Annotated in this window: 46 protein-coding genes and 1 tRNA gene; 31 read left to right on the forward strand and 16 right to left on the reverse strand. The window is 54.0% G+C overall.

Features of this window, described 5'->3' with window-relative positions; genetic code table 11:
- The first annotated feature begins 288 nt into the window (after positions 1-288).
- A complete protein-coding gene (locus tag VLX68_13065) occupies positions 289-834 on the forward strand; it encodes a hypothetical protein (GenBank protein HUI93171.1) in 546 nt (181 codons plus the stop codon).
- 102 nt (positions 835-936) lie between these two features.
- Here VLX68_13065 and VLX68_13070 read toward each other — a convergent pair whose 3' ends face one another.
- Positions 937-1182, reverse strand: a complete 246-nt coding sequence (locus VLX68_13070; GenBank protein HUI93172.1) for an HIT domain-containing protein — start codon at positions 1180-1182, stop codon at positions 937-939.
- A 182-nt stretch (positions 1183-1364) separates the two neighbouring features.
- Here VLX68_13070 and smpB point away from each other — a divergent pair, with 182 nt between their 5' ends.
- The 9 genes from smpB (at position 1365) to VLX68_13115 (ending at position 8064) form a co-directional block, all read left to right on the forward strand.
- On the forward strand, positions 1365-1850 hold the full coding sequence (gene smpB, locus VLX68_13075; protein ID HUI93173.1) for an SsrA-binding protein SmpB: 486 nt from the start codon (positions 1365-1367) through the stop codon (positions 1848-1850).
- Positions 1847-3100: an N-acetylmuramoyl-L-alanine amidase gene (locus tag VLX68_13080; protein ID HUI93174.1), complete on the forward strand. Its 1254-nt coding sequence runs from the start codon at positions 1847-1849 to the stop codon at positions 3098-3100. Before smpB ends, VLX68_13080 begins: the two co-directional genes overlap by 4 nt.
- The gene (gene murI, locus VLX68_13085; protein ID HUI93175.1) at positions 3097-3927 is read left to right on the forward strand and encodes a glutamate racemase; all 831 of its coding nucleotides are present in this window, start codon (positions 3097-3099) and stop codon (positions 3925-3927) included. The genes VLX68_13080 and murI overlap by 4 nt, the downstream gene beginning before the upstream one ends.
- A 148-nt stretch (positions 3928-4075) precedes the next feature.
- Positions 4076-4828 (forward strand): YebC/PmpR family DNA-binding transcriptional regulator, encoded by a 753-nt coding sequence (locus tag VLX68_13090; protein ID HUI93176.1) that lies wholly within the window; start codon positions 4076-4078, stop codon positions 4826-4828.
- Between the two features lie 314 nt (positions 4829-5142).
- The gene (ruvC, locus tag VLX68_13095) at positions 5143-5643 is read left to right on the forward strand and encodes a crossover junction endodeoxyribonuclease RuvC (GenBank protein HUI93177.1); all 501 of its coding nucleotides are present in this window, start codon (positions 5143-5145) and stop codon (positions 5641-5643) included.
- A 3-nt stretch (positions 5644-5646) separates the two neighbouring features.
- On the forward strand, positions 5647-6252 hold the full coding sequence (gene ruvA, locus VLX68_13100; protein HUI93178.1) for a Holliday junction branch migration protein RuvA: 606 nt from the start codon (positions 5647-5649) through the stop codon (positions 6250-6252).
- Between the two features lie 150 nt (positions 6253-6402).
- On the forward strand, positions 6403-7452 hold the full coding sequence (gene ruvB / locus VLX68_13105) for a Holliday junction branch migration DNA helicase RuvB (protein HUI93179.1): 1050 nt from the start codon (positions 6403-6405) through the stop codon (positions 7450-7452).
- A gap of 104 nt (positions 7453-7556) precedes the next feature.
- Entirely contained in the window at positions 7557-7775 is a 219-nt protein-coding gene (locus VLX68_13110; protein HUI93180.1) for a DUF2905 family protein, read from the forward strand.
- 7 nt (positions 7776-7782) lie between these two features.
- Positions 7783-8064, forward strand: a complete 282-nt coding sequence (locus VLX68_13115) for an acylphosphatase (protein ID HUI93181.1) — start codon at positions 7783-7785, stop codon at positions 8062-8064.
- Between the two features lie 169 nt (positions 8065-8233).
- Here the strand turns inward: VLX68_13115 and VLX68_13120 are convergent, their stop codons facing one another.
- From VLX68_13120 to VLX68_13140, 5 genes are all read right to left on the reverse strand, one after another.
- On the reverse strand, positions 8234-8779 hold the full coding sequence (locus tag VLX68_13120) for a hypothetical protein (GenBank protein ID HUI93182.1): 546 nt from the start codon (positions 8777-8779) through the stop codon (positions 8234-8236).
- A gap of 148 nt (positions 8780-8927) precedes the next feature.
- On the reverse strand, positions 8928-9113 hold the full coding sequence (locus tag VLX68_13125; GenBank protein ID HUI93183.1) for a hypothetical protein: 186 nt from the start codon (positions 9111-9113) through the stop codon (positions 8928-8930).
- 335 nt (positions 9114-9448) lie between these two features.
- Positions 9449-10681 (reverse strand): glycoside hydrolase family 16 protein, encoded by a 1233-nt coding sequence (locus VLX68_13130; GenBank protein HUI93184.1) that lies wholly within the window; start codon positions 10679-10681, stop codon positions 9449-9451.
- 511 nt (positions 10682-11192) lie between these two features.
- A complete protein-coding gene (locus tag VLX68_13135; GenBank protein ID HUI93185.1) occupies positions 11193-11660 on the reverse strand; it encodes a hypothetical protein in 468 nt (155 codons plus the stop codon).
- A 191-nt stretch (positions 11661-11851) separates the two neighbouring features.
- Entirely contained in the window at positions 11852-12118 is a 267-nt protein-coding gene (locus VLX68_13140) for a hypothetical protein (protein ID HUI93186.1), read from the reverse strand.
- Positions 12119-12447: 329 nt separating this feature from the next.
- Between VLX68_13140 and VLX68_13145 the strand changes: the two genes are divergently transcribed.
- The 7 genes from VLX68_13145 to VLX68_13175 all read left to right on the forward strand — a co-directional run bounded on the left by VLX68_13145 (position 12448) and on the right by VLX68_13175 (position 20511).
- The gene (locus VLX68_13145) at positions 12448-12885 is read left to right on the forward strand and encodes a MarR family transcriptional regulator (GenBank protein HUI93187.1); all 438 of its coding nucleotides are present in this window, start codon (positions 12448-12450) and stop codon (positions 12883-12885) included.
- A 150-nt stretch (positions 12886-13035) separates the two neighbouring features.
- A complete protein-coding gene (locus VLX68_13150; GenBank protein HUI93188.1) occupies positions 13036-14625 on the forward strand; it encodes a DHA2 family efflux MFS transporter permease subunit in 1590 nt (529 codons plus the stop codon).
- A gap of 650 nt (positions 14626-15275) precedes the next feature.
- The gene (locus tag VLX68_13155; protein ID HUI93189.1) at positions 15276-17429 is read left to right on the forward strand and encodes a hypothetical protein; all 2154 of its coding nucleotides are present in this window, start codon (positions 15276-15278) and stop codon (positions 17427-17429) included.
- Positions 17430-17801: 372 nt separating this feature from the next.
- A tRNA-Arg gene (locus VLX68_13160) sits at positions 17802-17878 on the forward strand.
- Between the two features lie 514 nt (positions 17879-18392).
- A complete protein-coding gene (locus tag VLX68_13165; GenBank protein ID HUI93190.1) occupies positions 18393-18830 on the forward strand; it encodes a hypothetical protein in 438 nt (145 codons plus the stop codon).
- Between the two features lie 308 nt (positions 18831-19138).
- Positions 19139-19738, forward strand: a complete 600-nt coding sequence (locus VLX68_13170) for a hypothetical protein (GenBank protein HUI93191.1) — start codon at positions 19139-19141, stop codon at positions 19736-19738.
- 509 nt (positions 19739-20247) lie between these two features.
- Entirely contained in the window at positions 20248-20511 is a 264-nt protein-coding gene (locus VLX68_13175) for a hypothetical protein (protein HUI93192.1), read from the forward strand.
- Between the two features lie 182 nt (positions 20512-20693).
- On the opposite strand, the gene VLX68_13180 is transcribed toward VLX68_13175, so the two are convergent.
- Positions 20694-21446, reverse strand: coding sequence for a rhomboid family intramembrane serine protease (locus tag VLX68_13180; GenBank protein HUI93193.1), 753 nt, complete (start codon positions 21444-21446; stop codon positions 20694-20696).
- A 118-nt stretch (positions 21447-21564) separates the two neighbouring features.
- Entirely contained in the window at positions 21565-22884 is a 1320-nt protein-coding gene (locus VLX68_13185; GenBank protein ID HUI93194.1) for an NCS2 family permease, read from the reverse strand.
- Positions 22885-23145: 261 nt separating this feature from the next.
- Here VLX68_13185 and VLX68_13190 point away from each other — a divergent pair, with 261 nt between their 5' ends.
- The 9 genes from VLX68_13190 to VLX68_13230 all read left to right on the forward strand — a co-directional run bounded on the left by VLX68_13190 (position 23146) and on the right by VLX68_13230 (position 35237).
- A complete protein-coding gene (locus tag VLX68_13190; protein ID HUI93195.1) occupies positions 23146-23853 on the forward strand; it encodes an isoprenyl transferase in 708 nt (235 codons plus the stop codon).
- Positions 23853-25145, forward strand: coding sequence for a phosphatidate cytidylyltransferase (locus VLX68_13195; GenBank protein HUI93196.1), 1293 nt, complete (start codon positions 23853-23855; stop codon positions 25143-25145). Before VLX68_13190 ends, VLX68_13195 begins: the two co-directional genes overlap by 1 nt.
- 157 nt (positions 25146-25302) lie before the next feature.
- Positions 25303-26457 (forward strand): 1-deoxy-D-xylulose-5-phosphate reductoisomerase, encoded by a 1155-nt coding sequence (gene dxr / locus VLX68_13200; protein HUI93197.1) that lies wholly within the window; start codon positions 25303-25305, stop codon positions 26455-26457.
- A gap of 370 nt (positions 26458-26827) precedes the next feature.
- Positions 26828-28195 (forward strand): RIP metalloprotease RseP, encoded by a 1368-nt coding sequence (rseP, locus tag VLX68_13205; protein HUI93198.1) that lies wholly within the window; start codon positions 26828-26830, stop codon positions 28193-28195.
- 1 nt (position 28196) lies between these two features.
- A complete protein-coding gene (locus VLX68_13210; GenBank protein HUI93199.1) occupies positions 28197-29033 on the forward strand; it encodes a thioredoxin domain-containing protein in 837 nt (278 codons plus the stop codon).
- A gap of 262 nt (positions 29034-29295) precedes the next feature.
- On the forward strand, positions 29296-30813 hold the full coding sequence (locus VLX68_13215; GenBank protein HUI93200.1) for an ATP-binding protein: 1518 nt from the start codon (positions 29296-29298) through the stop codon (positions 30811-30813).
- Entirely contained in the window at positions 30788-31696 is a 909-nt protein-coding gene (locus tag VLX68_13220) for a response regulator (GenBank protein ID HUI93201.1), read from the forward strand. Before VLX68_13215 ends, VLX68_13220 begins: the two co-directional genes overlap by 26 nt.
- Before the next feature lie 68 nt (positions 31697-31764).
- The gene (locus VLX68_13225) at positions 31765-32289 is read left to right on the forward strand and encodes a hypothetical protein (GenBank protein ID HUI93202.1); all 525 of its coding nucleotides are present in this window, start codon (positions 31765-31767) and stop codon (positions 32287-32289) included.
- A gap of 509 nt (positions 32290-32798) precedes the next feature.
- On the forward strand, positions 32799-35237 hold the full coding sequence (locus VLX68_13230; GenBank protein ID HUI93203.1) for a hypothetical protein: 2439 nt from the start codon (positions 32799-32801) through the stop codon (positions 35235-35237).
- 137 nt (positions 35238-35374) lie between these two features.
- Here VLX68_13230 and VLX68_13235 read toward each other — a convergent pair whose 3' ends face one another.
- The 6 genes from VLX68_13235 to trxB all read right to left on the reverse strand — a co-directional run bounded on the left by VLX68_13235 (position 35375) and on the right by trxB (position 42247).
- Complete coding sequence (locus VLX68_13235; GenBank protein HUI93204.1) at positions 35375-36082, reverse strand: ABC transporter ATP-binding protein; 708 nt, start codon at positions 36080-36082, stop codon at positions 35375-35377.
- On the reverse strand, positions 36072-36848 hold the full coding sequence (locus VLX68_13240; GenBank protein ID HUI93205.1) for an ABC transporter ATP-binding protein: 777 nt from the start codon (positions 36846-36848) through the stop codon (positions 36072-36074). Before VLX68_13240 ends, VLX68_13235 begins: the two co-directional genes overlap by 11 nt.
- 76 nt (positions 36849-36924) lie before the next feature.
- Positions 36925-37992 carry a branched-chain amino acid ABC transporter permease gene (locus tag VLX68_13245; protein ID HUI93206.1) on the reverse strand — a complete coding sequence of 356 codons (1068 nt, stop codon included), beginning with the start codon at positions 37990-37992 and terminating at the stop codon, positions 36925-36927.
- Between the two features lie 445 nt (positions 37993-38437).
- On the reverse strand, positions 38438-39598 hold the full coding sequence (locus VLX68_13250; GenBank protein HUI93207.1) for a branched-chain amino acid ABC transporter permease: 1161 nt from the start codon (positions 39596-39598) through the stop codon (positions 38438-38440).
- A 317-nt stretch (positions 39599-39915) separates the two neighbouring features.
- Positions 39916-41049 carry an ABC transporter substrate-binding protein gene (locus tag VLX68_13255; GenBank protein HUI93208.1) on the reverse strand — a complete coding sequence of 378 codons (1134 nt, stop codon included), beginning with the start codon at positions 41047-41049 and terminating at the stop codon, positions 39916-39918.
- Positions 41050-41299: 250 nt separating this feature from the next.
- On the reverse strand, positions 41300-42247 hold the full coding sequence (gene trxB / locus VLX68_13260) for a thioredoxin-disulfide reductase (protein ID HUI93209.1): 948 nt from the start codon (positions 42245-42247) through the stop codon (positions 41300-41302).
- Between the two features lie 897 nt (positions 42248-43144).
- On the opposite strand from trxB, the gene VLX68_13265 reads away from it, so the two are divergent.
- On the forward strand, positions 43145-44536 hold the full coding sequence (locus tag VLX68_13265; GenBank protein ID HUI93210.1) for a hypothetical protein: 1392 nt from the start codon (positions 43145-43147) through the stop codon (positions 44534-44536).
- 102 nt (positions 44537-44638) lie between these two features.
- Here VLX68_13265 and rpmB read toward each other — a convergent pair whose 3' ends face one another.
- The gene (gene rpmB, locus VLX68_13270; protein HUI93211.1) at positions 44639-44821 is read right to left on the reverse strand and encodes a 50S ribosomal protein L28; all 183 of its coding nucleotides are present in this window, start codon (positions 44819-44821) and stop codon (positions 44639-44641) included.
- A gap of 227 nt (positions 44822-45048) precedes the next feature.
- Between rpmB and VLX68_13275 the strand changes: the two genes are divergently transcribed.
- Both VLX68_13275 and VLX68_13280 read left to right on the forward strand, forming a co-directional pair.
- The gene (locus VLX68_13275; GenBank protein ID HUI93212.1) at positions 45049-45582 is read left to right on the forward strand and encodes a CDP-alcohol phosphatidyltransferase family protein; all 534 of its coding nucleotides are present in this window, start codon (positions 45049-45051) and stop codon (positions 45580-45582) included.
- A gap of 15 nt (positions 45583-45597) precedes the next feature.
- A complete protein-coding gene (locus VLX68_13280) occupies positions 45598-46938 on the forward strand; it encodes a YhjD/YihY/BrkB family envelope integrity protein (protein ID HUI93213.1) in 1341 nt (446 codons plus the stop codon).
- A 337-nt stretch (positions 46939-47275) separates the two neighbouring features.
- On the opposite strand, the gene VLX68_13285 is transcribed toward VLX68_13280, so the two are convergent.
- Positions 47276-48958 (reverse strand): DUF2341 domain-containing protein, encoded by a 1683-nt coding sequence (locus VLX68_13285; GenBank protein ID HUI93214.1) that lies wholly within the window; start codon positions 48956-48958, stop codon positions 47276-47278.
- A gap of 351 nt (positions 48959-49309) precedes the next feature.
- On the opposite strand from VLX68_13285, the gene VLX68_13290 reads away from it, so the two are divergent.
- Complete coding sequence (locus VLX68_13290) at positions 49310-50293, forward strand: hypothetical protein (GenBank protein HUI93215.1); 984 nt, start codon at positions 49310-49312, stop codon at positions 50291-50293.
- A gap of 226 nt (positions 50294-50519) precedes the next feature.
- A complete protein-coding gene (locus tag VLX68_13295) occupies positions 50520-52019 on the forward strand; it encodes a carboxypeptidase-like regulatory domain-containing protein (protein HUI93216.1) in 1500 nt (499 codons plus the stop codon).
- Positions 52020-52209: the final 190 nt, after the last annotated feature.

A 52209-nucleotide genomic window follows, 5' to 3' on the forward strand; every position in this document is an offset into this window, starting at 1 on the left:
TTCTTTCCTGAGGTTGCCAACAACTGGACTGCTTCCCGTTTGAACGCATCGTCATACTTCTTACGTGACGTAGACATACACACCTCCAAGAACAAAGATAAATTTGGTTCTCGGAGTGTCCAAATTCAGGAGTACACCTCATAAAGCCTGATTTGTCGCTCCCCCTATAAATGGGGAGTATTATCTTGCCGAGATTTTCTGCCCGAAAACACTTTCTTTATTGCAGCCTTCCTTTTTGGTTTGATTTACCTTATATTATGGGGAAACAGACAAATAAAGGAGGAAACAATGAGAATCAAGTTTATGGTCGTTTTGGCGGGCTTGGCATGGCAATGCTGCGCGATTCAGATCAGCCCTGATACGGTTTTTACTGAAGGTTCAGGAGTAAGTACAAATGGACGATTTGTTATCAGAAACACAAATCTGTTTGACACAGTTTTTATCGATACAATATATACAGTAGATACCGTACAAAGCCCATTAGTTCAAACCGTAATATTATTCAGAGATACTACACACCAATACACGTTTTTAGTATATGGCAGTCAAGCCGCCCCCATAATGCCGAGGTTGTTACTTCCTCCTAACGATTCACAAGTTTTAATGAATGCGACACTAAGTTCAACGATTCGTGTTGTTAGCTCCAAAGCAAAAGCAACAGTTGCCCCATGCATTGTCAAAGCAATATTTGTCCCGAGCATTGGAACAAAGGACACTGTTGTTTTTATCGGACCTTGCAATCTTACAGGAACGAGATTTGGGACAGTCCAATCGAAATTACCTGTTCTCAATAAAGGCACATGCACGCGTCCGGCCGAAGCATTGACAATATGACACTCAGAAAAACCGGCGTGTATATTGCAACCTACGGACGTCAGGGAACTTTAATCAAAAAGTTGATGATGCGTGATTGACAGGCAAGCGGTTGCTCTCTTGCTATCCCGGCGGCCAGCCAAACTCCCGCTCTACAATGATGTGCGCGTGCAGGTGCGGCACGAGCTGGCCCGCGTGCTCGCCTGAGTTGATCACGAGCCGGTAGCCGTTTGCCGAAAGGTTCTGCTGCTTCACCATTTTTCCCACCGCCTCGAACAGTTTCTTCAGCACATCCGCTTTCTTCTGCGGCACGTCCTGAATGGTCTCGAAATGCTCCTTGGGGACCGCGACAAGGTGCGTGGGTGCCACGGGTTGATGTCTTTGAAGATGAGGGTACTTTCATCCTCAAAGACTTTGCTGGATGGAATTTGTCCGGCGACGATTTTACAGAAGATGCAATCTGCCACAAGAGAATCTCCTTTTTATTAAATGTAAAAACTGCCACCCTATCCGCCTTTTATCCAATCTCATATTATAGTATTTTCTATCAAATGAAAAACAAAACCAACGAACCCCCGCGGGAAATAAAACCGATCGCGCAGAACAAAAAGGCGTTCCACGACTTCGAGGTCCTTGAAAAAATCGAGGCGGGAGTGGCGCTGCTCGGCGCTGAGGTGAAATCGGTGCGTCAGGGCGGCCTGTCGCTCGCCGACAGCTTCGCCACGTGCGACAGCGGCGAGATGTTCGTGCACCATATGCACATAAGCCCTTACCAGAACAAGGGCTATTCGATCGCCGAACCATACCGGAAAAGAAAGCTCCTGCTCCATAAAAATCAGATACTGCGGCTCTGTTCCGAAGTGGAAAGAAAACACCTTACGATAATACCGCTTAAGGTATATTTTGATAAACATTGGGTGAAAATGGAACTGGGACTGTGCCGCGGCATGAAAAAGTATGACAAGCGGGACAAAATAGCCTCGGAGGAGACAAAGAGGCGCCTCGCGCAGATAATGAGGGAACGCGGAAAGCGATGACACGCCTTTGGCACGGAAAAATCCTCGGCGCCGGCGGCGCTTTTCTGGCCGCGGCCGCGGTCATTGCCGCGCTGCTGTGCCGGCCTGCCTGTTCTGAAATCCGGGTGAAAAACGAAGCGACGGGCAAGGAACAGTCCTGCGCATCGTCCGTCATCGCGGGCATTGCACAGGTCTCGGTGAGCGACGTGTGCGAGGCGGCCGGGTTCACCTGGAAATGGGATTTCGGTTCGCAGAAACTTTCGTGCGTGAAAAAAAACGCGCGGCTGACCCTGGTGCAAGGGATGCCGTTCTATCTTGTCAATGATACCCTCCGGCAGATGGCGTGCGGCCCGGTGCGCGAGGGCGGCATGCTCTTTCTGCCGCCGGCCTTGTGCCGGGAAATGCTGGCCGCGACGCTCAAGGACTCCATAGCGTGGCGCGAGGAGGATTCGCTGTTGGTGATCGCCCCGCGCGCCGCTGCGGCAAAAGCCGCGGCGGCCGCGCCCGACACGGCGGCGCGCAGGCCCGCCGATACGGTATCGCAAATAAAACAGCCGCGCCAGGAGGTGGTCAAGACCGTCGTGCTGGATCCCGGCCACGGCGGCATGGATCCGGGCGCCATCGGCCCGGGCGGGGTGGAAGAAAAAAAGGTGACCCTCGACATCGCGCTCGCGCTGCGCGACCTCATCAAAAAGAAAACCAAGCTCGCGGTGTACTGCACGCGCGAGACCGACCGGTTCATCCCGCTTGTCAACCGTACGAAATTCGCGAACGAGAAGAAGGCCGACATCTTCGTGAGCATCCATGCCAACAGCATCGAGGGCGACAAGAAGAAGAAGGACGGTACGCGGGGATATAAGGTCTATTTTCTGTCGCAGGCGAAAAACGAGGAGGACAAGCTCGTCGCCATGCGCGAAAACGCGGTTATCAAGCTGGAAGACAACTCCCGCACCTACGACAACCTGCAGGACATCCTGATTGACATGGCGGGAAACGAGTACCTCCGCGAGAGCCAGGACCTTTCCATCATGATCACCGAAACGTTCACGTCGTCGCTCAAGGACATCCCGCGGCTTCACCTTGGCGTGGGCCAGGCCAACTTCTGGGTGCTCAACGGCACCTACATGCCCTCGGTGCTCATCGAGGTGGGGTTCATCTCCAACACGCAGGAGGAGAAAAACCTCGCCGACGCGGCCGAACAGAAATCGATCGCGGCCGCGGTGTTCGCGGCGATCATGAGCTTCAAGAAGAAATACGAGGAAGGCCAATGAGCGACCCGCGGCCCATCGGCATGTTCGATTCGGGCATGGGCGGCCTCACGGTGGCGCGCGAGGTGTTCCGCTGCATGCCGGGCGAGACTATTGCATACCTCGGCGACACGGCCCGCTGCCCCTACGGCGGCCGCTCCGGGGAGACGATACGCACCTTCGGCATGCAGGACGCGCGCTTTCTGATGGAGCAGGACATCAAGATGCTCGTGGTGGCGTGCAACACCGTGTCGTCGGTGGCGCTCGATTTCATCCGGAGCGAGATCAACGAAATCCCCGTGGTGGGCGTGGTGCTGCCCGGCGCGCGCGCGGCCGTGAAGCGGACACTGCGGAAAAAAATCGGCGTGATCGGCACCTTGGCCACGATACGCACGGGATCGTATGAAAAGGCGATTCACGACATTGATCCGGCGATCAAGACCTATGCGAAACCGTGCCCGCTCTTTGTGCCGCTGGTCGAAGAAGGTTTGCTCGACACCGATATAACGAGGCTTGCGGTGCAGCGGTACCTGTCTGAGCTGCTGGCGGTCGGGATCGACTGCCTCATCCTCGGCTGCACGCATTACCCGCTGCTTTTGGAGACCATCCAGAGCACCGTGGGCGGCGGTATACAATTGCTTGACAGCGCGCTGTGGGCCGCGCGCGAGGCCGCCGACATCCTGTACGCGCTCAACGCCATGGCGCCGGAAAAAGCGGGCGGCATGGAGAAAAGCGTATTTTATGTCACGGACATGACGCCGCAGTTCGCGGAGAACGCGGAGCGGTTCCTTGGCAGCCCGCTATCGAATGTAAAGAAGATAGAACTTGAGCAGCTGGCAAAGGCGATATAAAACAAGTTGGAAGTTGAAGGTTAAAAGCAATATCATCCATTAAAAATCGCCTCCAACTTTAAACTTTAAACTTTAAACTATTTTTAATTCTTGCGGCATAGATTAATATTTGCAAATAAGTTATGATAAACCATCAAAAGGAGGATCCATGTCAGGTCATTCCAAATGGGCCAAAATAAAGAGGTCCAAGGGAAACGCAGACGCTGCAAGAGGGAGAGTCTTCAGCCGTCTGATACGCGAGATTACCATTGCAGCGCGCATGGGTGGCGGCAACCCGGACGGAAACCCGCGTCTCCGTTCGGCGATCGCCTCGGCCCGCACCGCAAACATGCCCAACAAGAACGTCGAGAACGCCATTGCCAAGGGCACCGGAACGCTCGAAGGGTCGACGTACGAGGAGTTCGTGCTCGAGGGATACGCGCCGGGCGGCGTTGCCGTACTTGTCGAGTGCATGTCGGACAACCGCAACCGCACCATTTCGGAGGTGCGCCACGCCATGACCAAGGGCGGCGGCAATCTTGCGGCGGTCAACTCGGTGGCATGGATGTTCAAGGCAAAGGGCCTCATCAGGGTCGACAAAAACGCAAAGGACGAGGACGCGCTCATGGAGGTGGTGCTTAACGCGGGCGCCGACGACATGGCGCTCGATGGCGACGAATTCGAAATCTCCACGTCGCCCGAGGCGTTCGAAGACGTGCGCGCCGCGCTGGAAAAGGCGGGCGTGAAGCCCGTGAGCGCCGAGCTCGCCAAAGTTCCTGAGAACTACGTTAAACTCGACGGCGACAGCGCCGTTAAGGTGTTGCGGCTCATCGACGAGCTCGACGAGCTCGACGACGCGCAGCACGTGTACAACAACCTTGACGTGAGCGACGAGGTGCTGGAGAAATACGCGAAGAGTTAATAATTTTTTTGATGGAGGAGGTATCCCCCTCGCTGTGGCCTCCTCGTCCCGCCAAAAGCGGGACTGCGGAGTCCTTCGCTACCCCCTCCTGGGTGTGGCCGGGTACCGGTAGCTCCAAGCCCAATCCTTCAGTTGGGCGCGCCCTTGAAGCCGCAGTTGCTTGGATAAAGAAGTTGGTTCTGATTTCGCTGACCGCTGTCCAGTGACTGCCGAAAACTGTATTTTCGGGCGCACCCACGAGCGGCTGTTGGTACGGTAAAAATAGTTCTTATTGATTTGCTAACTGGTGACCGCTGACTGCTGAGGGCTGTTCTATGATCATTTTCGGCATTGATCCTGGCACCTCAATCACTGGTTATGGTGTCATCAATGTAAACGGCAACAGCGTCTGCTTCGTTGATTTTGGCGTCATAAAAACGAACGACAAACTTGACATGCCGGAAAAGCTCGCTTGCATTTACGACGGTCTGGTTGAAAAAATGCGGCGCCATTGTCCCGACCGGGTGAGCATCGAGGAGGCGTTTTACGACAAGAACGTGCGCACGACCATGGTGCTGGGACAGGCGCGTGGCGTGGCGCTGTTGGCCGCGAAAAAATGCGGGGCAATGATCGCGGAATATTCTGCAAAGGAAATAAAAAAAACGGTGGTGGGGAACGGCAACGCGAAAAAAGGCCAGGTTGAATACATGGTGAAAATGCTCCTAAGGGTTCCCGCTGAAAAATTTCCCGCCGACGCCTTTGACGCGCTGGCCGCCGCGCTGTGCGATTTCAGGTACCAGGCGTTCGCCGGCAGGGTGTTTGCGGCAAAAGGATAGGGAATGTTCGATTACATTAAAGGAACGCTTGCCGAGAAGGGCCCCTCGGTCGCGGTCATCGACGCGGCAGGCGTGGGGTATGAGCTTGTTATTCCTTTGTCAACTTTCGAGGCGCTGCCAGCCGAGGGCGGCCCGGCAAAACTGTTCACCCACCACTACGTGCGGGAGGACATGCAGAAGCTGTACGGATTTTCGTCGCGGTCCGAGCGCGAGCTGTTCCGGCAGCTCATTTCCATCAGCAACATCGGGCCGAAAACCGCGCTCAACATCCTGTCCGGCGTGTCGCCGCAGGACCTCGTGGCGTGCGTCGCACGCGGCGACGCGACGCGGCTGCGCAAGATCCCGGGCGTGGGCGACAAGACCGCGCAACGGCTCATCGTCGAGCTCAAAGGCAAACCGGGCCTTGCCGGGGGAGGGGAGCCGCGGGGCGGAGGCGGCGCGTCCGCGGCGGGCAAGGGCGGAGCGGAGCGGTCGCAGGCTTTTGACGCCATGCTCTCGCTTGGCTACAGCGAAAAGCAGGTACAAGCCGCGCTTTCGCGCGTCGACGGCGTTATAGAGCAGGGCGCGCCGGTGGAGGAGTGGATCAAGAAAGCCCTTCAGGTGATTTAACTCTCAAAGAAATCATCGCAAAGGCGCAAAGATCGCAAAGAACAATCAAATAATAATTTTTGCCATTTACTTTCCAGTTCCATTTTTTATTATTCTCTTCTTTGCGTCCTTCGCGTCTTTGGGGTGAGTTTATTTTATACGAAAAGGCATATGGATAAGGTACCGGAGAATAACCGCATTGTAAGCGCAAAGTCCCGCGACGACGACGAGTCGGGCGACGTGTCGTTGCGGCCGCAGAAGTTTTCCGATTTCATCGGCCAGGAAAAGGAAAAGGAAAACATCGCGCTTTTCGTTGCGGCCGCCAAAAAGCGCGGCGAGGCGCTCGACCACATTCTTTTTACGGGCCCGCCCGGGCTCGGCAAAACGACCCTGTGCCGCATCCTTGCAAACGAGCTCGGCGTGAAGATACTCACCACGTCCGGCCCGGTGCTCGAAAAGCCCGGCGACCTCGCCACCAACCTCACCAATCTCGAGGCGCGCGATATCCTGTTCATTGACGAGATACACAGGCTGTCCCGCGTTGTCGAGGAATTTTTATATCCTGCCATGGAAGACTTCGTGTTCGACATCATGCTGGGCGAAGGACCGTCGGCGCAAAGCGTGCGGCTCGACCTCAAGCACTTCACGCTGGTGGGCGCCACCACGCGCCAGGGAATGCTCACCTCGCCCATGCTCGGCAGGTTCGGCTACGTGTGCCACCTCGGCTATTACAGCGCAAAGGAGCTGCAGACCATCGCGCTGCGGTCGGCCGGCATCCTCGGCCTCGCCTGCGACCAGGACGCGGCCATGGAGCTGGGCCGCAGGGCACGCGGAACGCCCCGCATCGTGAACCGGCTGCTGCGCCGCTGCCGAGATGTCGCGGAAGTAAAGGGCAGCGGCCACATTACGAAGGAAGTGGTGGCAAAGACGCTGTCCATGCTCGGCATCGACGCCGAGGGCCTTGACGAGATCGACCGGAAGATACTCCTCTCCATCGTGGAGCATTACGCCGGCGGGCCGGTCGGCCTCAATACGGTCGCCGTGGTGGTGGGCGAGGAGCCGGAGACCATCGAGGAGGTTTACGAGCCGTTCCTCATCCAGAACGGGTTTCTCAAGCGCACGCCGCGCGGCAGGGAAATCACGGCGAGGGTGTACAAGTATTTCAACCTTGACCCGAAAAAATATTCAAGCCGGCAGGGAAACCTGTTTCAAGGAGAATAAAGGTTTAGGAGTGATAAGTGAAGAGAAAAAAATGATTTATCTTGGATTTTTGATCTTTAATCTTTAATTTTTAATCAATAATAACCGCTCAAAGGGGCATAGAGGTGAATTGGATCGACGTGGGGCGCTTTCTCGTGATCGCCGGCGTGGTGATCGTCGTTGTGGGCGTTCTGTTCCTGGTCGCGGACAAGTTCCCCATCGGCAGGCTGCCCGGCGACTTCCATTTCGGCACGGGAAAGGTGCGCATTTACATCCCCATCGCCACCTGCATCCTGCTCAGCATCCTCATCACCCTTATTGTCAATTTTTTCTCCCGGAAGTAAACTTCCCGTGGCCGTGAAACGACTGACGATCACCGTGACCGGCCGCGTGCAGGGAGTGGGCTTCCGGTATTTTGTAAAAGACGCGGCGGATTCTCTCGGTATTTCGGGCTGGGTGCGGAACACCGATGATCGCGCCGTGGAGTGCGAGGCGCAGGCTGAGGAAAAAGACCTGGAGGAGTTTATAGGCAAGCTGAGGGAAGGGCCGCCGATATCGAGGGTGAAGGAGGTGGCGGTGAATGAGATACCGATTGATCAAATGACAGAACAGGAATTTGAAATTACGTATTAATTTTCTTGCCGCTCGTTTTATTCTGTAATGGTAGTTTTGCGGGGGAAGTCTCCCCCTAGGGTGCGGCTTAGGACGGACCGGCAATGAGGCCGAAGGCCGAGCCTGGAAGGAGGGCCGCCGCGGCAAAGCCGCGGAACGCCCAGCTTTTTATTTTTTAGAAATAATATTATCACTGAGTAACAATAAAGCACCGTTCCGCCGGATTCCACAAAAACTTCCCCTCATACGGTTTCAGTATCACCTCGGCGGCCTTGCGGATGCCCTTCCGTCCGCAGCGCTTGACCAGCGAAGCCCATGATTTCCATCCGGGCTGGTTCTGGTCCGCGCTGCCCACGATCGCGAAGAGCCCCGGGTCGGGGAGCGTGGCCGCCATGTGGCTGTCGGTGAAGAAGTCGTACAAGATGAACCACGCCACGTCGCCCACGCGCACCCTGGGCCAGTCGTCGAGCACCTTGCCGCGGATCACCGTCGAGTCCTCAAGCTTTACGAGGAGGAAGGGGATGGCGTCTGCCCCATGAGCGATGAGCGAATCCACGACCGGCAGGCTGGGGTTCTTGTCCTTGTCCTGCACCCGGCCCTCTTTTGAAATATGCCCGATTTTGCGCAGGTCGATGGAAAGTTTCTGGGCAAAGGCGGGGGTGGCGACGAGCACCATGATTAAAACAATAATGATACCCCAGCTTGGAAACATGCGTTGACAATGAGGATTCCTCATGGCCGTCTTACCTTGACATGAAGAGAAATATGAAATAACGCTGCCGCACATCCAGGAATTTATTTTGCGACTGAAAAAATACAACTCCCTGAAAATATTGTCAAATAAACCCCGCAGATCAAGCGCCAGAAATGAAAGCCCCGTTTTTTCAGACCACCAGTCTTTTGATGTCCTCCATCTGGATTTTCCTGTGCCACTTTTCCAGCACCTCCTTTTCATGTTCCGCGGCATACGGATCGTCCGGATATTTCCTTTGGTTTTCGGGCAAAGAAAAAGAGTCCTCAAATCTGCATCCCCTCACCGGTTTTTCTTCTTCTGAAATGACATGATTCATATGCTCCCTCCTTTTTAAGCGGTTCAAAGAGAGCCATACCTCTTACATCTTTTATATACGGACAATCGGGGGGATTATGCGGAAAAAATGAGGAAAAATGGAATGGCCCAACTGTGCGATTCAAATCAGGATTATCCCGTGCCTGTTTGATTCCACGGCGCCGCCATCAAATATACTTGACAAAGATGCATTCATTTTTCTTGGTTGCAATATCGAGTTCGCTTCTGTAAAGATAATGGATGCCAACGTGTAACGCGGGGTCAAGAGCGTGAGGGTCGAAAGCCGCAGAGAATGACGGGCGGGCTAAGGAAAAAGTTGTCACGCGTCCTCCGCGTTCATCGGACACGCAGGAACATGCCCTTCTGGACCGTCCCGGCGCATTCCGCCGCGTAGAGGTACAATCCGGGCTTTACGCGGATGCTGTGCGCGTCTGCTCCGTCCCACCTCGGATTCCCGCCGGACAGGCGTCGGACAAGGCGTCCGCGGTCGTCGTAAATGTTCACGGCGTCCAAGCGCCGCGCGCCATTCTTGACAAAAAAGACCGTTCCTCCGTCATCCTGGCGGCATGAAATGCTCATGGACTCGTCGGCGCCGGGGGCGATCCTTTCACGCGCGCCGGACTGGGTGGTTCCCTGCCACACGCGCACGTAGTCGATGTCGAAGGTGTCGGTGGCGCCGGCGGTCTGCAGGGTACAGGCCGCCGCCCTGCACCAGTCGTTTTCCACCATCTGCTGGATCAGGATATACCCGGGGGTGCGCGCGATGTTCGAGTTGTTTGCCCCTGGAGAGGGGAAGGTGCCGGCGGCGGTGCCGTCCAGGTAAAAGGTGAGGTGGTCGGGCTCCCAATCGACGCCGATGGTATGGAACACCTTGGAAAAATCCATCGCGGGTCCGGTGCCGTTGTTTCCGACGCCCGTGTTCGGGGTCCAGCTCTTATTGCGGGACACGTCCGTGGTCAGGCCGTCGCTCCAGCTGTAGTGCATCCACATGGTGCGCGGGTCGTTGCCCAGCACTTCCAGAATGTCAATCTCCCATTCATAGGTGTAATTTTTCTTGCAGGGGAGCATCCAGAACGCCCCGAAAAAACCGGACACGTCAACGATCTTCAGCCGCGCTTCGATATAGCCGTAGAGAAACGAAAATTTGTACGGCGTGTTGTCATTGGTGTTGGCGCGCGCGGAAATCAATTCGCCGGACTTGTACGAGTTCGAGAAGGTCGTGACGCCGGGATTCGGTTGCGCCACCAGGTGGCAGACGCCGCTGTTCACCTGGATTTGCGAGGGATAATAATTCTCACGCCCGTTGTTGAACGAGCCCACCCCGCCCCAATCGGCGTACGGGTTCCAGCGCGAGGTGTCGTAGGAAGTACTGTCGAAATTTTCATTGAGGATGAGCTTCCAGGAATTCATGCCGGCCGGCAGCGGGACGGTGCCAGGCGGCTGGGGATCGGCGGCAAAGATGTAATGAGGACAAAGGATGATAAGAAGTACAACACAGCAGGTGAGGGTTAACGCCGCAGCCCAATTACCGCAAACGGGGCCCTGATTTTTTCCTGTCCGCGATTTCATCTGAACCTCCCTGCGAAAAGAATGGATCATCTGTATCGCTTTTTAGGAGCCGCTTTCCGGTGCAACGCCCTGGCATGGTGGGAAGAATGAGCATGCGGGGATTTTTTCAGGGTCCAAATGCGTTGCGATTTGGTGGATTGAGATTTGGGCGATCGGTGTGACTTATGGGAACGGTGCGCTTTTTGGTTGTTCTTCGCAAGATGAGAATGTCGGGAATGGTGCGAAGATGAATTGCCGGACGCGGATGCCGGGGAGGGCATCAGCAGACACACCGCTACCGCCGCCGCGAAAAAGATTGAAGAAAGCTTCATAGAATACCTTCTTAAATTATAACCTTTTTTATCGAAGATTTACAGGTCAAAGTGGAAAAAACGGATCATCCGCAAACCTATTGTTTTTTATGGATATTTTTTTACGTAATGTATTTTAAAATCCACAAAATCTTCCATGCCCCAGTAGCTCAGTTGGATAGAGCACAGGTTTCATAAACTAATTATCGGCCTGTTTTTCCCTATGAAAACTTCGCGTGGGGCTTAAAAAGTGCTACGGCAGGTGCTACAAATCCGGTGTCCGTCAAAGCCCTGAGGGCATTCTTCTTCCAATAAACTTCCTTGATCATCTTCTCAGTAAACTGAATTCCGAGCGCCAGGATTCGTTCGGCGGTAAACCCCTCGATTTCAATCATGGTTGTCATTGCTATATGGTTGAAATCGTGAATATGTAGGTTGGTGATCTCAGCCTCTCTGCACATTGTCAAAAAATGACGTCTGGGCTTTCCCATCGGGTACCAAGCGGCGTTACGCATGCCTTCAAAGTCGTTTACATGCTCAATTTCACCTTCCAACCGTGGAAAGAGAAGCGGACAATCCTTGGGTCTCCCGAACGTTAAATATTGAAGAATGTCATCGAGGCCTTTCAGCGGGATAAACGTTTCTTTTTCTTTCGTTCTCCTTTCAGTTTTTTTCTGTTTGGAGTGCAAATATGGAACTCCCGTTCCGACTAAAACAAGGTTCTTGTCGGTGAGCCGCCATAAATCGGACCTTGCGCGAAGCGGCCTGCGTTCCAGCAGTCGCATCGACCAGTAAAGATGCGACCGGTGGGTGACAAGAGTATTGAAAAACCGATCACGCTCTTCAGGGCTGTTCCAAACGCGCTCGCGGTTCGTCCGGGTTATCTCAAAATCTTTTTATTGGAACGGAAGAAATTTTTCTCTTTTTTTTCCGCATGTTTAAGCGTGGTCTGTATCGCACTTTTGTGATTTGCGATCGTGTTCAACGCTCGTCCTTCATCCTCCAATTCCTCGAGGTACTCCTCATACTCATCAATAAAAGACTCTCTCTGGAGGAGTTCGATCTGCATGCTGCGCTGGCAGCCCATGACCTGAATCATCAAGCTAAAGACATCCTGAAAGGCAAGAATCCCTGTCAGGTGTTTCACGAAGAAACCCGCCGAATACGATTTACAATACCGGAAAGGAAGGTTGTCTATGACTGGATAAACAAAGCTCAGGAAAGTATATTGAAAGAGGCCCACCCAATTTTCGGGCTAAAAAGGGACATTATCTGTTGGCAGCACAGCAGGGTCTTTTAACAGTCGGGGAATTGTGCAAACAGCTTGGAGTCGGGCAGACGACCTGCTATCGATATGAGGGCGCGTGCGGCCTCGGCAAAAAGGTTGACCCGTCAACTGCACGACGTATTTTGAGCCATGGTATGAATGAACTGCATCGGTATCAAAATCTGACAATATCAAGACTCAGGCGGTTGGTGAGGTACGCCACCGAACTCATCAACCGGCGAAGGGTTCTGAACACATCGGCGCTTTCGTACGAGCAATTTCCACTGCTTAAGATCGCCATTCATCATGAAGGATCCTCAATGCAGGAAATCGCACGCCTGACAAACCAGGACAAGTCAGGCATCCTTCGCGGCCTTCGTTCTCTTGAAAGACGGGGATTCATCATGTTTAGGAACGATCCCAGCGACATGCGGAAGCGGCTTGTCTTTCCGACGAGGAAGGCCCGGGAGCTGTCGAGGAGAATCGTGGACGATGTGGAGGCTCTTGAAAAGGAGCTCCTTCACGGAGTCTCTGCGGGTGAGATGCGCATTTTCCTTGAGGTCATGCGGAAATTAACCGACAGATGCGTCGAACTGGGCGCTACGAAATTCCAGCGATATCGTCTCAAGGGCGCCAAGCGAGGATGATCCTTTTTTTGCAAAAAAAGTTGATGGGTCAACTTAAATGCCCGAGGTCGTCAGGCTGCCAATAGAGAGAACCCTGTATTCCATATTGCCGGTACGTACTCTACTGCAGTGATTCGGCGCTGGTGGCTGTTGCCCTTGGAAGGCCGTCGTATGCATGACCGTTTTGCAAAAGCCTTTCCCTCCCTGCACCATCAGCACGAGTTCTACAAGTGGTGGGTACTGGTCAACATCATGATCGGTACGTTTGTAATCGTGCTCAACAATACAATCGTCAACACCGCGCTGCCGAAAATGATGGCGTCTCTGGGCATCACGGTGGACCAGGCTCAGTGGATCATCACGGTATTCATGCTCGCGTTTGCGATCATGCTTCCCACGTCCGGATGGCTCGCCGACCACTTCGGTTACAAGCGTACGTACGCGGCAGGTATGGTCGTCTTCACGGTATTCTCTTTTCTGTGTGCGCTGTCGCGCGACGAAAAGACCCTTATCCTCATGCGCATTGGTCAAGGTCTAGGCGGGGGCCTCATTCAACCGCTCGGCATGGCCATTCTCATGCGCGAATTTCCTCCGCACCAGCGCGGAATGGCCATGGGTTTCTGGACCATCTCCTCAGCAGCTTCCGTGTCTTTGGGACCGCTGCTCGGTGGGCTACTGTCGGACAACTTCGACTGGCACCTGATCTTCACGATCAATGTTCCGGTCGGAATCTTCTGTTTCTTCGCAACCTGGATCATTCAGCGTGAGTACAGGAAGCAGCAGGAGCACTCTTTCGACATAGTCGGCTTCGTGTCCATGGCGGTGTTCTTGGGATTTCTCCTCGTAGCCCTGAGTAGCGGCAACGCCGGTTGGAACGCTGGCGGCTGGACCTCGGATTTCATGATGGTCTGCTATCTGTTCTCGGCCGTCGGCTTCGTGGCGTTCCTGATCACCGAGCTGAATGTAAAATATCCTATTGTAAAGATACAGCTTCTCGGCACCTACAACTTCGGACTCTCGAATGTCGCAATGTTCATATTCGGCGTCGGCATGTTTGGAAGCACGTTTCTCCTGCCACTGTACCTGCAGAATGCGCTTGGCTATACCGCGTTTCAATCCGGCATGGTGTTGCTGCCGGTGGGAATCCTGCAGGCCTTCTTCGGGGCGTTTGCGGGATACATTTCCGACAGGATAAATCCGAAGATCCCCATCATTCTCGGAATTGTGCTTTTTTCACTCAGCTTTTTCCTCAATTCGAACCTTTCCCTTTTCTCGGAGAATTTCCAGATCATGGTTCCCATGTATCTGCGTGGAGTCGCGATGGGAGTCCTCTTCTCTCCCCTGAGCACACTGATCATAGCGCACATTCCTCACAAGGACATGGCGCAGGCGTCCGGGCTCATGAATGCGGTGAGGCAGGTGGGAGGAAGTTTTGGTGTGGCGATTATGCAAACGCTGCTAACGCAACGTATCACCTTTCACACGGCAATTGCGGGCACCAGGATCGATCCCTCGTCTCCGGTGTTCCAACACAGCTTGAGGCTGTTGCGGACTCACGCGATTTGCGATGCCGGATCGTGCTCGCATGATGCTGCTGCCCAGAGCACCGCGATATTCGCGTCTCATTTCTTTCAGCAGATGTTCGTGTGGGGAATCGACGACGCGTTCCTGTTTTCGAGTATTTGTACGGCGCTTTGCATCATCCCAGTTCTCGTTTTAAAAGGGAAAAGGAATATGCGGGAACCCCGCCAGGGAAGGTGAATGGCGCTGTCGGCGGGCAGCATCATCGCAAAGATCCGAGCTCTCCTGAAAATGGTGTCGAACATATACAACACGAGGAATAATTTTGGAAAAGCCTGATGGTCCTGCTGCTACCGAGAAAGACAGGCCCCCAGAGAGGACCCGGAAAATGCCGGGGTTGAGAATTGATTCTGTGGAGATCACCTTCAAATCCATGACCTCCAGGGCAAACATACTTTAGACATCCATCATATGGGTGATGAAACCATTGCAACCGACCACTCTGGTCATACAGATTGGACCGCGACAGATTCTTATATCTTCAAAAGGTTGTGGGCAGGAGATCGTTTAAATTAAGAGATGGCCCAAATCACGCCGTCATCGAATGTTCTGTGGTAACTATTTTGGTAACTACTCCCATCGCGTCTATGGCGAATATGGCGCTTCCGCAGGCCGATTGACAGCCGTGACAACTTGTGACCTGTTTTTATAGCGCATTTAACCCGAGAGAAACGGACAATTGCGCAACGTTTCTGTCGTCTGTCTGTGCGAAGTAAAATCCTTGTTTCTTAGCAATGAGCCATGGTACAATTATACTCTGATTCAATCCATCAATCTTTGTTTCTAAGGAAATCGGTTGATCAGGAAACACCCTAGAAAGGGAGGCTCAAATGAAACATCTTGCAGTACAGCTTGTTGCAGGGATGGGATTGCTGGTTTTTCTTTCACAAACGGCGAGTGCACAATGGAAACAAACCAACGGGCCGCTGGGTGGGCAAATTATAGCACTTGCGGTGAGCGGTAACAACATCTTTGCCAGCAGTGTCCCGCAGAATAGCCGTAGTAAATCTGCTTATACTTGGCCCGGCAGTGTTTTCCTCTCCACAGATAACGGTACAAGCTGGACTACGGTCAATTCCGGTTTCACGAATACCGATATTCAGGCTTTCGCCGTGAGCGGCGGCAATATCTTTGCTGGGACGTGGGGCGGCGGTGTTTATCTCTCTAAAAATAACGGTACAAGTTGGACACCGGTCGATTCTGGCCTAACAAATAAGTATGTTATTTCTTTTGCTGTGACCACCAACGCAATTTTTGCCGGAACTATGGGTGGCGGCGTTTTCCTTTCCACTAATAATGGGACAAGCTGGACGGCGGTCAATTCCGGCATCACAAATGATACGATCTCGTCTCTCGCGGTGATCGGTGGCACTCTCTTTGCCGGAACCACAAGTGGCATTTTCTTATCAACCAATAACGGTACAAGCTGGACCGCTAGTAATTCCGGCCTCACGGATAGTAATGTCACCAGTTTTGCCGTCAGCGGCAGCGACATCTTTGCTGGAACTCATAATGGTGTTTTCCTTTCCACCAATAATGGTACAAGTTGGACTGGTGTCAGTTCCGGCCTCACCGATGGTGACATAAGTTCTCTTGCGGTAAGCGGCAACAATATTCTTGCCGGAGCTCATAATGGCGTTTCAATTTCCAGCAACAATGGTACAAGTTGGACCGCAGTCAATTCCGGCCTCACGAATGGCCAAGTTACTTCGCTTGCGGTTATCGGCAACAATATTTTTGCCGGTACAAACGGTAGTGGCGTCTTCCTTTCCACAAACAATGGAACAAGCTGGACCGCAGTCAATTCCGGCATTGTGTGCAGCATGCTTTCCACTCTTGCGGTGATCGGCGGTAATGTTTTCGCTGGCACTTATCAGGGCGGGATTTTCCTTTCCAGCAACAATGGAACTAGTTGGACTGCCGTTGCTCCTAGCCTTTCGAGTACTGAGGTCAATTCTTTTGCAGTGAACGGCAGCAATATCTTTGCTGGGACCAGAGATTCCGGCGTATTCCTCTCCACGAACAATGGTGCAAGCTGGTCCGCCGTCAATTCCGGCCTTGCGAATTTAAGTGTTTACTCTCTTGCAGTGAGTGGTGGCAACCTCTTTGCCGCAACTCTGGGCGGCGGTGTTTTCCTTTCCAGCAATAATGGCACAGGTTGGACTGCGGTGAATTCCGGCCTCACAGATGATTCGGTATTGTCTCTCGCAGTTATCGGCGGTAATCTTTTTGCTGGAACCGCAAATGGTGTCTTTCTGTCCACTAATAATGGTACAAGCTGGACCGCAGTCAATTCCGGCATCACAAATCAAATTGTTTACTCCCTTGCGGTGAGCGGCAGCAATCTCTTTGCCGGGATAATGGCGGTTAATGGTGGTAGTAGTGCTGGCGGCGGCATCTTCCTTTCTACTGATAGCGGAACAAGCTGGACTGCGGCTGATTCTGGCTTCACTTATGAAGGTTATACTCCGTCTGTCCAGTGTTTTACAGTGAGCGGCAGTACTATCTTTGCCGGGACTCAGGGGCTTGGTGTTTACGTTTCCACCAATAATGGTACAAGCTGGACAATGATTGATTCCGGACTAGTGACTATGGGTGAGGATATGATCACTGGTCTTGCGGTGAGTGGCAGTAATATTTTTGCCGGGACTGAAGGCAATGGAGTATGGAGCAGGCCGCTTTCAGAAATTACGGGGGTAATCAATCGTAACATCCATCAGGCGACGTTAAGGCCATATGCCAGTGGATTCAAAGTCAACGTCAACAACAAAGGTATTGCCCTGCTGTTGCCGGAAACGATGAATAAGGGTACACTATCCGTTGGATTGTATACCATTGCCGGAAAAAGAATATACTCAGCCACACATCTGGCTTATGGAGAAATAGTGAATGTCCCGATCACGGGATTATCAACAGGTACATATCTGATGTCAATACGAGGCAGCAATACTGAGCTGTCTTCACGGTGTGTGGTGACGAAATGAACAGGACGAAGATTTTTAAGGACTCCAGCCCGGTTCTCTGGAAATAGCAGAAAATATGGGAGAAAGAATCGTGGTGACTAAAGTGGTAACTCTTCCCATCGCGTCCATGGCGAATATGGTGCTTCCGCATGCCGATTTGACAACATATTCGCCATATTCAATTTGAAAATAGGGCTCATAACCCGAAGGTCGCTCGTTCAAATCGAGCCCCCGCTACCAATAAAAACAAGAACGGAGAAAAGTGAGGCTCTCCCGTGGTTAATAAAAAAAAGTGCTATAAATAGTGCTACAAATACCCCTCGGAAACAACTATTTTTTGAAAATCGGGCATCCGATATGCCCAAGAACCTCGAATTTTGCTGAAAAATCAACGCCCCAGTAGCTCAGTTGGATAGAGCACAGGTTTCCTAAACCTGGGGTCACTGGTTCAACTCCGGTCTGGGGTACCATAAAGGCGCTAAAATAAGCAGTATTTAGCTGTTTTAGCGCCTTTATCCTTAAAATTTCAACCCGCGAAATAATTAGGTTGTCACGAGTTGACTTTCGGGAAGACCGGGGAATCATGAGAAAATCTCCTTGATTCGGATACCACTCTTCCGCAGCATTAGAACGCAAACGTGCGAGCCATTCCCAAGGTTCGGAAAAAAAAGTAGTATATTTAATATAGCACATCCCGCGAACACGGGTGAATGGCGTTCCCTAACTATTCAAAACGGAGTAATGATATTTTATCGTAAGAGAAGGTTAAGCCCTGAATTAGAGAAAGAAAAATCTATGATATCGTTATCCCTTATAACGCGGTCATGCGTCCTCCGTTTTATATTACACAGCAGGTATCTTTCCATGGACAAAATCTTAACAGCCGCATTTCTTCTTTTCTTGAGTTCTTCAAGTTATCCGCAAACTTATTCAAAAGGCTTCCCCATCGACTTCTGGGTCGCTAAGGCCAATGCGAGAATAAACATGAAGAACCTTGAAAACAAAACCTATCACAAACTTATGCCGGACATTGATTCTACCAATATCAAAGTAGTTTACCAAAAAAACGCCAAGACCCTGCTGTGCTTCGTTTCGATTTTTCACAACCATGGGCACCGGTACAACGTTCAGGCGTTCTCCGCCAAAGACCTGAAGGCGGAAAACGAAATGTTGCTCCCGGATCTTTTGTGGGAAGGTGTCTTGAACAATTCCACCAAGACCTATGTCGGACTCAACGAAGTCAGGCAGGTCATCGTTGCCTTTCCAAATGAGAAACAGGAAAAAAGCGCTAAGGAAAACGTGGTTAAATGGGAGTACTACAGGTATACGCTTTCGTATGACAGTGCCGGGAATAATATCCCTAATATCAAGGGAATACTCATCTGGGGAAAGCCCGTGATTGTTGATACGGTGTCCCAATAGGCAAGGGTTTCCAGGAATCCAAACGAGAAATCTGGTATTTTTATCCCATCCCACGCGAACGTTCCCGCCAATGCCCAAACGTTCCTTCTATTATTGAAAATATAGCGGCTCATGAAAATACGCTTTAACCGTAAAACGCTCAAACCGTCATGATGGAGTATGCTGAATGGGCTGGAAAATAGCCTGATCCCAAGGAAGCGGATTTTGAGAGGTTTATGCAGATGAAGCAGACAGAGAATCTGGTTGAGTGAACCTTTCTGTCTTGATCAGCGACTAATATTCATGGAGTCACTTTTCAGGAGGTTACAGTGAAGCATCATTTCTTCCTTTACTTTTGCATGATTGCCCTGGTCGCAATGACATCGAAAACCGCTTGCGCAAGTTCAATTGACTCAATCGTTATTCAGCCTACTAATCCTACAACCAACGATTCAATTATAATTGAATTCCTAATATATTCAGGACCATGTACTTCTTGTGACCTTCATAGGGATACTGTGTGTATGCTTGGAGACACGGCCATATTCTATTACAGTAGAATTGTTGCATGGTGCAATTTAGTTCGCTGTCCTATAGGATGGGATACGATGCAACCTGTGTTAACAATAGCGGGTCTTCTTAAGATAGGTCCCTTGTCAGCGGGAAAATATGGGGTTTATTTTGGGATGGTTTTTCCAGTTGATTCGGCGGAGAAAGTTGCCGACTTTACCGTAACAAATCCAGCTAATATCAGCCATCCTATTATTTCCAATAATATGAATTTAAGTGTAAAGAATAAACCACTTGCAGCTTACAGCATTCGTGGAGAATTACTTAATGAAAGAGCTAGTCGTTTGACTAAAGGCATTTGCATTGTCAAAACAGATGGTGGCCGCTTTGAAATCAGCAATTTTATAAATTCACGATAGGCTGCCTAGTCTTAATTCTCTTGCACATCCAGTCTTCTCTATTGTAAACTATTTACAGCTAAGATCGTCTTTCTTTGCGGCAAGGTGGCTTAAAAATGAATAAAGGAATTATATTTTGGAATAGAATCGATTCTCTTCGTGTAATGGCTTCTTTTTTTGGAGCACCTGGAAGAAAACGATGAAATGCTTTACGAAAACGTGTGTTTGGAGCCTATTTTGGATTGGCGATATTTCTGGGTATTTCTGAAATTTGTCCGTATGTACCCATTCCAATATCCAGCGATTATGCAGGAACGCATTCACCGTTTCAAATAGGTTTAAAAACTGTCTTAACTATCCAAAAGGGAAATCCGGCACGGCGGTGAATACCATAGGCGTGTCTTTTTCTTCGCACAAGCGGGTTTTCGTAAGGAAAACGCTTTTTAGCCAGCACACTTGATTTACCGTCCCATTGCCTGTATATTTAGGAGTGAGGGGCAGAACGCGGAAGGGCATATCCGGAGGCATTGATGACTCTCAGATCGGCAATACTCGCGGTGACGATATGCATCGCTGCGGCTTTTGGCCAGCCCGCAACCACGGCTGCGGCCAAAACTCCTCCTGCGTCCGCCAATACGAACTGGCCTCCCCAGCCGTTTCCAACAGGCATCACCACTATAACCGTTGATTCTGGATACCAGAAAAAGTCAGGTAAAGACAGCGGCGCGACCAACATTATCGTGAGGAGGGTGACCATTTCGGGGCTTGACAGGTTTCTCGATATGTTCCGTTAAAAAAGGGTAAATAAGATTTGCCGCCGAGACACAGAGAGCACAGAGAAAAATAAAATGGAGTTGGAAGTTGAAGGTTGAAAGTTGAAAGCAACGAAAAGCACAAAACACATTTAACTTTTAACTTCAAACTTCCAAGCTTAAACTGTTTGTTATCTCTGTGTTCGTGCCTGGGCGGCCATTCTTCACCTATACCGCCAGCCTCTCCACCGCAATGCGCGTTTTTCCCTGACCCGGTCCATTCTCCTGAAGAAAAAAATCAGGATCACGCCCGCCAGAAACCCTCCAACGTGCGCGCCCACCGCGACGCCGCCGCTGCTCCCGCCGAGCGCGGGCAAAAGTCCAACGACCTGCAGAAGGAACCAGTATCCGAGCATGAAATACGCGGGGACAATGATGCGCGTGATGAAAAAGCCGAGGAACACGAGCATATGGATGGGCGCGCGCGGGTACAGAATGACATACGCGCCCATGACCCCGCCGATGGCCCCGGACGCGCCCACCATGGGAACCGCGCTGTGCGGGTCGAGTCCCATCTGCGTAGCGGCCGCTGCGAGACCGCACAGCAGGTAGAAAAAAACAAACCGTATCGAGCCCATGGAGTCCTCGACGTTGTCGCCGAATATCGCGAGAAACCACATGTTGCCGATGATGTGGAACCAGCCGCCGTGCATGAACATGTGCGTGATCATGGTGTACCAGTGGTGCGTGTTCTCAACAACGCAGGCAAGCCCGCCGCCGAGGGGCACTGCAGTGCCGGGCCGAACAAGCCCGAGCAGTTCGCCGGGCACCAGCCCGTACACGCACAAAGATTTTGCCAGCGTGGGGTTGAAGCCCGCGCCCTGGACAAATATCCATACCGCCACGTTTATCAGGATGATGAGGAACGTGACAACGGATTTATGCAGCGTGGGGTTATCGTCGCGGATTGGAAACATGGATCAGGATTCCTGGAATAAGATTTGCGAATTTTAAAAATATACATGGCGCCCCGCCGCTTCGCGCCGGAGGCCGACCCGACCCGAACTTTGTGAGGGGAGGGGAACGCCAGGATTTTTAATTTTTAGACAATGCAAAATCTACCGCAAACAGCACCGCAATGATATACATCGCCGGGTGCACCTCGCGCCATTTTCCGGTGCACGCCTTGATCACCACGTAGGCGATGAATCCGCACCCGATGCCGCGGGAAATGCTGAAGGTGAGTGGGATGGTGAGGATGGTGAGGAACGACGGAAACGCCTCGGTGATGTCGTCCCAGATTATTTCGCGGACAATGCCGATCATGAGAAACCCGACGATGATGAGGGCCGGTGCGGTAGCGGCGGCGGGCACCGCCGCGATGACCGGCCAGAAAATAATGGAAAGAAAGAAAAGAACGCCGGTGACGATCGAGGTGAGGCCGCTTCGGCCGCCCTCCGACACTCCCGACGCGCTTTCGATGTAGCAGGTGACCGAGCTGCAGCCGAACGCGCCGCCCACCATGGCGGCGAAGCCGTCAACGAGAAGCACGCCGCGCAGGCGCGGCAGTTTTCCTGATTTGTCAAGGAATCCCGCCTTGCCGCCGACGGCGACCACCGTGCCCATGGTGTCGAAAAAATCGCTCAGGATGAGCGCGAACACCACCGAGACAAGGCCCGCCTTGAATGCCTGCGAGAGAAAAGCGGGTGACAGCGGCGCGAGGAGCGTTGTGAAATGCGATGCGGCCGGCAGGGCGACAACGGCCTTCGGCAGGCGCGCGACGCCGGTGACGGACGCGGCAGCCGCGGTCACCGCGATGCCGATGAGGATTGATCCCTTTACATGGCGCGACATGAGCAGCGCGGTGAACAGGAGTCCGAACGACGAGAGGAGCGCGGGCGCTCCGAAACTGCCGAACGTCACCATGGTGGCGTCGCTTTTCACCACCAGGCCGGCCGACTGCAGCCCGATAAAGGCGATGAACAGGCCGATGCCCACGCCGATGGCGCGCTTCATGTTGAGCGGGATGGCGTTCATGATCCACTCGCGCACCCGCGTCACCACGAGGATGCAAATGATGGCGCCCTCGAAAAAGACCAGGTCCATGGCGACCTGCCAGGGTAGTTTCATGGCGATGACTACGCCGTAGGTGATGAACGCGTTGAGCCCCATGCCGGGCGCGAGCGCGAAAGGATAATTGGTGGCCACGCCCATGAGCACCGTGGTGAAGCCCGCGGCAAGACAGGTGGCGATGATGAGCGCGTCCTTGGGAATGCCGGCGGCCGACAGGATGGCGGGATTGACAAAGATGATATAGGCCATGGTCATGAAGGTCACGGCGCCCGCGATGATTTCGGTGGGGACGTCGGTGCTGAGTTCCTTGAGCCGGAATATTTTATCGAGGGTGTTTTTCATGATCCGTCATCCGTATTAAGTTGTAATGTTTTTTCACCGGCGCCTTTATTTCCCATTCGCAATCAAGCCCCTTTGGAAACCGCACGAAATCTTCTTTGCCGAACGGATCCAGTTGAAATATAAATATTTTTTGCCCCGGTATTCCTCGTTTTATCAACGGCATTACGGAGATTTTTGGTTTTTTAAAAAAATCAGGATGTATATTTTGAACGGTAAAATCCGCCCGGTATTTCTTGAAAAGCAAGTGATCTTGAATTAGATATGAATATCCCCGCGCATATCGGCATCATTCTGGACGGCAACGGCCGCTGGGCAAAGGCGCGCGGCCTGCCCCGGGCGGCAGGCCACCGCGCCGGCACCGACGCAACGCGAAAAATCGTTCGTTCGTGCGGAGAGTTGGGCGTAAAATACCTCACCATCTATGTTTTTTCGGCGGAGAACTGGGGAAGGCCGCGCCAGGAAGTGGCGCTGCTCATGGACCTTCTGGTGGAAATGACGCGGCGCGAGATCCGCGAGCTCAACAAGAACAACGTGCGGCTCCACGCCATCGGCGACCTTTCGAAGCTCCCGCCTAAGACGCGCAAGGAGGTGCTCGACGGCATTGACGCGACTAAGGGAAACACAGGCCTCAACCTCGTGCTCGCGGTGAGCTACGGCGGCCGCGCGGAAATCGTGGAAGGCGTCAAGAAGTTCGCCCGCGACGCGTGTGCTAATCCCTCGGTGATAGACGGGCTCACCGAGCAATCGTTCTCGCGGTTGCTCTACACCGCCGATTTTCCCGACCCCGACCTGATCATCCGTCCCGGCGGGGAGAAACGGACCAGCAATTTCCTGCTGTGGCAGTCGGCGTATGCCGAATGGTATTTCACCGACGTGCTCTGGCCCGATTTCGACAAGGCCTGCCTCGAACAGGCCATCGCCGATTTTAACAAACGGGAACGCAGGTTCGGGAAAGTGAAGGAATCCTGATGCTGAACGCTGTCAACCTGCGGCGCCGCCTTCTGTTCGCCGTGCCGGCCATTCCGATAGGGTGGTGGGGCATCAACTCCAACTTTTCGCTGCTTCCCGGCACGCCGTACCACATCGTGCCGGGCATGGTGATCACCATCGCGCTCGTCATCATGGGCGGGTTCGAATACAACAGGATGCTCTCGGTGTTCTTCCCGAGAAACGCATTCTGGCTCGGACTCACATGGCTCACCGCCGAGCTTGTCCTGGACATGTTCAATTTGTCGATCCCGTTACGGTTTTCGATATTCATCCTGCTCCTCATCGTTGCGTTTGAGGCGATTGTGTGGGGAAAAAGGAACTCGGGCCGCTGGCGACGGGCGAGCCTTTCGTTTTCCGCCATGGTGTTCCTTTACATAGCGGGAGTATCGATCCTGTACCTGTTCGATCCCGCCTTCCAATCGTTCTTCCGGCCCTATGGGTCCGAAATGCTTTCCCGGGTGGGGTTCGCCCTGGTGATCGGCTCCATTCTTATGTGCGACACCATTGCCTATTTCGCGGGAAGCATCTGGGGCAGACACCATTACAGCAACATCAGCCCGAATAAAACCATCGAGGGCAGCATTGCCGGTTTTTCCACCGCGTTCATCCTCTTCTCGGTGCTGTGGGTGTTCCTCGGGAGCCCGGCCTATCCCTGGTATCTTGGGATTTTCATGGGGCTCATCGTGGGCGTGTTCGCGCAGGTGGGAGACCTGCTGGTGTCGCTGATGAAGCGGTATTTCAAGCAGAAAAACGCCTCCGAATACCTGCCGGGTCACGGCGGCGTGCTCGACCGCTTCGGCAGCATATTCGTGGCCGTGCCCACGCTCGGACTTTTTCTGCTGGCCTTCGCCACCAACGAATACGTGCAGACCCTCGACGAATACCTCCGTCTCGTGCGCGACAAGCGGTACGAAGAAGCATACGCGATGACCGGCAGGGTCAATATCGAATGCAAAGACCAGGCCGGCGCGGCCGTTTTCTTGCAGCGGGGCGACCGCGCGGACTGGACCAAACAGCAGGCGCACCTCGAATTGAAAAAAATCGGGAAAATCCAAAGATTCAACTATTGGGAAAAGGACTCTACACAGAAATGGGAATGCCAGTCGGCACTGGGACTGCATTGCTTTAAAATCAAGGCGCTTTACAAACTCAACGAGACAAGTGCCGATAAAACCGGCGAACGGGAAGAGTGGCAGACAAGGCTTGTGTGGCTGGGCAAGGGCGCAGACTCGAAGATAAGGATTTTGAGTGAATCGGGCGAGAGCCAATAAGATCCAACGATTAATAATTATAAAATCATCGCGAAGCGGCAAGATCACATTCTGAAACGAAAGCGTTTTGGATCTAAATCGTTATTGAATCTTCTCTGCGGCCTCCGCGTACTTCGACAAGCTCAATACAGGTCTCTGCGGTGAATTTTTAAATTATATGGGCCAAGCAAAAATAATCATCCTCGGCGCCACCGGCTCCATCGGCATGAGCGCCTGCGCCTGCATCAGGCGCTTTCCGGACCGCTTCCGCGTCGCGGCCATGTCGGCCAACAATAACATTGACAAACTGGCAGCGCTTGTAAAGGAATTCAGGCCCGCGGCGGTGTGTTTCGGCGCGTCTGAAAAAGCTGCTGCCCTAAAAGGCATAATGCCTAAAGAGGTCCGCGTGTTTACGGGGGTAAAAGGCCTTGAGGAGCTTGTCGAGCAGGCCGACTTCGACATCCTGTGCAACGCGCTGGTGGGCGCGGTGGGGCTCAGGCCCACGGTCGCGGCGCTCAAAAGGAACAAGCGCGTCGCGCTTGCCAATAAGGAAAGCCTCGTGATCGGCGGCGATTACATCACCTCGCTGCTGCATCAGAAAAAAGGCGAGCTGGTTCCGGTAGACAGCGAGCACAGCGCCATCCTGCAATGCCTTGCGGGATCGGAGCGCGACGGCGTGGAATCCGTCATCCTCACCGCGTCGGGCGGGCCGTTCCGGGAGCAGCCGCTTGACACATTCAAAGACATCACGCCCAAGGACGCGCTCAACCATCCCACGTGGAACATGGGAAAGAAAATCACCATCGACGCGGCGACGCTCGTCAACAAGGGGTTCGAGCTCATTGAGGCGCACCACCTGTTCGCCATGCCCTACGAAAAACTGCGCGTGGTGATCCACCCGCAGTCGGTGGTCCATTCGATGGTGGAGTTCCACGACGGCGCCATCATCGCGCAAATGGGCGTGCCCGACATGGAGCTGCCCATCCAGCTCGCGCTGTCGTATCCGGAGCGGCTGCCGCTTGCCGGCAAGCGGCTCGACCTTGCCAAGCTGCGCGCGCTCACGTTTTTCGAGCCCGATTTCACGCGCTTCCCGTGCCTCAAGCTGTGCATCGACGCGGGAAAGACCGGCGGCACCATGCCGGCCGCGCTCAACGCGGCAAACGAAGTCGCGGTGCAGGCGTTCCTAGACAATAAAATAGGGTTCAATAGGATCGCCGAACTGATACAGGGCGCATGTGACGACCACAAGCCGGTGCCTGTTGACGGAGTGGAAACGGTGGAGAAGGTGGATCGGGAGACGAGAGAGAAGACGAGGGCGAGGATAAGAGAATAATAAAATTCCAGTGGGGGAGGTTTCCCCCTGGGGTGCAGCTTCCGCCGCCTCCTTGACGAAAACAGAAAGAAGGAAGGCGGCGGTGATCTGCACCCACACCCCCTCCGGGGTGGCCCCGGTGTGCCATTGGTTGCAAGATTCACACTGCATTGACAAGGGGCACCCGCGGAGAACGGTTGTAAAGTAAAAGTAATTTGAGCTTCCGCTTCGCCCCCGATTGGAGAATCAAAATTTTCTTTTGAGAACTAAATGCTTGCCGACGCGTTAGGCCGACCCGTGTTGGGGCACGGAATGCCGCGCCCCAACACGGGGAACGCCCAGACTTATATTTTAAATTAAAAGAATACACCTTTTAACAAAAAAGGATTCAATGCTACCGCTCCTCCAAAGCACCCTCGGCGTCACGCTCCTCGCCATCGTCGGCGTTATCATCCTCGGCATCCTGGTTCTGGTCCACGAGCTCGGCCATTTCATCGCCGCGAAATCGTGCGGGATACGGGTGCTCGCGTTCTCCATCGGATTCGGAAGGGCGCTATTGAAAAAAACAATCGGCGGGACCGAATACCGCCTGAGCGCCGTGCCGTTCGGCGGGTTCATCACCATGGCGGGCGAGCACCCGGAGGAAAAGCCCCTGCGGGAGCCGGGCGATTTCACCACAAAGCCGATCTGGCAGCGCGCCGTGGTGGCGATCGCCGGGCCGCTGGCGAATTACCTTTTCGCAATGGTATGCCTGTACTTTGTTTTCATCCTGGGCGTCAAGACGCCCGTATACCTGATGAAACCGGTGGTGGGCGACGTTGCCGACAGTTCGAGCGCGCAGCGGGCGGGGTTTCTGCCCGGCGACAGTATCGTCTTCATCAACGGCAAAAAGGTTTCCAACTGGGAAGACATCCAGCGGGTCCTGTCGCTGCAGGAGCAGCGCAACGAAATCGTGTTCTGCCGCGGCAGCGAGACAAAAACGCTTTTTCTGGTCCTCGCCCGGCCAAAAACAAGCAGGCTTCCCAAGGAGCCGACCGGCGGCCTGCTTCCAGGCTTGCCGCCGGTGATCGGGAAGGCCATTGACACCATGCCTGCGGCCATGGCAGGGATCAGTGCGGGCGACACGGTGGTGTCGATCAACGGCCGCACGGTGCGCTCGTGGGACCAGCTTACCTCCAGCGTGGTGCATTTCGACAGCGCAAAAGGCCCGCTGGCCTTCACGGTGCGGCGCGGTACGAGCCTGGTTTCAATTGCGGTGGTGCCGCGCTACAACAAGACCGACAAGCGGTACCAGATCGGCGTTTTGGGAGCGCAGCCCGCAAAGGTGCAGGTGCGTTACGGCGCGGCGGCGTCGGTGGGAAAAATGCTTGACAAAACGTGGGAATACACCACCATGATTTACGACGTGCTCGCCAAGCTGCTTTCCAAGCAGGTATCGCCCAAGCAGCTTGCCGGTCCCGTGGGCATCGTACAGATGACCGGCATCGTGGCGCTCGGCGGCCCGGTGGAGCTGATGAACCTGATGGGGCTCATCGGCATCAACCTGGCGGTGCTCAATCTGCTGCCGCTCATCATCACCGACGGCGGACTGCTGCTGTTTCTGCTGATCGAAGCGATCCGCAGGAAGCCGCTGCCGGTGAGGTACCAGCTGCTTATCAACCGGATCGCCATCACCTTTTTCATCCTGCTGTTCGCCTATGTCACCTACAACGACATGGCGAGGCTGCCCGACCTTTTCAGGCTCATGACGGGAAGGTAGCATGAAATATTTTTTACCGGTGTTGCTGGCCGGCGCACTCCTGTTCGCCCAGCGGGCAAACGCTTTCGACCAGAAAATAACGGTTCCCGATACCTTGACTGTCCAGCAGGTTCACCAGCTTGATTCGCTGGAGAACGTGATCAAGGTCGAGCAGTGCTGCAACGCCACGCTCGCGGCCTGCCTCAAGAAAAAAAATCCGTGCGAGCTCGCGGCGCGTCTCCATGCTTTCGTGAAATGGCTCGTGGCGCGCAGGACAGAATCGGCCAGGATCACTGACGAGGCCTCCAAGCGGTATGTCAGTCTTACCTCGACGATAAAAGGCACGGTTGACACCACGGTGTTCACCATCGCGGGCGACCCGAAAGCGCCCGTCCTCATTTCCGGATACGTGAGCGCCGTTTGTCCCATTTGCCACTTTGTCACCCACGAGCTGTACGACGCGGTGACGGCGGGGGAGCTCAAGGGCAAGGCAAGGCTCATGGTGAAACCGGTGGGCGAGGGTTTCGCCAACAAGTCGCTTGCCGCCGCTTGCATCATGGGAAGGTTCTGGGATTATTTCGTCGCCATCTCGATGGTCAAGAGCAGGATCGAAAAGGAGACCATTTACAACATCGCCGACAGCCTCAAGTTGGACGTGGCGAAATTCAAAAGCCTCGTCAACGGGCCGCAGGCGGACTCGCTTGTCAAGGCGAGCTCCGCCGAGGCCGGGATGAATGCGGTCACGGTCACGCCCATCTATTTTATCAACCGCGTGCGTTACGCGAGCTACAAGGACCCGGCATGGCTCGTTGACGCGGTTGAGTGCATTTATGATGAAGGTTTGAAGAAAAAGAAATAATACCGCCTTCTCGATTCCGCATTTTCCATCTTTCAAAGCAGTAAGAAAACAGTTTACAACTGGGTGTTTCTTTTTTGTATTTTACCAAATGGGTGGTGATGAGTATGTCCAACAGATAAAATTCTGCTCGATGAAATTAAAAGATATATTCAACGAAAAATAGTTGTTTTCATTTTGATTGTTTAGACCTCACCCCCAGCCCCTCTCCGAATCGGAGAGGGGAGCGTCCAAATTTATTTATTAGAAAAAAGAGTTAGGGATAATGAACATTGCAAACATCCTCCTCGTCAGCATTGACCTGCCGCAATTGAGCAGCCAGCTCGAGGAGCACGGCTACAACCCGCTCGTGGTCGCCGACATCCCCTCCATCATCGACATCGACGTGCCGTTCGCCGTGGTGCTCATCCATCAAAACGCCATCGGCGAGGCGCTCGCCGAGGACATGGAGCGCCTGTATTTCGTGAGCAAGGGCGCGCCCATCGGTGTTCTCATCAGCGACCACACGCACCTGTCCGACGGGCTCACGCGCGCGCTCGACCAGGGCACGCTCGAGCGCGTGTACCTCCACGAAGTGGAAAGCGGGCTTGCCACGAGCAGGATCGACCGCATGTACCTGGGTGCCGGACTCGACACCATTGCGCGCGCCTACCAACAGGCCGAGGACGACAAGGAGCTCCTGAGCAAGGAGATCAGCCTGCGCAACCGCCTCCACGAGCACGAGCGCGAGCTCAACATCATGGGGTCCATCACTTCGGGGCTCGTGGTGGTGGACATGACGGATAAAATCTTTCTGATGAACGAGTATGCCCGGCGGTTGTTGCGGATCGCAAAGAACGACGTGGTCGGCCTTGCGTTCAGGGAAGTGCTGCCCGACAAGGTGTCGCGTCTCGCCGAGAACGCGCTTAAAAGAATTTCCGGCGAATGGAAGCACCACGAAATCAAGAAAATCACGTTCGACGAGACCGTGCTAGAGATCGCCGCCTACCGGATGAACGATTACGAGCACCGCCCGGTGGGCCTGCTCATGCTCATCAACGACATCACCGAGCAGGAGAACACCACGGTGCAGCTTTACAGATCGGAAAAGCTCGCCACCCTCGGCACCATGCTGTCGGGCATGGCGCACGAGCTGCGCAACCCGCTCTCCATCATCAGCGCGCGGTCGCAGATGGCGCTTCGGAAGGCCGACTGGGACAAGGCGTGGGCTGCAAAGACCTTCGAGTCGATCGACGGCCAGGTGAACCGGTGCGCGGGCATCCTCAACAGCCTGCTCGAGTACACCCGCTACAAGGCGACGCAGCAGGCGCTGCACAAGTTGGGCGACATCCTCGACGAGACGCTCACCCACGTGGAATACCAGAGCATTTTCGACGCGATTACGGTGGAGAAGGACTATCAAAACGGACTCGTGGTGTTCGGCGACCGGTCGAGGTTTGTCCAGATATTTCTCAACATCATCCTCAACGCAGCCGACGCCATGGCGGGAAAGGGCGTGCTGAAGATCAGCGCAAGGGCGGACAAGGACTCGAAGGTGCTGGTGGAAATCCACGACACCGGGAGCGGCGTCGACGCCGCGGCCAAGGACCGGATCTTCGACCCGTTCTTCACCACCAAGGACCCGGGCAAGGGGACCGGGCTCGGCCTTGCCGTTGCCTATAAGATAATCCAGGATTCGGGCGGGGAAATATGGTTCACCTCCGAGCCCGGGTCAACGTCGTTTTTCGTGAGGCTCCCCTCGGGGAAGAGAAAGGTATATGAAGGAAAAACTGCTTCTGGTTGATGACGAGGCCGATTTCCTCGACGTGCTCTCGGAATTCCTCGGCGGCGAGGGATACCAGTGCGTCACCGCGCGCGACGGCAAGGAGGCGCTCGAGGTGCTGGCCAAGACGCCCATCGACCTGCTGTTGTCGGATATCAACATGCCGGGCATGAAGGGGTTCGAGCTTATCAAGGAGGCGCGGAGGCTTTATCCGGCCCTCAAGTGCGCGCTCATCACGGCCTACGACGTGCGGGACTACCTTTTCATGGCGAAAAACTACAACATCGGCAACATCATCACCAAGACCACGCCGTTCAATTTCGAGGAGGTGCGGCTGCTGGTGCGGAACATCCTCACCGAGGACGTGTTCGGCCTCGACCGGTACGTGCACGGCGGAGTCAAGAGCATCCAGGTGCGGAACACCAACGAAATCGAGGGCGTCATACAGAACATTGTGGGCGGCATGCCCGACCTGCGTCACAAGCGTAAGTTCCGCCAGGCGCTCAACGAGATCATCGTGAACGCGGTGTATTACGGCGCCAAGAGGGAACGCGGCGACCGTAAAGATTCCTGGCCGCAGGAGGTGACACTCACGCCCGAGGAGGAGATCGTGGTGCAGTGGGGCGCCGACGACGAAAAGGCCGGCGTCGCGGTGCGGGACCAGAAGGGCGTCTTGACAAAAGAAGAAGTGCTGTACTGGCTCGAGCGCAATGCGTCAAAGGACGAAGAAGGCATCTCCATCGGCCTGCTCGACGAGCACGGCAAGGGCCTTTTCATTTCGCGCGAGACCATCGACCGGTTCATCGTGAACATCAAGCGCGGGAATACCACGGAGATCGTGATGCTGAATTACAAGGAGGGACTGTACGACGGGTACCGGCCGCTGTGGATACAGGAATTTTAAATTCGACTGAAGAATAAATATTGAAGTCGCCTGCAAAACGGGCGCTTAAAAAGATAGGGGGTAGTCACATGAAGCTGCGCATCGTGATTTACGGATCGGTTCTCGTCTTGTGCATCGCCGCCGCGCTGGTGGTGGGGTTCAACTTCGGCGACATCATCGCCGGCGACACCTCGGCAAATAAAACGGTTGAGGATTTTGCCAGCACGAACGCGGTACGGCTTTCAAAGAACGCCATTCTGCTGGTAAAAATGGACAGCGGATACGGGGCCATCAAACTGCTGAAATCGGGCGGCCGTTCCGCCAAGGTGAAATGGTGGTACCAGGATGGACTTTGTTCCACCGCCTTCTCCGAAGACGGGATGTGCGGCATCACCAAACTGGTGGACAAAGTCAAGGTGGTGCACGGCAGCGCCAAGAACCGCATCGACAACAAGGGGAGCGTTGATGTGGTCAAAATAAACGAGACAAGCGTGAAATGGAGCGCGCCGGACTGGTTTTATTACGACACCAGGTACGGGATGATGCTGAAGAACGAGGCCGATATCAAGAGGGTGGTGATCAGCGAGCATGATGATTGGACGTATATAAAGTGATTCAGGCCTCGCCGTGGCCTGAAGCATGGCTCCCATTTAAAAAAAATAATTCGATTGAGCGCTTTCCGTTGCCGAGGAACAACGCTAAAAAGGTGAGGAGCAGGTACCTTTATAAAGTCAATCTCACCATTCGTTGACAATAGATAATCCGCAGTCTTTCCTTATCCGCCAGATATGCTTCTGTCATTTTTCAACCGATTGCACCGGCTTATTGAGTTTAAGATACGCTGAAGCGTGATTATAGTTGGATATTTTGATAACGGAAATGTAATATTAAGACAGTTGTTATTCCACAACGTCAACCATGGGGAAGCGTTTTGACACAAGTAAAATTGTTGGCTCTCCTCTATCTCTTTTTTGCGCTTAGCTCCAGCCCCGCCGACGGCCAGGCGCTTAAAGAAGACATGGTTCAAGTTGTTCTCCCGTTCCATATATTCAGATCGTTACCCGCGGACAATATCAAAACGCAGCAATACTTCGAATACAGGTCGTCTTTTCAAGCGCATATCATGGAAATTCTTTCAACAATGAAAATAAGGGCATTGCCGGCGCTTTATGCATCGGCCTTTCAAGCGGCGTATGATCCGCGGAGCATGGAAGATATTGATGATTTTCTGAAATATGAGCCCAAGGAACAGCGAAAATACCTCACTCTTATTCCGGTGGTGCACAATAATATACTGGACCTCCAGGGAGACAAATACAAGATTAAAATCTCGGTAGAGATTTATGCCATGGAAGCCACTGGCAAAATAGGGAAACCGCTCCTTGCGGGAGACCTTGAATGTAATGGAAAATGGCTGGCAGATCAAAACAAGTCAAACTCCGGCGATGAGGTGTTATCTGAAATAAAAGCCGCGCTTTTCAAACAAAAGCAATGGCCGGCACTCACTGCCTATATTCACGATCACGCGAAAGAATTCTTGCCGTTTCCGCAATTTGGAAAGTACCGGTTCCATAAAGAGCAGTCTACGCATTCTTTCGGCCAAGCGTGTAGCATCTTTTTCAACCAGTTTCCTCTTACCTTGAACCAGGCTTCCACCCGGATAGAGAAATCAAATCTGTATATCGTCAACGCAACCCAAAATACGAACAAGATGACGTTTGATTTTGATCTTGGCAATGAAGTCCCGGCGCTCGTGTACGGCTATATCATTGCATCGGATCTCAAAGTAAGGGAGTTGACAAATAAGGATGTCCATATTGAAAAATCCCCTGAAGCCGTTCCCGACGATGTGTATTCCGGTTTGCGGTATCTTGTCGTTGACCTGCCGGGCATCACAACAGGTTCCGTCGTCAGCTATGCAATCAAATACTACGATCGGGCGGCGTTCGATTCAACCGCACTCTGCATTCCCGGCTCGAATACCCATGGTAATCCTCTTGCGCGCGATTTGACCCTGAGATTTTCGAGCGATTCGACGCCGTGGCAACTTCGGGTTTTGCTTCCGTATTCGTCGATGTCCAAAGTCTTCATACAAACCGAAAAGGTGAGCGTGTTGGATTCCTTGGCCACGGGGTTTGGAAAGAACCCTTTTCGTGATGGACTGTTTAGTCCAAGGAACCCGTACGCGGCGCGGCCGAAGGGGTTCGCAAATCTTATTACTGGCAGCATGGAAAAGAGAATATCAGCTCTTACACCGCCGCTGTACAACCCAGAATATCTTTTCCAAATGTTCCTGTATGAGGGATTGTCAACGCCTCTGCCGGTTCCGGCTATGGAACCATTGACGTATATGGAGGTCCCCAGAATTCGCGTCGCAACGGAAACCTCATGGGATTCGTTATACGGGCAGACTCGTGATTCCATATTTTCCCTCATTAATCATCGGAAAAAAGCCTCCTTGCTTTCCGGGAAGGCGCCAACACAAGTCGTTATTGACTCAATGGTTGCAAACCTGCAGACATTTTTTTCAGATAGCCTTCGGTACATGCACGTTTCATTCAGCGGCCACAAGACGATTCCGGAATGCCCGGACACACTCCTGGTCACCCGAATGGGCGATTGCAAGGATTTCTCCACCCTTTTCATTTCAGAACTTCGTTCGATGGGAATTAACGCCGTTCCCGCGCTGGTGAATGCCTCGTGGCCGACGTCAACATCCATGACGCTGCCGTCCTACGATGCTTTCGATCACATGATCGTATACGTCCCGCAATTTTCCTGGTGGATCGATCCGGTGTACCATCCGCTGCCGCCGGCAATCGTTCCGGAATATCTCACGGGGCTCAAGTCGCTCGTCCTTTTCAAGGATTCCGCGAGGATCATGGAGATAAGGTCCAACGAGGATTCGCTCTACCATTCGGTGATATCGTATGAGATTAAAATCGAAGGACAGAACGAAACGGTCGCGAACACGTACGTCGCCTCTTATGAGAAATCGGGCCTTGTTCGAAAGTATCTCCCGCGCATCGATACCACCCGTTATCTTGATTTCCTTTTTCCGGCGGATGATAATGCCAAACGATACTCGATTGATGAGCAGAATTTGCAAATCTCGGGCCTGGACCGACGCAATGGCAGGGTGATCATTCATCGCCGATTCACGGCTCGAAACACGGTCACGATGGCCGGCGGCAACAGATTGCTTAACCTTCCGGAAATGCCGCTGTTTTGGTTTGTTTCCATTGTGGCTTCAAACACCCGCACCTCAGATTTGTATTTTCCTTATTTCCTTTTCTGCGATGTAAAAATAAAATTGTCTGACGATTACACGGCGCTATGGCCAAAAAACACGACGCAGCTTGATTTCGGCGGCGGCCTTCGTGTCGTGCAACTGACAAGCCATGAGATAGATTTTTGTTTTCATGTTAAAAAGGGGATTATGAATCTTCAGGAATATATGGTGTTCAAGCGTGCAATGGATTTTTACAGGAATTTTTTCTCAAATCCGATTCCAATTAAAAGACAATCCGCGAAAACCGCGCAGGGCCGACAGTCGCTTTGAGATTTTTAAGAATTGTCTATAATGAAATAGGGGGGACATTCCGAATTCGGCAGCATCTGGAAGAATGGACGGCAAGCGGCGCTTCCCACCGCCGGCGGTCGGCCACTCATCTTGCATTGATAATCCTCAATTTATCCTCATCCCCCCAAATACGCCTCTCTCACCTTCGGATTGTCCCTTATCTCCGCCGCCTTCCCGCTCAATACGATGCTTCCCGTTTCCAGCACGTAGGCGGTATGCGCAATTGACAAGGCCTTTGCCGCGTTCTGCTCCACGAGCAGGATGGTGGTGCCTTCGCGGTTGATCCGCACGATGGTCTCGAACATGTCTTGCACGAGCGCGGGCGCAAGGCCCATGGACGGCTCGTCGAGAAGAAGCAGTTCGCCGCCGGTGACGAGCGCGCGGCCCACGGCCAGCATCTGCTGCTCTCCACCGGAAAGCGTTCCTGCGATCTGGGCCCTGCGTTCCTTGAGACGCGGGAACAATTCAAACACGTGGGTGAGTGCCTTGGAAACGGCGGCGGCGCTCTGCCCGGCCGAGGCCGCGACTTCGAGGTTTTCCATGACCGTGAGCGGCGCGAAAATGCCGCGTCCTTCAGGCACGTGCGCGATTCCCTTTTTGACAATAAGGTGCGGGGCGATGCCCGTGATGTCCCGGCCTTTGAAGAAGATGGAACCGGAGGCTGGGCTCTTGAGCCCGGACACGGAGCGAAGGATGGTGGATTTTCCCGCGCCGTTTGCGCCGATGATCGCCACGATGCGGCCCGCGTCGACCGAAAACGACACGTTGTCCACCGCGATTATGGAGCCGTACGACACGGAAAGGCGGTTCACCTCAAGCAGCATGGGCGCTGTCCTTTCCGAGGTACGCCTCGATGACGCGCGGATGGGCCCGGATCTGCTCCGGCGTGCCCGCCGCAATTGTTTCGCCGAAGTCAAGCACGACGATGCGCTGCGACACCTTCATGATCACGTGCATGTTGTGCTCAATGATGAGGATGGTGAGGCTGAATTTCTCCTTGACCCACAGAATGGTCTCGATGAGTTCGGCGGCCTCTCTGGGGTTCATGCCGGCGGCGGGTTCGTCGAGCAGCAGCAGCGACGGCCGGGTGGCGATGGCGCGCGCGATTTCGAGGCGGCGCTGCTGGCCGTAGGCCAGCGACGAGCTGCGCAGTCCCGCCTTTTCCACAAGTCCGAATACGTCAAGCAGCTCGCGGCACCAGGCGTCGAGGTCGTGCTCTTTTGTCCAGAATGAGGGCGGATGGAACAGCGAAGTGAGCATGCCGTAGTCCGCCTGGTGCCGCGCCGCCACCTTGATGTTGTCGATGATCGACATGTCGTGGAACAGCCTGATGTTCTGGAACGTGCGGCCGATGCCTTTGCGGTTGACGAGGTGCGGCGACATGCCGGTGATGTTTTCGTTGTTGAGGGCGATGGCACCGCGTTTGGGTCTGTAAATCCCGGTTATCAGGTTGAACACGGTGGTCTTGCCCGCGCCGTTCGGGCCGATGAGCCCGACCAGCTCGCCTTTGTCAAGAGTCAGGTTGAACCCGGACACGGCGCACAGCCCGCCAAAGTAGTGGGTAAGGTCGTTTATGGTGAACAGGGGCATTCCTTATTCCTTTATTTGTTACAGAGAATTCACCGCAAAGGCGCAAAGAACGGAAAGAAATTGAGAGTTTTTATGTTCATAGTGTCCATTTTCTTTTCTTCTTTGCGAACTTTGCGTCTTTGAGGTGAAATTTATTTTTTCTCTTTTGCACCATTTCCTTGAACTTCCACGGCACCAGGAACCCGAACTCCTTTTCCCCCATGATCCCGTCGCGCATGAACCGCATCACCAGAATCAGAATGAGCGGGTAGATCACGAGGCGCCAGCTTTCCAAGTTGACAAGCCGGAGCAGCTCGGGCACCACGGTGAACGTTGCCGCGCCCACGATGCTGCCCGCGATGCTATGCGGCCCGCCGATGTACAGGAAGATGAGGATGTCGAGCGTCTTGAGGAACCCGAAGTTGTCCGGGTTGATGTACCGGCTCATATGCGCGAACAGGCCGCCGGCGATGCCGGCGAAGAACGCGCCCAGCACGAACGCCCACACCTTCTGGAACGTGGTGTTCACGCCCATGCTCGCGGCCGCTATTTCGTTGTCGCGCACCGCAATGCACGCCCTTCCGTAATGCGAGTAGATGAAATTGCGCATCATCCAGAGCGAGAGAAAGAAAAACGCGCCGATGTAAATCGCTCCGGAGAATGCCGGAATGCCGGGGATGCCGCGCGGCCCTCCCAGAACGTCGAAGAACCGCAGTCCGGCGCGGATCACCTCGCCGGCCGCGAGCGTCACGATGGCAAGGTAGTCGCCGCGCAGCCGCAAACTCGGGAACCCGATTAAAAGCCCGAAAACGCCGGCAATTGCGCCGCCGGCAATAACCGCAAAAATAAAAATCAGATGTCCCTCAATCGAGGAGGTTGACAATGCGCTGCCGAACACCGCTTTGGGCGCCACGGTGGTGATGACCGCCGACGTGTAGGCGCCGATGGCCATGAACCCGGCGTGGCCAAGCGAGAACTGGCCCGTGAACCCGTTGATGAGCGCGAGCGACACGGTGAGGATGATGTTGATTTCTATGATAAAAAAGATGCGGGAATAATACTGGAACTGGCGGAGCGGGGAGAGAAGTCCGGCAAGGGATTGGAGAATAATAAATATTCCCAGGACGATAATTAATTTGACTAAATGATTCTTTTTTGATTCCATAATATCAATCTGCATAAAATAATTCTGAATCAGGGCGTTCCCCTCGCCTTCGTCAAGACTCAGGCTCGGGTCGGCCTCCTTGCTGGCTCGGCTGTTCGCCTCGTTGCCGGACCGCCCGAGTCGCCTTCGGCGAAGGGTCGGCCGGCAATTCGCTCTGGCTCACCCTCCAGTCCGCCTAACGCGGCGGCGGAGTTTTTTTTCGTGAACATCTCCTGTGACGCCGAACGCACACATCTTTTCAAAAATGACATTTTAATCTTAACAACTGCTCTGCGCGGGTGCGCCCAACGAATGTTTGAAACTTGCCACGGTCGGTACCCGGCCGCACCCAGGAGAGGGGAGTGCCGAGGATCGCCGCCGCCTTACTGCGTTTTTGTCTTATCAGGAAGGCGGCGGAAGCCGAGGCCGAGGGAGATACCTCTCCCCCAAAAGAATTTATTATTTATCAAACTTTTTCCTGTTCACTCCTGCCAAGTATGCCAGTGGGCTTGACAAGCAGGATTATAATCAAAATTATGAACGCCGCCGCGAATCCTAAATTTGAATCAACAGAATTTGCAAATACTTCGGATATTCCCATGATGAAAGCGCCGATGACCGCGCCCGGCAGGCTTCCGATTCCGCCAAGCACCGCGGCGATGAAGGCCTTCATGCCGGGAAAAAATCCGAGAAAAGGCGACTGGAGCACGCCGTAGTTCATCGCATAGAGAATACCTGAAACGCCGGCCAGCGCCGGGCCAATGGCAAAGGTTATCGAGATGATCCTGTTGACGTCAATGCCCATGAGGCTGGCCACGTCATGGTTGTACGCGACGGCACGCATCTGTTTCCCCATGAGGGTTTTTTCGACAAGGAACCAGAGCGCGAAAAGCAGGACGGCGCACACCGCCATGTTGAGCGCGAACAGGTTGGTGACGGCAACATCGAGGCCGGGAATGCGCACGAGGTCGAATTTGCCTATGATGTCGGGAAACGCGCGGTACTTGTTGTCGAACACGATGGGAAGCGAGCAGAAGTTTTCCAGAAAGTATGAAACGCCGAGCGCGGTGATGAGCGCCAGCAAGCGCCTTTTGCTGCGAAGCGGCCGGTACGCGATGCGTTCCATGGTCACGCCGAGCACCGCGCACATGACCATGACGTACGCCGCAAGCAGGGGAAAGAAAAAGGGGCCGAGCTTTAAGGAAAAAAGAAACCGCGAGCCCAAATACAGGAGCGGCGCAAAGGCGGCGGAAAGCGCGGCCAGAACAAGGAGTTTTAAAACAGCAATCGTTCCCTGGAATACAAGTTTTGTCCTGCGCGACGCGCCTGGCGCATGCGCCTTCGGAAAGAGTTTACGTACAGGAATCCTATCGAACAGCGCCACCATGGTCAGGTACGCCGTGGCCACGGCCATGAGAACGCAGACCTGCGGAGGAAATGCCGCCATGCCCGCGTAAAACGACACCAGGAAAAACGCGATGTACGCGCCCACCATGAAAATATCGGCATGCGCGAAGTTGATGAGCTTGATCACGCCGTAGATGAGGGTGTAGCCGAGCGCAATGAGCGCGTAGATGGTGCCGAGCTGCACGCCGTTGATGAGCTGCTGGAGGAGGTAGGAGGACATGAGGAGATTTTTATTTTATCTGATAAGATTTGTCCCGATGATTTGGGATGATTTTTGTTCAGAATAAACTTACGATAAAATAAATTTCCCCTGATTTCTTGTCATTCAATTAAGGAAGTTAGATTGATTGGTCTGTAGGTCCGCGGGTTAGCGGGTAGAATAAATTACCACGGGTTGATCAAGTGTGCCAATTTTTTTGTTGAAAGCCTCCCGGGGGAGGTTGGCGGGCGACATAATCGCATTTTCCTTGGCGGGTCTAAGGGCCGGCCAGGCCCTTCCATATCTTGAATCTATATTTATTTTCTTAAACCGAATAATTACGGCGCTACTCGTTCCACAAACACCTGCTTCCCATCCTTTATCTTCAATATCACCGCGGACTTTATCGGATTTCTCTTTTCGTCAAACGTAATATTGCCGGACACTCCGGCCACCGGGCTCGTTTTAATCGCCTCTTTCAGCGCGTCCGGGTCAAGGCTGCCGGTCTTTTTAATCGCGGACATGAGAATGACCGCCGCGTCGTAGGCAAGCGACGCGAGCGCGTCGGGCTTATCGTTGTACTGTTGTTTGTATTTGTCAACGAAATTCCGCACCACGGCGCCCGTGTCGTCTTTTGAAAAATGGTTTGAGAACACGCAGCCTTCCACGCTGGCGCCGCCGATCTCCACGAGCTTGGGCGAGTCCCAGCCGTCGCCGCCGCCGGTGGGGACCGAGAGCCCGATTTCCTTTGACTGCTTCATGATCATAGCGTCGGCGGCATAGTAGTTGGGGCAGTAGAGAAAATCCGGCGCGGCCGCCTTGATGTTGGTGAGCTGCGCCTTGAAATCGACCGTGTTGGCCTCGTCGGTAAACGCTTCCCTGGCGACGATCGTTCCCCCGTACTCTTCGAATTTTTTTGAAAACACCTGGGCGAGCCCCTTGTTGTAGTCGTTGCCGTTATCGTAGATGACGGCCGCCTTTTTCGCCTTGAGGGTGTTGCCCGCGTATTTCGCCATCACCATTCCCTGGAACGGGTCGATGAAGCACGCGCGGAATATAAAGTCGCCCGCCTCGGTGACTTTCTCGTTTGTCGAGGCGGATGAAATCATGGGCACGCGCGACTCCTGGCATATGGGCGCGATCGCGAGCGAGTTTTTGGAAGCAACGGCTCCGATGATGGCGATCACACCGTCCTTGCTGATGAGCTTCTGGCAGGCGTTTGCCGCTTTTTCCGGCTGGCCCTCGTCGTCTTCATACACCGCCCGCACCGGCAGGTCCACGCCCCCCACCATGATGCCGCCCGCCTGGTTAACTTCCGCGACGGCAAGCTCCATTGCCTGTTTCGACGACTGCCCGAAGGTGGCGGTGCTGCCGGAAAGAGGGAACAATCCTCCAATGACGATTTCCTTTTTTGATTTTGAACATGAGACGAGGAGTAAAGCGAGAATAGTGAGGATGACGATTTTTTTCATGAAAGGCTCCTTGAAATCAATCACAGAAGAAGTATTTATGGATTATGTTGGCTCATTATAATGATCAACGGCAATACACTTTGTCAAGTTACCAATACTTCACCAGAGTTCCATCACGAATACTGACTCCGAGCTTGCCGTCGCTGCCCGCCAGAATGCGCTAGGCAGGACTGGAGGGCCACGGGGGAACGCCCGGCCTATTTATGAGTTTGAGGCAGATTGTGCCTCTCCCCCGATATTTTATTATTTATCAACAATATCCCTTCTCCGTCAGCCACTTCAGCGCATCGAACGCGGCCATGCACCCGCTGCCCGCGGCGGTGATGGCCTGACGGTAGCGGAAGTCCTGCACATCGCCGGCCGCGAAAACGCCGTCGAGCGACGTCGTGGCGGTGCCGGGATGGGTGAAAATGTATCCTGATTCGTTCAACAAGAGCTGGCCGTTAAGAAAACCCGTGTTGGGCTGATGGCCGATGGCCTCGAACGCGCCGGCGACCTCGATGGAGCTTGTATCGCCGGTTTTCGTGTCTTTGAGCCTCACGCTTCTGAGCAGGGAATCTCCTGCGAATTCCTCAACGATCTTGTTCCACAGCGGCTGTATTTTCTGGTTGCCCAGCAGGCGCTGCTGCATGATGCTGCTTGCTCTCAGGGAATCCCTGCGGTGGATGAGATAGACCTTTGAGCCGTATTTCGAAAGGTACATGGCGTCCTCGACCGCAGTGTCGCCGCCTCCGATCACGGCCAGCGGCTTGTTGCGGAAGATGGGCAGTCCGCCGTCGCACACGGCGCATGCGGAGATGCCGTGCTGAAAGAATTTCTTTTCGGATGCAAGGGAAAGACGCTTGGCAGTGGCGCCGGTGGCGATGATCAGCGAGCACGTTTCATAGGCGGCGCCGCTGGACGAGGTCATTTGAAACGGGTGCTTGGAAAGATCAATGGATTCGATGTCCTCGGTGATCATCCTTGTCCCGAACCGTTTGGCCTGCCCGCGTATCTCGGCCATGAGGTCCGGGCCTGCAATGCCTTTTTTAAATCCGGGGAAGTTTTCTATGTCCGAGGTTATCATGAGCTGGCCGCCCGGAATCCCGCCCGCCTGGAATCCCTCGAACAGCAGGGGAGCAAGGTTCGCCCGTGCCGCGTAAATCGCGGCGGTGAGCCCTGCAGGGCCCGAGCCGATGATGATGAGCTTTTCCGACATTACTTCCTCCGAAAAAGGATTCTATATTTTTTGCGGAATCGTTAATAAAATAATATCGATTAATCGTGATAATCGCGCAATATTTTGCCGGGAAGGGCTTGTTTTGTAAATGCATCAATAATCATGGCGCCTGCCGGTCACGGTACCGTGCCTCCCTACGGGCTCGGCCACTCGCCTCGTTGCCGGACCGCCCGCATCTCGATACGCCACTCTAAAGCGTGGCTACTCCACGACAGGGCTGAATAAGGGGACGGCATGAGGCAAACGGCTTAATTAAGTGCGCGAAGCGCAACTACCTTGCCTCAGGGAACGAAGTGACACAAGGCAAGGGATATGACAATGAAGCACGAAGTGCTATCACCACACCTTGTAGAATGCAATGACAATGCGCTCGACCGCACCCTCCGGTCCGCACTGGCGCGGAACATCCTCCTCTACTTTACAAACACAAATCGACCTTGGGAATGAGTCCAAATCTTCCGTAAATTGTATATCGTCCATGCTTGCAAGGCGGCTTAAAACAGGCGGATGGACAACAAGTACAGAAAATCCGACCAACGGGACTCCGCGGGTGCGCCCAGCGGATGTATGAATCTTGCCACGGCAGGTACCCGGCCGCACCCAGGAGGGGTAGCGAAGGACCGGGCGCGCTTTACGGGTACGAATTAGCTTAAATACGGTGGAGCGCGACCGGGTCTGAGCGAGGGGGAGACTTCCCCCGCCTGAATTAAATTTAATCTATTTTACTTTTTTCAGCGACTATAATATTTGAACATGTTATTTCACTTTTCCCTTATATTTATCATATAGTAGTCCATATTGACTTGTTCAACTTTAAAGTGTTATACTTTTACTAACTATCCACAAGGCGGGGAACCCTATCAAAGGACGGAATCCATGAAACGTATCAAATTGATCATGTCACTGCTGTGTGTCGCGGCGGCAATGAGCACCGCGCAGGGCGCGACCATTTTCTCCGACGATTTCTCCGACTCAAACGCGTCAAAGCTCAATTGGATAGAGCTCGGCCAGAACATGACCGTCTCCTATACCGGCGGCATCCTTACCATCAAGAATGACGATGCAAACTTCACGGGATTCATGATCCATAATTTTTCCGGCACCAAGCCTTCCACGTTTACGCTTTCCGCGCAGATGACCATTACCGACCCGACTTCCAACGGCGTTGGCATGATGTACTGTCTCAACAGTCAATCTCAGCTGAAGGGCTATTCTCTCCAGTTGGGAATCTCACAGTATGTTTACGTGGAAAAATACGACACCGGCAACCCAACGCAGATCGTGCAAAAGTCATCGTCAACGGTGGATCCGACCACTAACGTCATCCAAGTGAGCAAGAGCGGCGACCTGTTCGCCGTGTCGTGCAACGGAACTTATGTGCAGAAATTCAATGACAACACCTTTCCCAGCGGCGACATCGCGCTCATCGTGCCCCCCAAGACAACGGCGAAGTTCGACAATGTGCTCATGACCGATGTGTACGTGCCCCCCGTGATGCCCACGTGCTTCGCCGACTCGTTTCCCACCACCGACCTTGAGGGATGGAACCTCGGCCTCCAGCAGGGAACCATAACGGTGGGCGCCGGCGCGCTTGTCAACGACAACACCGACACCACGTTTTCGAGCATCATCTACAACGACGTGGGTGATTATTCCCACGCGTCCATGAGGGCCGTTGTCACCAGCACGAGCGGGACCGGCATGTACGGCGTCACGTTCGTGTCCGACATCCAGAACGGGGCCAAGACCTTCGCCTTTGTCGTAAGCCCGGACCGCCGCTATGCCATCATATATCCCGACAGCCCGTCGGTGAACACGCGCAATCCTCAGAGTTACATCAAGGGGTCGCTGGGAAAGGATACGCTTGACGTGATACGCTACGCCACGAGGTACGCGTTCGTCATCAACGGCACCGACGTGGGTGAAAACATTCCGGTGCCCGCAAGCTACAACATCGAGGGCGCGGGACTGTACACGGGCAAGAAGACATCGATGACCTGCAATTATTTCATCGTTGGCGGGGACAGCACCGGCGCGAAATGCCTGCCCAGCGCGGTTTCCAACAAGCGTCTCTCGTATCAAGCGGCTGTTCGGCCGGTTCTTGCAAAAGGCTGCCTTATCTACGATATCATGGGGCGCAAGGTGGGGGTGTACGACGGCGTCTCGCTTTCCGCAATGAGACTCGGCAGGGGCCTGTACTTCATCATGCCCGCGGGCGACGCCGCGCAAAACGCCAAGCCGGTGCGCATGCTGCAGATTAAGAATTAATTCGTTTTGAAGGACAGAAATAAAAAGGCCCCGGTTGTCATTACCGGGGCCTTTTTATTTGAATCCTGCAGGAAGAACCCAATCTTCCCGCATTTTAAATCATTACGCCTTAGCCATTGCCTTAAGGCATTTCATGCAGATTTTTATGCGCTTGGACGTTCCGTTCACCTTGGTCTTGATGGTGCGCAGGTTGGGAAAGAAAATCCTTTTGTTGACATTGTGCGCGTGCGAGATGGTCGAGCCGGACACCGGGCTTTTCCCGCACACTTCGCATGTTTTCGCCATTTTATCCTCCTGAATTTTATTAGTATTTCATTTTTAACAGGGGATAAATATAGATTATCCTTGGATGATTATTCAAGAGAATTGGTATGATGGACCTGAATGGACTTATGCCGGAAATTAGCAGGATGTAAATCAACAGTCATTACTTATTTTTTGTCAGTAGCGCTATGATTGAGAAATTGAAACCTTTTTATAATTCAGTATTGAATCCTGTCGCAGATTTTTTGATGCGAATTAAAATTCATCCAAACCTGATAACCGCGTTTGGAGTCTTATTGTCATTAATTGCAGGGTATTTCTGCGCAACAGGGAAATGGTACCTTGCCGCGCTCATTGTTTTTGTCGGTTCGTGCATGGACGGACTCGACGGGCTCGTTGCCCGGCAGGCCGGAAAAACGACCGCGTTCGGCGCAGTGTTCGATTCCGCCTGCGACAGGATCACCGAAACGGCATGGTTTTTCGGAATACTGTATTTTTACCTTCAGCGGCCCGTGTTCGGCCGCGAAGGCGTGTGGCTCTCTTTTCTTGCCATGGCCGGTTCCCTGATGGTAAGCTATGTACGTGCGCGCTGCGAGGCCGCGGCCATCGCCTGCAAACAGGGCCTGCTCCAGAGGCCCGAAAGAATTATCGTGCTCATCGCATGCCTGCTCGCGGGGCCGCGTATCATGGCGTGGGGACTTGGATTGCTGGCCCTGCTTTCATACGCCACCGTGGTGCAACGGCTCGTCATCGCCCGGCGGGCCGATAAAAACGCCGATTAACAAAGAGTAAACCGCATGCTTTTATTGTCCCGTAAATTCTGGCACGATTACCGCACCAATCCCCAGGAAGCGCTGCTGTCGCTCAGCACCAACCGCCGCAGGATCTCCCACGCGGTGCTCAAGTTTACCGTGTTCGTGCGGATCACCTTTTCGGAATACTTCATGAACCACTGCGTCACGCGCGCGGGAGCGCTCGCCTTTGCGCTGCTGCTCACGCTCATACCGCTGCTCGTCTGCGTGTCGTTCATGCTCACCAAGGTCATGGAGGCGCCGCTGCCGCAGCTCGAGAAAATGGTGGCGTTTTTCCTTCCGTTCGCGCCGGAGGCCATCCTTTCACAGGTCAGCGTGTTTTTCGCGAACGCCCAGAAGGTGAAGGGCCTGGGCATCGGCGTGCTCATCATCGTCACGCTGGGCATGTTCGGCACGGTCGAGGAGGCGCTCAACACCATCTGGAAAGTCACACGCTCGCGCTCGTTCTTCGTGCGGCTCCGCACCTTCACCATGGTGATGGTGTACAGCCCCATCCTGTTTTTCGCGTCGTTTCGGGTGCGGCGCTCGGTCATGCTCGATGTCAAGCCGGTGTACATCTTCTCGCTCGACGTACTGTCGTTCGTGCTCATCGTGCTGGCCTTTGCCGTGTTCATCTGGGTGGTGCCCAACACGAGGGTGCGGTTCCGCCACGCGCTCGCTGGCGGCATTGTGGCGGGCATACTGTTCCAGCTGGAGCGCTATTTTTTCTCGTTGTACGTGAGCGTCAATTCCCAGACGTTCACGATCTACGGCGCGTTCGGCCTGTTTTTGTTTTTTCTCATCTCGCTGTTTCTCGCCTCGTGCTTCGTCCTGTTCGGCGCCGAAACGGCATTCGTGGCGCAGAATTTCAGGCCGCTTTTGCGCGCCAAGAAACGCTGGGAGCGCCGCATCAGCGATTACAAGACCTATTTCTGCCTGCGCGTCATGATCGACACGGTGGCCGCGTTCATCCGCAAGAGAAAGCCGCCCACGCTTTCGCAGTTTATGAAAAAGTACGAGATGACCGAGACCCAGGCGCAGGGCATCGTGAACACGCTGGTGCGCGCGGGCTTTCTCCACGTGCTGGGCGCCAACGGCAAGGAGGCATACGTTCCCACCCAGGACTACGCCGGCATACGGCTCCGGGAGATCCTCGACTCCATCGAGGACGAGAACCGGAGGATCCCCACCACGCCCGACGATTTCGCGAAAAACTACGTGGCCGGCCTTATCGCAGGAGTCAAGGAACGCCTTCCCTCGCAGACCGACGAGCTCACGTTTGAAAAATTGGTGTTTGATATCGAGGACGGGGAGGCGAGGGCGCAGCGGATTGGATTAGGAATATGATTTTGGACTGTTGACCGCGAATTTCAAGAATGCGATTGGTGGGGGGAGGCTTCCCCCTCGCTCGAGCCTCCTCGGCTTTCAGACCTGCGGGGTCTCTCGCTACCCCTCCTGTGTGCAGCCCGGGTGCCGCCGGTCGCAAGCTCCACATTTCCGTTGGGCGCACCCGCGACCTGCAGTTGAAAGAACAACCTTAGACTCTCGCCTCTGCGCAGAAATCCACAGGAAAAATATCCTTTATAATTTTATCATATGTTAATATTGCGGAAGGCAGACCGACCCCGCGAAGCGGGGAAACGCCCAGGTTTTTATGTTCTTCAACTATGAGAAGTAAACAATCTTATTTTTCTATCTCAACCGTCAAGAACTTCTGATCAACCCTCTGGTTTTCAAACGCCAACATTATCCAATCATCTGACCTTGCGATTTTCGAGATGTTGAGTTCATCAATGATACCATTGAAATAGCTAGTGCCATCCGATCCGATGGTAAGCGTTGCGGTTGAACTATCCGGCCCTGCCGCCGTAAACGTGTTCGTGGTTCCACAGAGCCCTCCATCAATGTAAAACGTGGTCGTGGCGGAACCCGATCCATCCAACGTCCGCTTGACAGTGTAGAAATGCCACTGGCTCACCCCCATGTCGCGCTGGGCGACGATGCTGCCGATTCCCACGCCCGAAAAAACAGGCCGCAGGCCGGCCGCGCCCGACGCGAGGCTGTCGCCGAAGTAAAACTCCTCGTCGCCGGTGTCGCGCGCCGCGCCGCTTCGTGTTTTAGAGAAAATAACGCCGCCCGGAGCCGAGAAATTCGCCCACACGCATATGGTCATTGCGCCTGTTGCGAGATCGGTGACCCGGCCGTGCGTGGGGATGCCGTCTCCGTTTGCAAACGCGCATCCGTTGCCGACATAGCCCTCAAGCGGCGAAGAAGCCACTTGATCATCTCCGTTTGCGCCGTTCGCCGTTGCGTCTTTGTAAAGGCCGGTCGTCCCCGTGCCTGCCGCATTCTCCTCCAGGTGCCATACGCCGGCAAAGCCCTTGCCCGTGTCGAACACTGCGGCTGCGTTAGAAGCGCTCTGCGTGCCCGGGTTGCCCCAGAACATGCGCACGAAGTGCGCGGCGTTGTCCGGGAGCACCGTGTCGAGGCCGATCCAGAGCACTGCCTGGCCGGCGGAAGAGTCCCACATCGCAACTTCGAAGGGCACTGCCTTTCCCGATTCGTCGGCGATCCGCAGGTCGCGGCCCGCCGCCCGGGCTTGCGCAAACGGGAAATTCGCGGACGACAACCGAAGCGCCGCGCTGAAATCGGTGACAATCGTGGGGACCAGAATGCCTGATGCGGTCGTGTTGATCCGGATTTTCGCCGAATGCAGCCAGCCCGGATAGGGGTTGAGGAACGTGGTGTCCGCAGGCCCGATCGGCACGTTTGATCCCAGCAGCAAGGCGGGAGCGCTCGCACTTACCTTGAATTGTATTTGTTGGAGCGTGCATTGCGGGACCGGACTGAAGGTCACCATTCGCTCGCCGGCATTTTTCGGTTTATAAAAAGTTGTTCCGGATACATACACAGAACCGGAAAGCGGAATCATGCTGTCGGAAAAAATAATGGCCAGTGCCACGGGTTTTTTGAGAGAATCAGGATCAATCGGCATTTTTCCCGCGTTGGAAAGCACGGTGATGCCGTTATGCAGCAGTTGCTTTTCGGACGACAAATTGACTGCCTCAAGGTTGTAGGTCCCGCTTGAAGCTACATGAAATTGATAGACGCCGTTTGAATCTGTCGTGTCGATCAATCCTGCATCGGCAGGATTATCGAAGGCGGGATTGAAACCTGTTGGAATGAACATGACTTTGGTGTAAGGCACGCCATTGCCGTCCGGCGTTACAATGCGGCCGGAAACTTCGGTGTCTGAACCGCTGCCCGCCAATTGGATGGAACAGGAGATGCACCAGGGGAGAATGGCGGCAAGCGCAGAGAGCAGAATTGCGGGAAAACCGCGGATTTTTTTATTATAGGGGGACATTATACTGTTCCGGCAAAAATCGTTTGCCGGCCTCGTTTGCGGATGCCCCCGAAAATCATTTATCAAACCGCAATGCGGCCGGTAAGATCGCGATTCTTCTTAAATATAAAAGAAAAACCGGAGATTTTCATGAATCATTTTTAATAAATTATCGCTGATGACAATGGGGAAGCGGTATTCCGCTGATTTGGGAATAGGAATGATAAAATCTGGGGCCGAGAACGGATAAGAGACCATCAAAAACCGGTTCCATGCCTGAAACCTCATAAGGATATCTCACGGGATTTCTTGCGGCGACTTAAACATGCACACAGGTTTGATTGTATTTTTCCAATGGAATCTATATTTAAAATGAAACAGTCATTCCGATATCATTGTTTACCACTGTCAATCATCCTTGTTGCCGTTGCCTCCTTTGCCCAGCACCTCGACTCCTATTCCCCCTTCTTCGCCGCCTGCTCTCTGTCTTCCGACACCTGCCATTACATCGCGCTGCGCTCGTTCAGGCAAGCGGGCGTCCGCGGGCTCTTTATTGTAAAGCCCGCCACCCTTGCCACGCAAATCGTGCCTGCCGACAGCGCGTGCTGCGCCCCGGCGGCCCTTGCCGATCTGCGCGGCCTTTTCGCGCAGACGGCGTACGCCGCTGCTCTTGACAGCTCGGAAAAAAGCGAAAGGCGGGTGCAGGACGCGGGGCTCGTCCGGGGCTCTCCCGGCCGGAAGGGCATCGACCTCACCGCCGACCTATGCCCGTCCAGGCTGCCGCTCGCCCGGGATTTTTTCACCGGGCTCATCGACCAGTTCCTGCCCACGGAGCGTCCGGTGCCCGTCGCGCTCGCCGTCACCGGCGTGTGGATGAACACGCACCAGGACGACCTTGAGTGGCTGGTCGATCTGGGAAAAAAGGGCGATCTTTCCATCACCTGGATCAACCACTCTTACAATCACCTGATAAGCGACAGCGTTCCGGTGGAAAAGAATTTTCTTCTCAGGAAAGGCACCAACCTCGAGGCAGAGGTGCTCAAGACCGAGCAGAAAATGATCGAGTCCGGCATCACGCCGTCGGTGTTTTTCCGTTTTCCCGGCCTCGTGTCGGACAGTCTCGTGTTCGCGAAGGTCACGTCGTTCGGACTCATCCCGGTCGGGAGCGACGCGTGGCTCGCCAAGAACGAGCTGCCGAAAAACGGCAGCATCGTGCTCGTGCACGCCAACGGCAACGAGCCGTACGGCATCAAGCAATTCTTCAAGCTCATCCGCCAGGAGCGCGACTCCATCAGCGCGGGGAAATGGATGCTCTATGACCTGCGGGAGAGTGTGGCGGAAAATGAGAAGAAATAGATGAGCCACAGAAACACAGAGGACACAGAGAAAAAGTGACGCAGTTCCCGATGGAATTGTATCAATAATAATGGAAATCGGTTCTCAGGCAGCCGATTGAAAAAACATCCCCGGAAAACCGTGGGGTGTTTTTTTTATGGGGAAAACAACTGGCGAAATGGTACCATTGAACAGGGACTGGGCTTTATTGACCAGGTCAGATTCCGGCATTAAAAGGGGGGATATCATGCTGCCAAAACCTTTTCTTCTTATTACTTTTTCATCAATTTTATTGTCAAGCTATCCCTATGCCCAAACTGTCTCGCTCTCCGGCACCGTTTTCAACACCGACAACGTGGCGGTCAGGGGAGCCGTCGTTGCATTGCAGAACGGCAAACTGTCGGACACCACGGACGCAAACGGCGTATTTTCGATCACCGGCAACGTCGGCGTGGTGTCGGTGCTCCCGAAGGCGGGCGTCGATGAGATATCGGTGTGCGGCGGTTTTGTCAGGTTCTCGTTGGTAAATGATGAACAGGTCTTTCTTTCGGTTTTCGACTGCACGGGCAGGATACTCACCTCTCTCAAACAATTCTATAAGGCGGGAAACTATTCGATTGACCTAGGAAGATATGCCGCGCATGGATTGAAAATCATTCGCGTTGCCATGGGTCAGCCATCGTACAGCTTCAAGATGATTGACATGGAAGGAAGTCCGTCCCGGCCGATCACCCAGAATCATGCTCAATATTTGGCTTTGTCAAAAAGGTCGGCGAGCGTGGATTCCCTCAAGGTAAATGCTGTACGCTATTGGCCCTTGTCGCAGGGAGTCAATTCATACAATCAATCCAATATCAATCTGATCATTGCATCGCTGATCGACACCGGCGTGGGCGCGAGCTTCCACGGCGTGCGGCCTTTCCCGGATGACAATCCGTGGAACACGCCGGTTGACAAGGACACCGTGGACCCGCTCTCCGACCGGATCATCGCCGGCATCGGCCTCAACGTGTCGCTGCACCCGGATTTCTGCGGCCAATATAACGGCGGCGTGTGCGGCATCCCGTACGTGGTGGTGACCGCGAATACGCCGAGGTCAACCGTGACGTTCGATTACGCGGACGAAAGCGATCCAGGCCCGTACCCCATTCCGGCCAACCCGCCCATTGAAGGCGGGCCGAGCTCAACCGGCGACCGGCACATCCTGATGATCGACCGCGACAGCTGGATTCTTTACGAATTGTACTCCGCGTATCCGCCGGGGACCGGCTGGACAGCGGGCTCCGGCGCCATCTTCAAGCTCGATTCCGATTCCCTGCGGCAGGCGGGCTGGACGTCGGCCGACGCGGCGGGCCTTCCCATTTTTCCCGGCCTCGTGCGCTACGACGAGGTGGTGGAGCAAAAGGCGGTGTTGCACGCGGTGCGGTTCACGGTTGTCAATTCGCGCCATGCCTATCTTCCGCCGGCCACGCATTACGCAAGCAACAAAACGGCCGACACGCTGCCGCCCATGGGCATGCGGGTGAGGCTCAAGGCAAGCGTCGACATCTCCGGCTATTCGGCCAACATGCAGGTGATTCTGAAGGCGCTCAAGACCTACGGCATGATCATGGCCGACAACGGGTCCAACTGGTACGTTTCCGGCGCGCCCGACAGCAGGTTCGACGACAACGAACTGAACACCCTGAAGCAGATAAAGGGGAGTAATTTCGAGGTGGTGAAGATGAGGGGGATGGTGACGCAGTAAAAATTGCCACAGAGACACAGAGGACACAGAAAAAAAAAGAGTAAAGAATAAGGTGATTATAAAGGATCTTGCACCAAATTAGTGATCATTTTGACAAGTTTTTCAAAGATATTTTCATGACGATGATTGTACCGAAAAGCCATTTCGTTCAGATACCCTGGAAAGTATTCTTTGGAGACGCCGTGGAACT

It is taken from the genome of Chitinivibrionales bacterium (genome assembly GCA_035516255.1).
Lineage (GTDB): Bacteria > Fibrobacterota > Chitinivibrionia > Chitinivibrionales > FEN-1185 > FEN-1185.

Excerpts from the sequence above, each read along its gene's own strand:
- VLX68_13245 (HUI93206.1), bottom strand. The coding sequence starts at position 37,992 with ATGGAATCAAAAAAGAATCATTTAGTCAAATTAATTATCGTCCTGGGA.
- VLX68_13120 (HUI93182.1), bottom strand. The coding sequence starts at position 8,779 with ATGAGGAATCCTCATTGTCAACGCATGTTTCCAAGCTGGGGTATCATT.
- ruvB (HUI93179.1), top strand. The coding sequence starts at position 6,403 with ATGGATAAGGTACCGGAGAATAACCGCATTGTAAGCGCAAAGTCCCGC.
- VLX68_13235 (HUI93204.1), bottom strand. The coding sequence starts at position 36,082 with ATGCTGCTTGAGGTGAACCGCCTTTCCGTGTCGTACGGCTCCATAATC.
- VLX68_13230 (HUI93203.1), top strand. The coding sequence starts at position 32,799 with ATGGAAATTCTTTCAACAATGAAAATAAGGGCATTGCCGGCGCTTTAT.
- VLX68_13150 (HUI93188.1), top strand. The coding sequence starts at position 13,036 with ATGCATGACCGTTTTGCAAAAGCCTTTCCCTCCCTGCACCATCAGCAC.
- VLX68_13250 (HUI93207.1), bottom strand. The coding sequence starts at position 39,598 with ATGTCCTCCTACCTCCTCCAGCAGCTCATCAACGGCGTGCAGCTCGGC.
- VLX68_13295 (HUI93216.1), top strand. The coding sequence starts at position 50,520 with ATGCTGCCAAAACCTTTTCTTCTTATTACTTTTTCATCAATTTTATTG.
- VLX68_13280 (HUI93213.1), top strand. The coding sequence starts at position 45,598 with ATGCTTTTATTGTCCCGTAAATTCTGGCACGATTACCGCACCAATCCC.
- VLX68_13220 (HUI93201.1), top strand. The coding sequence starts at position 30,788 with ATGAAGGAAAAACTGCTTCTGGTTGATGACGAGGCCGATTTCCTCGAC.
- VLX68_13225 (HUI93202.1), top strand. The coding sequence starts at position 31,765 with ATGAAGCTGCGCATCGTGATTTACGGATCGGTTCTCGTCTTGTGCATC.
- VLX68_13195 (HUI93196.1), top strand. The coding sequence starts at position 23,853 with ATGCTGAACGCTGTCAACCTGCGGCGCCGCCTTCTGTTCGCCGTGCCG.
- dxr (HUI93197.1), top strand. The coding sequence starts at position 25,303 with ATGGGCCAAGCAAAAATAATCATCCTCGGCGCCACCGGCTCCATCGGC.
- ruvC (HUI93177.1), top strand. The coding sequence starts at position 5,143 with ATGATCATTTTCGGCATTGATCCTGGCACCTCAATCACTGGTTATGGT.
- VLX68_13240 (HUI93205.1), bottom strand. The coding sequence starts at position 36,848 with ATGCCCCTGTTCACCATAAACGACCTTACCCACTACTTTGGCGGGCTG.
- VLX68_13165 (HUI93190.1), top strand. The coding sequence starts at position 18,393 with ATGAAGAACCTTGAAAACAAAACCTATCACAAACTTATGCCGGACATT.
- VLX68_13215 (HUI93200.1), top strand. The coding sequence starts at position 29,296 with ATGAACATTGCAAACATCCTCCTCGTCAGCATTGACCTGCCGCAATTG.
- murI (HUI93175.1), top strand. The coding sequence starts at position 3,097 with ATGAGCGACCCGCGGCCCATCGGCATGTTCGATTCGGGCATGGGCGGC.
- VLX68_13175 (HUI93192.1), top strand. The coding sequence starts at position 20,248 with ATGACTCTCAGATCGGCAATACTCGCGGTGACGATATGCATCGCTGCG.
- VLX68_13130 (HUI93184.1), bottom strand. The coding sequence starts at position 10,681 with ATGAAATCGCGGACAGGAAAAAATCAGGGCCCCGTTTGCGGTAATTGG.
- VLX68_13125 (HUI93183.1), bottom strand. The coding sequence starts at position 9,113 with ATGAATCATGTCATTTCAGAAGAAGAAAAACCGGTGAGGGGATGCAGA.
- VLX68_13065 (HUI93171.1), top strand. The coding sequence starts at position 289 with ATGAGAATCAAGTTTATGGTCGTTTTGGCGGGCTTGGCATGGCAATGC.
- VLX68_13265 (HUI93210.1), top strand. The coding sequence starts at position 43,145 with ATGAAACGTATCAAATTGATCATGTCACTGCTGTGTGTCGCGGCGGCA.
- VLX68_13290 (HUI93215.1), top strand. The coding sequence starts at position 49,310 with ATGAAACAGTCATTCCGATATCATTGTTTACCACTGTCAATCATCCTT.
- trxB (HUI93209.1), bottom strand. The coding sequence starts at position 42,247 with ATGTCGGAAAAGCTCATCATCATCGGCTCGGGCCCTGCAGGGCTCACC.
- rpmB (HUI93211.1), bottom strand. The coding sequence starts at position 44,821 with ATGGCGAAAACATGCGAAGTGTGCGGGAAAAGCCCGGTGTCCGGCTCG.
- VLX68_13185 (HUI93194.1), bottom strand. The coding sequence starts at position 22,884 with ATGAAAAACACCCTCGATAAAATATTCCGGCTCAAGGAACTCAGCACC.
- ruvA (HUI93178.1), top strand. The coding sequence starts at position 5,647 with ATGTTCGATTACATTAAAGGAACGCTTGCCGAGAAGGGCCCCTCGGTC.
- VLX68_13255 (HUI93208.1), bottom strand. The coding sequence starts at position 41,049 with ATGAAAAAAATCGTCATCCTCACTATTCTCGCTTTACTCCTCGTCTCA.
- VLX68_13285 (HUI93214.1), bottom strand. The coding sequence starts at position 48,958 with ATGTCCCCCTATAATAAAAAAATCCGCGGTTTTCCCGCAATTCTGCTC.
- VLX68_13080 (HUI93174.1), top strand. The coding sequence starts at position 1,847 with ATGACACGCCTTTGGCACGGAAAAATCCTCGGCGCCGGCGGCGCTTTT.
- VLX68_13190 (HUI93195.1), top strand. The coding sequence starts at position 23,146 with ATGAATATCCCCGCGCATATCGGCATCATTCTGGACGGCAACGGCCGC.
- rseP (HUI93198.1), top strand. The coding sequence starts at position 26,828 with ATGCTACCGCTCCTCCAAAGCACCCTCGGCGTCACGCTCCTCGCCATC.
- VLX68_13210 (HUI93199.1), top strand. The coding sequence starts at position 28,197 with ATGAAATATTTTTTACCGGTGTTGCTGGCCGGCGCACTCCTGTTCGCC.
- VLX68_13180 (HUI93193.1), bottom strand. The coding sequence starts at position 21,446 with ATGTTTCCAATCCGCGACGATAACCCCACGCTGCATAAATCCGTTGTC.
- VLX68_13275 (HUI93212.1), top strand. The coding sequence starts at position 45,049 with ATGCGAATTAAAATTCATCCAAACCTGATAACCGCGTTTGGAGTCTTA.
- VLX68_13155 (HUI93189.1), top strand. The coding sequence starts at position 15,276 with ATGAAACATCTTGCAGTACAGCTTGTTGCAGGGATGGGATTGCTGGTT.
- smpB (HUI93173.1), top strand. The coding sequence starts at position 1,365 with ATGAAAAACAAAACCAACGAACCCCCGCGGGAAATAAAACCGATCGCG.
- VLX68_13090 (HUI93176.1), top strand. The coding sequence starts at position 4,076 with ATGTCAGGTCATTCCAAATGGGCCAAAATAAAGAGGTCCAAGGGAAAC.